This is a genomic window from Paenibacillus residui, assembly GCF_042677205.1.
GTDB lineage: Bacteria > Bacillota > Bacilli > Paenibacillales > NBRC-103111 > Paenibacillus_L > Paenibacillus_L residui.
In genome coordinates this window covers 115,344-157,066 of sequence record NZ_JBHTIU010000003.1, presented here as the reverse complement: position 1 = coordinate 157,066, position 41,723 = coordinate 115,344, and the positions used below count along the sequence as shown (strand labels likewise).

The following is a 41,723-nucleotide window of genomic DNA, read 5'->3' as shown; positions in this document are numbered from 1 at the left end:
GCCGCCCGCCTCGCCGCCGCTTGCGGCAGGCGGCCCTTCGCCGCCACCGGCTGGTTCATCCGCCGGGAGGCGCTGCCGCCCTACCGCGAGGACCCCGTCCTGCGGTACGTCCCCGGGCGGGAATATGACGCCTTCAGCGCCGACAGCCGAACCCGGTTCGGCTGCTCGCGCTTCCTCGTCACCTCCCGCTCCGACCGGATGGGCTACCGCTTGGACGGGCCGCTGCTGGCGCTCAGCGAGCCGGCGGAAAGCATCTCGGAGCCGGTGACGGCGGGCACTGTGCAGGTTCCCCCGGACGGCCGCCCGATCATTCTGATGGCCGACAGGCAGACCACCGGCGGCTATCCGAAGCTGGCTCAGATTGCCGAGGTCGACCTTCCGGTGTTGGCGCAGGTGAAGCCGGGGGACACACTCGCCTTCCGGCAAATCTCCCGTGCGGAGGCCGAGACGCTCCTGCTGCAGAGGGAAGCGGAATTGCGGAAGCTCGCGCTGTCCATTGAATTGAAGCAAAATGAAGGAGAGGTTCATTCTTGTATACTATCGACTTGAACTGCGATTTGGGCGAAGGCTTCGGAGCCTACCGGATCGGCAATGACGAAGCCCTCATTCCGCTGGCCACCTCCGTGAACATCGCCTGCGGCTTTCATGCCGGAGATCCGTCCACGATGCGCAAGACCGTCCGTCTGGCGCTGGAGGCAGGGACGGCCATCGGGGCCCATCCGGGGCTTCCGGACCGAGCCGGCTTCGGACGCCGGCGGATGGAGATCACGCCCCAGGAAGCTTACGACCTGACCGTGTACCAGGTCGGGGCCCTGCAGGCCTTCGTGCATGCGGAGGGCGGTACCATGCAGCATGTCAAGCCACATGGCGCCCTCTATAACATGGCGGCCCAGAGCGCTCCGCTTGCGGAAGCCGTGGCGGAGGCCGTGCGGCGGGTAGATCCGTCCCTGCTGTTGTTCGGCTTGTCCGGATCGGAATTGATCCGCGCCGGCCGCAAGCTTGGGCTTGCGACCGTCAGCGAAGCTTTCGCCGACCGGACCTATCAGGCGGACGGAACGCTGACTCCGCGCTCCCACCCGCACGGCCTCCTCACCGACCCGCAGCAAGCGGCGGACCAGGCTGTCCGGATGACCATCGAGGGGAAGGTCCGCTCGCTGGACGGGCAGGAGGTCAGCCTGGAGGTCCAGACCGTCTGCATTCACGGAGACGGCGAAGAAGCGTTGGCCTCCTCCCGCCTCATCCGCGAAGCGCTGCTGGCCGCGAGAATTGCCATTCGCGCACCACAGCGGCAGCAGGAAGGCGGTTTATAAGCTTAAGGCTATTCCCGCACCTTCTTTGGCCAACAGGATCGAATCACTGTTTACACCTTTTCCATACTTTCAGGGACAGGAGGAGATCAAGCATGAAATCCGTACTGCTTACAGGCTTCCAGCCTTTCGGCGGCGAAACGGTCAACCCGTCACTGGAGGCCGTCAAACGGCTGCAGGGAGCAGCGGTCGAAGGAGCCAGGCTGGAGGCTCTGGAAATGCCGACCGTCTTTGGCAAATGCCTGAACGTGCTCGAGAAGGCCATCGATGCCCTTCAGCCTGATATTGTCATTGCCGTAGGTCAAGCCGGCGGGCGCAGCGGAATTACCGTCGAACGGATAGCGATCAACATCGATGACGCGCCGATTCCGGACAATGAAGGCAACCGTCCGATAGATACCCCGATTATTGCTGGAGGTCCGGCGGCCTATTGGTCCACTTTGCCCGTCAAAACCATCGTAAGCCGCCTGCGGCAAGCAGGCATCCCGGCCTCCGTTTCCCAAACGGCAGGCACTTTCGTATGCAACCATTTGTTCTATGGGCTGTCTCACCTGCTGGCGACCCGTTATCCGGGCACTCGCGGCGGCTTTATCCATATCCCTTACCTCCCGAAACAGGCTGCGGCATTCCCGGACAGGCCGAGCATGAGTCTGGAAGTTATCGTGCGGGCATTGGAAATAGCCGTTCAGACCAGCATCGCCTGCGGGCAGGAGGTAATCCCTGTCGAAGGCGGACAGCTTCATTAATCCTAAGGACGAGTATGGTGTGATAAGAGCGATTCGTCCCGCGTTTCAGGAGAGCGGCTTGATGGAACTCCGTCCCAACTGGATAATGCGGGCCCGGGTGTTGTAGAATAGAAAGGAAATTCACTTGAATCCAGTTTAGTTGAAAAGAGGCATAACGAATGTACGTTGCAGATCGATGGGAACAATTTGAATTAATCGATACCGGAGACGGGGAGAAGCTGGAACGCTGGGGAGGCTATGTCCTGAGACGCCCCGACCCGCAGATCATTTGGCCGGCGGAGGACAGCAACAGCGGGCTTTGGAAAGAGGCTAGCGCCCGTTATTACCGCAGCTCGAGCGGTGGCGGTGAATGGAAGGAACGGGTCAAGCTCCCGGAGCGCTGGAGCATTTCCTACGGCCGCTTGAAGTTTTATATCAAGCCCACCGGCTTTAAGCATACCGGCCTGTTTCCGGAACAAGCCGCCAACTGGGATTGGATGATGGACAAGATCCGGCAAGCCGGAAGGCCGATCAAAGTGCTGAATTTGTTCGCCTATACCGGTGGCGCCACCCTGGCTTGCGCTTCGGCCGGCGCGGAGGTCGTACATGTCGATGCGGCCAAAGGAATGGTTCAGTGGGCGAAGGAGAACGCCGCCTTGTCCAACCTTGCGGACCGTCCTATCCGTTACATAACCGATGATGTCTTCAAGTTTGTCCAGCGCGAGCACCGCCGCGGCAACCGTTACGACGCCATCATCATGGACCCTCCCTCTTACGGCAGGGGACCGAACGGGGAGATGTGGAAGCTGGAGAAGGACCTGTATCCGTTCGTGGAATCGTGTACCGGCATTCTGTCCGACCGGCCGCTGTTCTTCCTGATCAATTCGTATACGACAGGAATTTCCGCTTCGGTGCTTGCCAATATACTAACGCTCGCCTTGCAGAGAAAGCACGGGGGGACGATTGCTACCGGAGAAATCGGATTGCCGATTACGGCAAGCGGGCTGGTGCTGCCCTGTGGAATATTGGGGCGATGGGAATTATGACGATGACGAAGGCCGGTCTTCCTCCTATGGAGGTTCCTGTCCTGTATGAGGACAATCACATCCTGGTGGTGGTGAAGCCGGTGAATATGCCGTCTCAACAGGACGAATCGAACGATCCGGACCTGCTGTCCGTTCTTAAGGAAGATTTGAAAGTCCGCTATCAAAAGCCAGGGAATGTCTATCTCGGTCTGGTCCACCGTCTGGACCGTCCCGTAGGCGGAGTCATGGTGTTCGCCAAAACCTCCAAGGCAGCTTCCCGCTTGGCCGATGCCGTCCGTACCCGGAAGCTGGACAAGACCTATCTGGCCGTTGTCCACGGAACCCCCAAGCCGACTGCGGGCCGGCTCGTTCATTACCTGCTTAAGGATAGCAGCACGAACACCGTCTCCTCCGTACCCAAAGCCAAAGCCGGGGCCAAGGAAGCCATTCTTGACTACAAGGTTATAGGCCCTTCCGAGCTGCTGAGTCTCGTCGAGATTCATCTGCTCACGGGACGCTCCCACCAGATTCGGGTACAAATGTCGACGGAAGGCCACCCTTTATATGGCGATCAGCGTTACGGGCACGGCCGGAACCGGCCCGGACAGCAAATTGCCCTGTGGTCCTCCAGTCTTTCCTTCGAACATCCGGTCAAGCGGGAGTGGATGACGTTCTCCTGCAGCCCACCGACGGTTTACCCATGGACCGAGTGGAGGGAGGAGCTGGAGCTGAAGTAGGCTCAGGAAGCGTTGGCGACCTTGCCCAGCAAGTAGACCAGCAGCTGCTGATTATGGGCGGAGATCCGGTCCAGATGCGATTGCAGGAACTGCTCCCGGATTTGCACTCCCCTCGCGCATTCCTCTCTTCCCCTGTCCGTTGTCTTCACCCAGACGATTCGGCGGTCATGATCATCCCGTTCGCGGACGATCAGGCCGCCCTTTTCCATTCTGTCCAGCAATGTCGTTATAGCAGCCGGAGTCGTCTCCAGATAGGCAATGAAGTCCGAGGGCTTCATTCTCTCGTGAGCCTCCAGCAGTTCCAGTACATTCAATTGTCCTTCGGTCAACGTTGGGGCCAAGCCGGTTTCCATATGATTCTTAAGATCTTTGGAAAGTTTAAACCACAGTCTGGCGAAATCGTTCGTATACATGCGATTCTTCCCTCCGGTTTCCTTGGTTTGTCCTCATTATAGCACTGACCGAATGTCGATTTAAAGTTTAATCCGCTTAATACTTTATGACATTAATCGATGTGAAAATGTACCTTTTGACGCTCTTCAACATACACATAAAATAGGCAGATGACCCGAGGATCAGATTTTGTAGAATCGCACCCTGGATTTGAAGGATTAGAAAGGGGGAGTCGACATGGATAGTCAAATAAAGCGGGAAATCATCATTCGCGCATTGAAGGAAGGAATAATCAACGACCCAAGCTGGCAGGAACGGTTCGATGAACCGATGCCGGCTTGGGCCATTTTGGAAATTGCACTGAATCTGCTTGACAAAATCGATCCGCCATCCATCGGATATGATTAATCCGTCGGCCGATCAACCCTTGATGTCCGAAAAGGCCTGCATTCAGCGATAAATTGCCGCGATAGGCGTTTTAAGTCGTTTTAAGTACCGGACAGACCGCCTAGCGAAGCCCTAACCTTTATTTCGGAGTCTCCTCGATCGTCGCTTTTTTCCCGATGTACTCCAGCTTATTGGCTTTGGAGGCCGGAACAAGCAGCTTGCCCGTTGACTTGCGCTCCTCAATAGGAGCTTTCTCCGTTGAGAAACTGTGTCGCCCGCCGTCATCGAGAATAACGGTTAGTTCGTATTCTTCTTTAACCGCGAAGGCTCCCACGATTACGGAGCCGTTGGAACGGACCCGTTTGCCGTCCTTGAATTCGAAGGTGAATACCCCGCGGCCGCCGCGGCCCTGCAACGGATAATCCAATAGGAGGGAACGCTTGCCGTACCCCAGATCGGTTACGACCAGCACTTCTCCTTCTTCCCCTTTGACCCATTCGGCGGCAACGACTTCATCGTCATCCTTCAGTTGAATGCCCCGGACGCCCCCAGCGGCCCGGCCCATGCTGTTGATTTCATCCTCCATGAAGCGGATGCTCATTCCATTCTTCGTAACCAGAAGTAAATCCTTGCGGTTATCCGATAATTGGACTGCAATGATCTCATCCTGCTCGGAAACCTTGCAGGCGATAATCGCATTGGATCGGTTCGTGAAATATTCCTTCAGTGCCGTTCGTTTAACCTGGCCTTTACGGGTGACGAAGACGACGGACAGCTCCGGATCTTCGAAATCTTTGACCGGAATGACCGAAACGATGCGGTCCTCCTTGGCGATCGGTATCACGTTGACAATCGCCGTCCCGTTCTCCTTCCATTTGTACTCGGGGACCTGATGGACGGGGAGCAGGTAATACTGGCCCTTCGAGGTAAAAATGAGCAAGTTATCTATCGTATTCACATCGAGCAGGAAGCGGAGGAAATCCCCTTCCTTAAGTCCTATGCTGTCCACATCGCCGCCGGACCGGGTAAAGGATAGCTTGCTGGTCCGTTTCACGTAGCCTTCATTGGACAACGCCACGAAGACATCCTCTGCCGGGACCATGACCTCCAGGTTGACCTTGATCTCTTCCATTTCGCCCTGGATTTCGGAGCGTCTGTCGATACCGTAGCGATCGCGGATTTCCGTCAGCTCATCCTTGATAACCTTAAAGAGCTTCCGTTCGCTGGACAGAATCGATTGTAAATAGTCGATCGTCTTGCGGACTTCCTTCAGTTCTTTTTCCAGGGACGTAATTTCGAGATTAGTCAGCCTGTACAGCTGCAACGTGAGTATCGCATCCGCTTGTCTTTCCGTAAAGCCGTACTGCTCGACTAAATTATTCTGGGCATCCTGGCGGTTTTTGGAAGCTTTAATCGTCGCAATGACATCATCCAGAATATTCAGGGCTTTGACCAGCCCTTCGACTACGTGAGCACGGTCCTCCGCCTTCTCCAGATCATATTGCGTCCGGTAGGTGACGACTTCCTTCTGGTGAGCGATATAGGCAGTCAGCATCTGCTTCAAGCCAAGCTGCTGTGGTGTCTTGTTGACAATCGCCACCATGTTGAAGTTATAGGTCACCTGGAGATCGGTGCGCTTTAACAAGTACGCCAGAATTCCTTGGGCGTCCGCGTCTTTCCGCAGCTCGACAACGATGCGAAGCCCGTTGCGCCCGCTTTCGTCCCGTACCTCCGCAATCCCTTCCACCTTTTTCTCCAGCCGGATGTTTTCCATGGCCGTGACCAGGCGGGCTTTCACGACCTGATACGGAATTTCCGTAATGACGATCTGCTGCTTGCCACCCCGCAAATCCTCAATCTCCGTCTTGGCGCGCAGGTGAATACGCCCTTTGCCCGTTCGATAGGCTTCGCGAATGCCGTCTTCCCCCATAATGATTCCGCCGGTCGGGAAATCCGGTCCCTTCACGATTTCCATCAACTGTTCCAGGGTCAGGTCCGGATCATCCATGACCGCCATACATGCGTCGATCACCTCGCGTAAATTGTGAGGCGGAATTTCCGTGGCAAAACCGGAGGATATCCCGCTCACCCCATTGACCAGCAGATTGGGGAAGCGCGAAGGCAGAACGACCGGCTCCTTGGCCGTATTATCGAAGTTATCCTTGAACACTACCGTCCGCTTCTCGATATCGCGCAGCATTTCCATGGCGATGGACGATAACCGGGCTTCCGTATAACGCATCGCCGCCGGAGGATCATCGTCCTGGGACCCCCAGTTGCCGTGGCCGTCAATCAGCGCATGCCCCATTTTCCAGGATTGGGCCATACGGACCATTCCGTCGTAAATGGAAGCATCTCCGTGCGGATGGTAGTTCCCCATGACATCCCCTACCGTCTTGGCCGATTTGCGGTAGGGCTTGTCCGGCGTGTTCCCGGCTTCGTACATGGAATACAGGATGCGCCTCTGTACCGGCTTCAGTCCGTCACGAACGTCCGGAATCGCCCGGTCTTGAATGATGTATTTGGAATAGCGGCCGAACCGGTCTCCCATGACATCTTCTAAAAAGGCAGGTAAAAATTTTTCCAGCGTACTCATGGCGTCTGTCCCCTCTATTCTTCAAATTCCGTAAAGTCCACATTTTCAATAATCCAGCGCTTCCGGGGATCGACCTTATCGCCCATCAAAGTGGACACTCTGCGTTCCGCCTTGGCCGCATCCTCAATCATGACCTGGAACAAGGTCCGGCTTTCCGGATTCATCGTCGTCTCCCACAGCTGCTCGGGATTCATCTCTCCGAGCCCTTTATAACGCTGAATTTCTACGTTCTTGCCCATTTCCTTCATCGCTTGCTGCAGCTCTTCATCGCTGAACACATAGCGTTCCTCCGATTTCTTGCCGGCCTTCTTGGTCAGCTTGTACAGTGGAGGCTGAGCGATATATACCCGTCCGGAATCAATAAGCGGCTTCATGTAACGGTAGAAGAAAGTCAGCAGCAGCACCTGAATGTGAGCTCCATCCGTATCGGCGTCGGTCATAATAATGATTTTGCCGTAATTGCTTTCTTCCTGGTCGAACTCGCTGCCGACTCCCGCCCCGATGGCTGCAATGATCGCTTTATACTCATCATTCTTCAAAATATCCAGAAGCTTGGCCTTCTCCGGATTCATAGGCTTTCCTTTGAGCGGGAGGATCGCCTGATGCTTCGAATCCCTTCCTTGCTTGGCCGAGCCTCCGGCCGAATCCCCCTCCACGATGAACAGCTCGTTGTTCGCATAGTCCTTGGACTGGGCAGGGGTGAGCTTTCCGTTCAGATTCGAGCTTTCGCTCCTCCCTTTCTTGCCTGAGCGGACTTCTTCCCGGGCTTTACGAGCCGCTTCCCGGGCCTTCGCCGATTGCACCGCCTTCTTGAGCATCATCTGGGCAACCTGCGGATTTTCCTCCAGGAAAATCGCCATTTTATCGGATACGACCGCATCCACCGCGCTTCTCGCCGATGAGCTGCCCAACTGATCTTTCGTCTGTCCGACAAATTCGACGTCGCTCATTTTGATGTTGATGACGGCCATCAGTCCTTCGCGCAAATCCGCGCCGTCCAGATTTTTGTCCTTTTCCTTCAAAATCCCCGTCTTGCGGGCGTATTCATTCATCACGCGGGTGTAAGCCGTCTTAAACCCGGTTTCATGCGTTCCGCCGCCTCGGGTCGGAATGGAGTTAACGAAAGAGGCTAACGTTTCCGTATAGCCGTCATTATATTGCAGCGCAACCTCCACTTCGATCTCATCCTTCTCCGCGGCGAAATGAATGACATCGTGCAGAACCGACTTCCCTTCATTCAAAAATTGAACGAATTGGCTGGCTCCGCCATCGTATTCGAAGTGATCGACCTTCTCCGACCGCTCGTCCTTGATCGTCACCTTCAGCCCGGAATTCAGGAACGCGATTTCCTGCAGCCGCTCCGCAAGTGTGTCGTAGCTGACGCTGATTCCGTTGGCAAACACCCTTCTGTCAGGGAGAAAAGAGACCTTCGTCCCTGTCCGGTTGGTGTTTCCGATGACCTCCAGACCGGTCACCGCTTCCCCGACGTGCTCTTTGCCGTCGGCGTCCACCCAATACTCGAATCGCTGCTTGTGGATTTTACCGTCGCGGTAAATTTCTACCTCCAGCCATTCGGACAGGGCATTCGTGACCGATGCCCCGACCCCGTGCAATCCCCCGGATTTTTTGTAACCGGCTCCGCCGAATTTACCTCCGGCATGGAGCATGGTGAAGACCACCTGCGGCGTAGGGATGCCGGACTTGTGTATTCCGGTCGGAATCCCCCGGCCATTATCCCGGACGGTAATCGATTGATCTTTATGAATAACGATTTCGATCTCCGAACAGAATTTGGCCAGGTGCTCGTCCACCGAATTATCGACAATTTCCCATACGAGATGGTGCAATCCGGACGTTCCGGTGCTCCCTATGTACATTCCCGGCCGCTTGCGTACAGCCGTCAATCCTTCCAGTATCTGTATATCATCCGCCCCGTACTCCGCTGTACGAGGCGCATTGTCTTGCGTGAATAAATCCAACTGCTCGGCCATTCATGTGCCTCCTAATCAAAGTAAGCTATGACGTCTAGAATATGGCATCGATTGTATCCATACTAGTTCATTATATCCTTCCGAGTAAAAACAGTAAAAGCGATAATGAGTGCCGCCAACCCCCAAACCGCAAGAGTCGCCAGGGAGAAGGTCAATGTCATTCCCGGCACAGGTGGAATAGAGCCCGTTAAATAATTGATCGTCTCCAAGTTTACCATAAACAAATATTTAGCGCTCTCCCAGGTGGAGACCATATTGGTCAGTATTGTTCCGGCGATGAGCGTCGCGAGCATTATTCCCATACTGGCTGCGGTACTGCGGACCAGAACGGATACCATTAGCGACAGTGTAGCGACGATCACGCCGGAGAACCAGGCGAGGCCGATTTCCATTAGAATGAACTGCCATTGCGGAATCGCATGGACGTTAGCCGTGCTCAATTCGTCCCCGATCAGCTGATATCCGATCAGCACCGGCATATTCCATCCCGAATAGCCGAAGACGGCACCCGAGATGAGATAAGACAAAATAGCGGTAGACAGGAGGATCAGCCCGACAAACAAAATGAGGGTGACCCATTTGCTCATCAAAATTTTCCATCTTTGCACCGGCCTTGTCAACAAAAGCTTGATCGTTCCCGTCGAATGCTCCGAGGAAATGATATCGGAAGCCATGACCGCAATCAAGAGCGGAATGAACAAACTGACCGAATTCTGGACAAAATCCCTCATGAAGGTTACCCCGCTAGGCCACTGCGGGTTGACGTTCTGCTCAAGCGCATACTGCAGTCTCTGCACCTCGACCCGCAGAATCTTCTTCCATTCCTCAGCCACCCGGTTGCTGTTCAATCGGTTGGTATAGTCAATGATTTGCTGCTGGGTCGTTACCCGCCAGTCTTCCGTCCCGAACTGCTTGCGGTAGTTTTCGGCCACCTTCATCTGGGCATAGGTAAACATCGGGATCAGAATAGCGAGAATTAGAACAACGACAAGGAAACGGCGCTTCTTCAACATTTTGATCATTTCGTTCTGCACGAGCGGATATAAACTAACCAATTCGTTCACCCTCCGTCAGCCGCAAGAATAAATCTTCCAACGTCGGAATTTTATGAACGATGGCCAACACCCCAATGCCTGATCCGACCAGTTTCGCATTTATAGCAGGCACCTCTTCCTCCGTAAGAACCGTTGCAATTTCGCCGGCTCCGGCTCCCGCTTCCGTTCCTCGCCCCTCTTCTTCGTGCCCAAGCAAGCGAGACCATTCGTTGACGATCTCAATCCCGCTTTGACTAAAGAACCGGACGGCCTCCTCGTACCGGTTCACTTTCCAGACGACGATATTATCAGTTTGACTGATCAGCTCGTCCACTTCCCCCACCGCAATAACCGAGCCTTGGGTAATGATCGCTACCCGGTCGCACATCAATTGAATTTCGCTCAGTAAATGGCTGGACACGAATACGCTCAACCCGGTTGAGGCGAGCTTGCGAATAAATTCCCTCATCTCTTTAATCCCCTGCGGGTCGAGCCCATTAGTAGGTTCATCCAATATAAGCAGCTTGGGGCGACCCAACAGTGCCTGGGCAATTCCGAGCCGCTGCCTCATTCCGAGCGAATAAGTTTTAACTTTATCATGAATCCTTTTATCCATTCCGACGATCTCCACGACCTCGGCGATCCGTTCGGCAGATACCCCAGGCAGCATCCGGGCAAAATGCTCCAGATTTTCCCACCCGGTCAAATAACCGTATAACTCGGGGTTTTCCACGATACAGCCAATGTTCCTCAACGCCTCTGTCGGTTTATCGCGTAAGGAAATGCCGCAGACAGAGATTGTCCCCTCCGTCGGCTTGATCAAATGAACGAGCATCCGGATCGTCGTCGTTTTGCCTGAACCGTTCGGGCCTAGGAAACCAAACACTTCCCCTGCCTTAATATCAAAGGAAACTCCTTTAATGATCCATTTTCCCCGGATTTTTTTCTTTAAATTCCGCACATTCAGAACCTGTTCGCCAGCTGGCATTCCTTATCCCCCCTTGGCCCGTTATTCAAGCACCTGCATGACCCGCTCCGCCATGCGCTCATAGCCGTCTTCGTTCGGATGAAAGTGATCATTGGCCAAATACTTGGTCAAATAGGTTTCGAACAAATCATAGGTAGGAACAACGGTTAAATTGTGGAGCTTGGTGGAAAGCGACGTCGCATGATGGTTCCATTCGTGAAGCAGGAGAGAGCCTTGTCCAACCGAATCGAAATCCAGAAAAGGGTGGTATAATCCGACATAGATAATTCTAGCCTTCGGATTCAACTCGGCTATCCGGTTTAATATCCGTTCCAGACGCTCCAATGCATCCGGCATCTGTTGTGCCACGCTGTCAAAGTCGATCTCCAAGGAATCGGAATTGGTGGCGGCTGCCGAACCAAAGCCAAATTGAAACAGGTCGTTACCGCCGATCGTGACGAAGACTAGATTGGCCTTCTGGATCGACTGCGGAATCTCGCCGTTGTCATTGTAGATATAATCAAGCAATTGACTCGTCCGAAGACCTCCAACGGCATAATTCCACACATATACATCTTTTCCTGTTGCGCTTTCCAGCCGCTTCTTCACTTTTCCAACATAGCCTTCGCCCGTAATATCTCCCTGCCCCTTGGTCAGGGAATCGCCCAGCGCCACGATTTGAATCTTGTCCGAGGATAATAACGGATTGGCTTCTACCGGCTTCTCCCGTGAGATTGCGGGCTCGCCGGCCGACGGGTACCAAATGGATTTAACCGCATATACAAACCCGAACAGAAACAACAGCGTGGAAAGGACAGCCACCAAACCGGTCGTTCTCCACAGAAGCCGCGATGAATTCATTGCCTACGCTCTCCCCCTGACCTCTCTATTTCATTGGCTGCTCTAAAAAAGTTAATTTCCCTTATTAGAGTAAAGGTTCCTCTCACATTTTGCAACTTGCCGCCCAAGATGCAGCAAGTTCTCTTCAAGTATTCTCCCGTCCTGTATTAACACGTGATACAAATAACGACCCTCCCGAACAATCAGGAAGGTCGCCGCACGATCTATTTAATTTGCTTGTTCTGCCAGCTTATTCAAATTGGCGAGGCTCAGTCGGAGGCTATCCATTGGGTCCCCCGGGCACACGTCTTGTTCAACCGCGTACCACTCCACCCCGTTATTCTCTCCCCACTGCAAAATAGGGGCAAAATCTATGACGCCTGTCCCCACCTCAGCAAACGTCCCGGACTCGTCCTTCGACATGTCCTTCAGATGCAATATCGGCATACGGTTGGCATAGGGTTGGATGAATTGCACCGGATCTTGACCGCCTTTCTTCACCCAATAGACGTCAATCTCCGCCAGAACCCGGTTGTCGGAAGAGGGCTCCAGCAAATACTCCAGGGCTGACTTTCCGTCGACAGTCGTTTCAAATTCAAATGCATGATTATGATAGTTCACCCGGAATCCTTCCGCTTCAACCTTGGACGCAATTTCGTTCAGCTCGCGGCGAACCGACCGGTAACCTTCCTCGTTCTTCAATTCGCCCGGCAGTGAAGGGCATACGACGTCTCTGGTGCCTAAAATCCGGGCTTCATTCAGCACTTCGTCGAGCTCATTTTTCAGCCGGTCCAGGGACACATGCATACCTGCGGTTCCCAAGCCGGTTTCCTTCAGCACGGCGGCTATTTCTTCGGCAGTATAACCGTGCAGTCCCGAAATTTGGACCCCCGCCCAGCCCATTTCCTTCAATTGCCTGAGTACTCCCGGGAAATCTTCCTTTACTTGCTCCCTCAAAGTATATAGTTGCGCTGCAAACTTGTGCTTCATGTTAAAATTCCTCCCCAGCCTGGAATAGCTTTCCCTATGTATTTAACCATTCATAGATGCGGCAATTCACGGTGTTGCTTGGAATACAGCCCCTCTCGCCACCCTTTAATCTTACCATAGGATAAGGATCTATTGAAGCGGACTGCTACAATGTTTGAAGATGACCTTCATCATTTTCTTCGCATTTCCTTTGACGGCATCCGACATCGACATCAACTTCTTTTCACTGCTTCCGCTAACTCTATTCTTTTCGCTACGCTGCGATTGCCGGCTTCTACTGCATTTTTTGTGCTTTTCGTGCCAGTGACCTCTTCCTTTCATCGTCTTTCTTCATTTCCTTTGGGAACTGCTCTCACTAACTAACTTCTTTCTCCTCGCTCCTTCCAACTGCTCACCTCCTAATTCCTTTTTCGTACCACTGACTTTCTTTTTTGAAGCAACCCCCACTTACTTCCTTCTTTCACACTCTCCGACCGCCGCCCTCTTAATTCCTTTCTCGTACTACTGACTTTTTAGTTCATCGTCTTTCTTCATTTCCTTTAATTCGAATCCATATCGTCTTTCCGCTCCTTTGGTTTGTTATCCCTTTTACTCAGAAATTAAGCAATTATCTAGAATAAGAACTCCCAAAGTATCTTTCAACGATATACCACCATAAGAACCTATAGAGAGCCGACTGTTCATTGGCGGTAAAACCTTAAGCTCCATAGGTATCGCCTAACAAGCTGTACTACGGATCTTTGCGTTCGCGAAGACATAACAACGAAGACTAAGGAAGCAGTGTCTCATTCTCCTGACTCTTGGGGATAACGATCAAAAGGCCAGGGAATGGATGCAATTTTCCTGACTTAAGGGGATAACAGTCAAAAGACGGGACATAGATGCTATGTTTCATTCTCCTGACTCACGGGATAACGGTCAAAAGACGGGACATAGATGCTAGGTTTCATTCCCTGACTCACGGGGATAACAGTCAAAAGACGGGACATTGATGCTATGTTTCATTCTCCTGATTTAGGGGGATAGCAGTCAAAAGACGGGACATTGATGCTATGTTTCATTCTCCTGATTTAGGGGGATAGCAGTCAAAGAGACTCGGGATGGGAGCATAGTTCCAGTCACCTGACTTTAGGGGATATCAGTGGTGGAGTGTTTAGAAAATCTTTTGAAACGAATTATGGAAGATAAGCGTCTTCGACGGCTATCCTTCTTTCGTCCTCCTGTTCAATATACTTCACTTGGATAATTTTCCCTTTCTGAAATTGCGGGATAAGGATTAGAGGAATAAAGGTTTTTACCGCGGCATGAAAAACTTCACCGTTATCCTTGGTAACGGTAAGATCCAATATAACCTCCGGCTGATCGTCAAGCTTGGACTGGGTTTGTCGAATGAAATTGACTATCGCTTCTGCAGATTTTCCATTGTCCATGATCTGCTTGGTCAGTCGCATCTTATCCTTATGGGAGCGATGCGCCAAGACGACTTTCGTTACTGTGAACGTTGTAGTAAAAAGGGAAATCACAACAAGAATGGAAATGACAAATAGTGATGTATTCATAGAATACCGCCGCCTTTTATTGAGAATCACAATTAATACCATTCTGTTCAACCCGCCTGGACAACACCAACAACTGCCCGGCAATTCCTGTCAGGAAATCGCCGGGCACCGCTGATTCTCAAAATATACAATTAGCTTAAATTTAACCGACGGCTTCATTCAGAAACTTATACTGCGCTTGAATAAGCCCGTGATAAATTCCCTGCTTTTTCATCAGTTCATCATGATTCCCGGTCTCCATGATTCTGCCATGATCCAGAACGACGATATTATCGGCATGACGAATGGTGGATAAGCGGTGAGCGATAATGAAAGAGGTTCTGCCTGCCAACAGCGTCTTCATCGCTTCCTGAATTTTCAGCTCCGTCTCGGTATCGATGCTGGCTGTCGCCTCGTCCAGAATCAAGATCCGGGGGTCGGCGAGCAGAGCTCTTGCGAATGAAAGAAGCTGTCTCTGCCCCATGCTCAGCATACTTCCCCGCTCCTGCACCTCCGTATCATAGCCATTGGGCAGGTTAATGATGAAGTCGTGAGCGTGAACCGCCTTGGCGGCCAGTTCCACCTCTTCGTCTGTCGCATCCAATCGCCCGAATCGTATATTATCGCGAATCGTTCCCGAGAAGATGAACGTGTCCTGCAGAACAATTCCAATCTGGGACCGAAGGCTCTGGACCGTAACATCCCGAATGTCGTGACCATCGATCATCACTCTTCCCTCTACCGGATCATAGAAGCGGCACAGCAAGTTGATGATCGTACTTTTTCCCGATCCCGTATGTCCGACCAAAGCTATGGATTGGCCCGACTGAACCTCCAGGCTTATCCCTTTAAGTGCCGGACGGTTCGGTTCGTATTCAAATACGATATTCTCCAGACGGATATTCCCTTGGATTGGGGGCAAGGTACGCGCTTTTCTTTTTTCTTGTACGGTCGGCTGTTCATCCATAAACTCAAAGATGCGTTCCGATGACGCCATAGCTATGAGCAGTTGAGAATACATTTGGCCCAAACGATTAATAGGCTCCCAGAAATGCCCGATATATGTGGCAAAACCGACCAACACCCCGATGGAAATATCCCCGGCGGCAACGAGCGTAGCCCCATACCAGAACAAAATACAGTAACCGATCGCTCCAGTAATTTCAATCAAGGGCCCGAAGGTTTGATTAAGACGTGAAGCTCGGTCCCATGATTTGCGGTTCACATCGTTCATTTCGTTGAAATACTGCATGTTCTCTTTCTCTTGGGTAAAAGCCTGGGTGACCTTAATTCCTTGGATACTCTCGTTCAGATGAGAATTAATGCGCGACTGCTTCATCCGAACGTCCTGCCAGCCCCGCCTGATCTTCTTACGCAAGGAAGTGGATACCAGAAACATTAACGGAACTGTAATCATGATGGCCAAACCGAGCTTGACATTAAACATCAAGAGTATGATGACTATTCCCAACAATTGAATACAGTCGATGAGTACGTTGACTACACCGTTAGTGAACAGATCTTGAAGAGAGTTTATATCATTCGTTACACGGACAAGAACCGATCCCGCCGGGCGCTTATCAAAAAAGCGAAAAGACAGAGACTGAATGTGGCTGAACAGATCATGCCTGAGATCATGGATCACCCGCTGCCCGATCATGGATGTATACCGGATCCTGTAATTGCTCGCCAGACATTGTATTATATATACCGCAGCCATTGAGGCAATGATGATAAGCAGCAGCTTTCCGTTCTTCTCCATTAGCGCATGGTCAATAGCATACGTGATGAACAAGGGGATGGCCAGCTTCGTTAGTGTGACCAGCAGTATCGTTATAATGATGATGGGCAGCATCTGTTTGCGGTAGGGCATCATATATTTACCCAGTCTGCGCATTTGTCCCCAGTCGAACGGCTTCTCCATTACTTCATCGTCTTGGTAGACAAAGCGCTGCTGCTTGCTGCCCCCCGACTGTTTCAACGAATCATCGTTCTCGACCTTTCGCCGGTTACTCAATTGGCCCACCTCTGCTTTAGCATTCTCTCTCCGGCCTCTTCGGGCCGATCGGAGTACTGGATTTTATAGGTTTCCAAATAAGGTCCCGGTTGGGCCAGAAGCTCCTCATGGGTTCCTCTCTGCACAATCCTTCCCTTATCCAAAACAATAATTTCGTCGGCATGTCGAAGCGAAGAGATTCGATGTGCTATAATAAATGTGGTTCTTCCCTTCATCAATTCGCTGAAGCCTGCTTGAATTTCATGCTCCGTCTCCATATCGACCGCGCTTGTCGCATCGTCCAGTATTAAGATTTTAGGGTCTTTCAACAAGGCGCGTGCGATGGCGATCCGCTGCTTCTGGCCTCCGGACAGCCCCATACCCCGCTCGCCAACGACCGTATCGTAGCCTTCAGGCAGCTCCATAATGAAGTCATGGGCTTTCGCCAATTGCGCCGCTTTAATTATTTTCTCCATCGGCACGTCCCTGTTGCCATAGGCGATATTATTGCGAATCGATGCCGAGAACAGGAAGGTTTCTTGGAAGACGACCGCAATTTGCCGGCGGAGAGATTCCAGATCCAGCTCGTTAATATTTCTCCCATCCAATGTAATGGCCCCATCCTTGAGGCTGTAGGCTCTCATCAACAATTGGATGAAGGTGGATTTCCCGGATCCCGTGCCGCCGAGCAGCCCGATGACGCTTCCGGCGGGAGCATCCAGGTTTATGTTATACAGCGCCGGAGAATTATCCGGATAGGCGAAGGTAACGTTCTCGTATTTAACATGTCCCTTTACCTGCTCCGGGCTCAGCTTGACGGCCTGATCCACGTTCTTGACATGCACGTAATGATGAAGCAGTTCAAGAATCCTTTCGCCGGACGCTTTCGATTGTGTATAATTGTTAATGTGCACCCCGATATTCCACATCGGGCCGATAATATACCAGATTAAGCTGTTGAACGCTACCAATTCCCCTACCGACATCTGTTCGGTGATAACGAAGTGGCCTCCTACCCCTAACAGAATGACGATGCTCAGGTTCGCAAATAGCTCCATAACCGGGAAGAACCTGGCCCATATATTGGAAGTAAATATGTTTGTCCCTTTGTAGTCTTCGCTTCTAGCCGCAAACTTCTCAATTTCATAGGGCTCGCGGGCAAAGGATTTAACCGTTCTTACTCCCGTAATATTTTCCTGCACGGCCGTAGTCAGATCACTCATGGATTTGCGGATGCTGCGGAAGGCCGGATGAATTTTCCCTTCGAAACGGACGGCTGTAAACGCCAGGAAGGGCATAGTGACCATCGTAATCAGGCTTAGCTTCCAATTGATGCTGAACATCATGGCCAGCCCGAATCCAAGCATCAGCACGACGTTAAATATTTGCGCCATACCGAAGCCGATGAAGTGGCGAATGGCCTCCAGGTCGGCAGTCAATCTCGACATCAAATCGCCGGTTCTTGCCTTGTCATAAAACTGGAAGGACAGATACTGCAGTTTGTTGTATAAGGCGTTCCGAAGATTATACGCTACCCGGTTACCAAGCCGTCCCCCGGTAAATCCGTGAAGAAACTGGAACGTTCCTTTAATCGAGATGACCACTATGACGAGTAACGACAAGTAAGGAACCATCTCATACTTTCCTGCGATGATGACATCATCGATCAAAAAGCGGAGCAGATTGGGATATACGAGTCCCAAGGCCGTGGCGCACGCCAGACAAATGATCGAGATGAAAAATAGCCTCTTCTCCTTCCAATAATACTCTTTCAACTGCCTAAATACATTCATCCTCCTGCCCCCTATAAGCTCTGCCTTTGGCAAAACTTGTCTCGTAAGCATTCGCTCCTTACTGTGAACCGTGCGAAAATAGGAATCGGCTTATGAAGCGACCTGATGGCCGTAACCGTCCGAATGAATAGAGTGAATAAATATTCATCCTACCCAGTGGCGGCCAGTAAAGTCTCTCTCCCCGATAAACCGCTTTCGGTTGGCCGGAGGCAGTATAAACCAGCGACAGCTCCTTAGTGCCGTCCCTTGTTATTTCTTTCTCCCGGCTTGTATCTAAGCGGTATTTCCGCTCGAATCATTAGCAATATTAACACCATCCTTACAGGGGGGCAATAAGTAGAAAACCGCTAAAATCCTCCTATTTCAACATTTGCTAATAAAAAGCAGATACAATCCGTCGAATCCTTTTAAATAATCCATATCCCCCCAATTGTTTCCTGTTTTCATCGACTTTCTTTTTCCAATGTTTCTCCGGCCGCTAATAACCTCGATTTGTTACCTTTTGGTTCCATCCGGGCTTTCATTTAATAAATCTGTTAACCTTCTTTGCGTATTTTTTCCCACAAGGATAACGGCTATCGCCGTCCTTTGGACTGGCGCGGTTACGATGAAATATAAGAACAGGTATGAGGTGGAACTTTTACTTTCTTATTTTGAAAAAAAACCGTCCGACTTCTGTCGAACGGTTAATGGTAGCCTGTTTGGTACTTTTTAGTCAATCATAACGGGAATTGAACAGGTTACTCGGCAAGGGCCGCCAATCGGTCTCGAATCTCGATAAGCTGACCTACGTCGATCTTCATTTCCATGGCATCTTTCAAGCCTTGGTAGTGATCCTTCACCATTTGCAGCTCCTTCTGCCCCAATTGCTCCAGCCTGTCTGCGAGTTGACGACCGTAGGCCGTTTGCAGACGTTCCGCGTGAAGGTCCAAGTATTGCTGAATAACCGTACCCAGCTCCGCTTCCAATTGTTGTCTAAGCTTCTCCTTGCCGCCCCCTTCGAAGAAGGACTTGCCGTTCTTAAAGGCCCGTTGCAAGCCCTTGACATCCGGTTCGGGCACCGTCACCGACTCGTCCACCTCCGGCGTATCGAAGGACTCGGCTTCAAAACGATGCGGAGAGTAGCCCGGAAACTTCAGCTCGATGTCTTTCCACAGCTTCTCAAGCTTCTTCTGGGCGAAGGAATTCATAAATTGCTCCAACCGAAGTGTCGTCGCGAGTACTTCCTGAGACAAATTGTAGGAAATCAGCCGCAGCAAATCAAAATAAGCAGCCCTCAATGCCATCCGGATGTCTCTTCCATCCTCATGAAGGGCACCGGGATTGAAAGCGAGATTATAAAATTCCCCGAAACGGAACATCATTCGCTGTTTCACATAGTAGAGAAGCTCTTGGAGCTCCTTCGCCAGTTCGTTGTGTCCCGTCCCGCTCTCGGGAGCCTGAAGGGCTGCAGCTACCTCTGTATATGCATTCTCCAGAGTTAGGAGCCTCCGCTTCCTTTCGCCCTCGCTTTGCTGCGCGCCTTGGATCCATTCCCTCATAGTCCCAACCGCGCGCTGCAATTCATACCGGGCGGAACGGATAGCCATCTCGCTCAGTTCTTCGTAAGTGAAGCGGATAAACTGGCGTTCGAACTCGAGAATGCCCGATTGGCGAAGCAGAAGCGGATCGTTCTGCAGCTTGCCCTCTACTGCCTGCTGGCTGGATACGGGGTAGATTCTCGGGTTTCGGACTCCATGGCTTGTCAGATTGGCTTCCACGTGCTTCACTACCGCATCCAGCTCCTCCGCATCTGCGGCGAGGTCGGCGGCATTGACGATGAAGAACATCTTATCCAGCTCGAAGGAGTCCTTCACCCGGCCAAGCTGCTGCAGAAATTCCCGGTCTGCCTGCGAAAAGGCATGATTGTAATACGTGACGAAGAGAATGGCGTCAGCGTTTTTAATATAATTGAAGGCTACTCCGGTATGTCGTGCGTTAATTGAATCGGCCCCCGGTGTATCCACAAAGACCATGCCCTGCTCCGTCAGCGGATTGCTGTAATAGAGCCGGACCGACTCGACGAAGCAGGATTTCTCCTCCTCCGCCACATAACTTGCAAACTGCTCAAGATCGGCGGTCAGTTCTTTGCCGAGCTTATCTGCAGCGGCACCCCAGCCTTTCTCCACAGCTTTGAGGAAGGCGTAATGCGGTTTCCCGCCCTCGCTTATCTGCTCAGGGTGGATTCCGGCAATGGTACGCAGACATTCTTCCCGGCTACCTCCCGGCTTGCCCAGCACATCCAGCGAGAAGCGGATTTCCTCAAGCACCGCTTCCTCCGTCTTCATGACCACTTTAACCGTTCCATGCGGGCAATCATCCGTCGGCGGCAATATGGTATTGATCGCCGCAGTCGTCGGATTCGGGGAGACCGGTAATATCCGTTCTCCGATCAACGCATTGGCGAAGGATGATTTGCCGGCACTGAATGCGCCGAACAAAGCGACGGTAAACCGGTTGTTTTCCATCCGCTCGGCTTTGTCCAGCATGGAGCGCGATACGTTCTGCAGTGCGGCCAGATCCTTCGTCAAGTTGGCGGCCTGACGAAGAGTATCCGCCATCCGCCGCAGCCGGTTCCGCTGATCCTGAACCCGGTTCGCACTGCTGCTCTCGGTTTCGGCCTCTGACTCTGCCGGAAGCACCTCGGGCTTCTTCATCGCGGAATCCGATGGGGCTGCGGCCACTGGATCGGAAGAACGTTCCCCAGCGAATTCCTCTTCGTTGTAATCGCCGGGGGCGGGCAGCTGCAGCGCTGAACGGGGAAGTGCCCCGCGAGACAGGTTCAGCATCCGCTGCAGCTCTTCCCTCTCCTCCTGCTCGATTTGCTGCAGCCGGCGATGCGACCCTAAGGCCGACTCTAGCTCCATAAGCTCCGCTTCCAGCTGCTGCTGCTCCTTCTGCATTCGCAGGGATAGCTTGCTTATAAGCTCTTCGATAAGCCCGGTGGCCGCTTGCCGGAACATCGTCTTGACCTCCGAAGACAACTGCTTGGAGAAGTTAAGGGTATATTCGTTGGAGAAGACCGCTCCCGTATGAACCTGCTCCGCTATCCAGGAAGCCGGAAGACTAAATTCCAGCTCCTTCAATCGATCCTCTTCCAATTCATTCAACAATTCATGCTTCTCGGCCTGCTGCTTGATGAAATCCTGAAGGTGCCAGCTTAAGCCCGCTTTGATCTTCTCCGCAAAATCAGAATAGAAAGCGTCCAATCGGCTGGAGATTTCTTTCTCCGTCTGTGCCGCTCTTGAGAAAAATCCGACCTTAAACCCAGGCTTGCGGCTTTGCAAATAATGATGCGCCAGATCTCTGGTTGTCGCAGGAGTCAGATTGGCGTTATCAATGATCGAGGAGATCTCCTTCCTCCATTCCGCCTGAAGCTGAAGGGGAAGCTCCTTAAGCCGGTTTAGCTGCTCCTGCTTCTCTTCATATCGCGCTAATGCTTCATCCCCTCCGTCCGCCTGCTCGATCTCGGCCATAAGCCTGGCTTTCTCCTCTTCCCGGGCAGACGCAACAGTAGCGGCATGCTCGCGAATCAGCTGTTCCGAAGAAGCCGCAACGCTCTGATTGCGCAGCGGCTCCGCCATTAGCATCAGCTTGCGAAGCAGCCAGATCAGCTTCGGCCATTCATGGTGCGGATGCTCCGGATGCTTGACCGACAGATACAGGATCCCGTCAGGCGTAATATTCCAGTTGGCGAAGGACTGTCTCACGCTTTCTTTATATTGTTCAAAAGGAAGCTCCGCTTCCCTATGCTTGTCAATCTGGTTAACGATCAGGTATACGGGCTTGCCCCAATCCTGAAGCTGCTTCGTAAATGCAAAATTGGTCTCTGATTGCACATGGTTGTAATCCATCACATAAAAAACGACATCGGCCAAATGCAGCGCCGATTCCGTTGCCATCCGGTGGGCATCGTCCGTAGAGTCGATCCCCGGTGTATCCAACAGTACCGCCCGCTCGCCCAGAAAAGGAATCGGGTAACGAATATCAACGGAACGGATATCCTCCCCATTCTTGCAGTATTCGGATAATTGGTCCGGCTCAATCCGGTCCGGTTGCTCCCGCCCGTTCCGGTACACGGATACTTCCCCTTCTCCATTGCGGATAGACACAATATTGGCACTCGTTGGAATGGGGCTGGACGGCAGCAGCTTCGCCCCGCACAGCCGGTTAATCAAACTGGATTTTCCTGCGGAAAAATGCCCGCAAAAAGCAAAGTACAGCTGACCGGAAGCAAGCTTGGATTCTAGCTGCATCATCTTGTCGGCATGCCGAGAATCCCCCGCAGCCTGCATGTCGGAAGCCAGCTTAGCAATCGTTTCCACACCGTTCATCACGCATTCTCCTGACCCTCTGTTGTCCTAAATAAACAAAAAAACCGAAACGGATTTCGGTTAGAGTGTTGAGGAAGATTTCCTCAATAGACTTTAGACTGCACTTCACCGAAAGGCTTCGGTTTATGGTAGAAACGGACTCCGGATCCGGGGCCTCGACAGGTGTAGTCGAAGGCTCCCGGCGGAGGCTGTTGAAATGGCGCTGCAACCTGAAGGTGTACAGCGGCAACGCCCTTTCAAGGGCCTCGCTCTCCATGTCCTTTCCGGTGGAGGCGCGATCTTGCCCCTCATCCCGGCCGTTTCTAATCGTTATAAGCCATTATAACCGTGTTCTCCGGTTACTAGTGTATCACATTTTCCTCCTCAGGGAGAATAATTTCGAACACATCCCCATGCTGAAGGATAGTCACGTTCTGTTCCTTAACTTTCATCACGACAACGTCCGGCTTCGTTCTCATGCGATCCAGGTAGCTATCCGGCACCTCTCCAGATTCGCTGACGACAATTCCTTCAATCTCTTTCTCCTCGTTTTCGGCAAACGGGGTCTTCATTATTTCTTCATAGATGTCGGAGAACACCGCGAAGTTTTTGGTATAGACTGATATGCATTTCATGTCATCCCATCCTTTTACTGTTGACTTCCTTATCTAGTCTTGACTTCCTTCGTTTTCCTATTCTTCGCAACGTTCATTCTTTTTTTTCCTTCGCGGCACACGTCCAGCAAAGGACAGATGTCACATTGGGGATTCTGCGCCTTACAGTGATATCTTCCGAAAAAGATAAGACGATGGTGAGTTTGGGTCCATTCTTCCAGCGGCACTTTTTTCATTAAAGACTTTTCGACTTCCAGCACCGAGTCATCCGCTTTTGCCAGACCCAGCCGTTTGGATACCCGTTCCACGTGAGTATCCACTGCGATGGCCGGAACTCCAAATGCATTGGAAATAACAACGTTGGCCGTTTTTCGGCCTACGCCGGGCAGCTCTACTAATTGTGAATGCTCTTGCGGAATTTGTCCGTTGTGTTTTTCTATAATGAGTTGACAAAGCTTTTGAATGTTTTTCGCCTTGTTTCTGTATAATCCGATGCTGCGGATATCCTGCTCCAGCTCCTCCAGCGGAACGGCCAAATAATCTTCCGGTGTTGTATATTTACGAAAGAGCGACTTCGTTACTTTGTTGACCGTCTCGTCTGTACATTGAGCGGACAGCAGCACCGCGATCGTCAGCTCGAACGGATTGGAATGGGTCAACTCGCAATGAGCATCCGGAAACATCTTCCCGATTTCATCCAGAATGTGCCGAACCTTTGTTTTATTCATCATCCCGGTCCCCCTTCTCTAACCTTGCGCCCGAACCCCCTACAGTGTAACGAATCCGATTAAGATATTCAATGAGGATATCCAGGCAAAAAATGAACATTTCTAAAACATTGCGCTCAAAAGGAAACCGTCCGAATAAGGATGTTCCTTATTCGGACGGCAAGCTCTATGTCCTGAATTTCGGACAAGCCTGATGGCGGCTCTTGCTTCTCTAGTTACTGGTTATCAGCTTCACTTGCTGGATATTCTTGCCTACGAATGTAATGGCAATCTTCGTTCCAGGCGATAGCTGGGCGAAGGTTATTGCCGTATCTGCGGCAGACAAAATCTTCGCATCATGCGGCAAAGTGTAGTAAAATGCGGAACCATTCTGATCCTTCACGGTCAACTGGCGGCTGGACTCGTTCTTGGCGGTCAGCTCATAGTTGATGGTCTGTTTCTTCTGGATCTGGAAAACGTAATCGTGCTGGTTGCTCATTCCAGCCCGGATCGAATCACCGACCTTCAGATGGTCCAGCGTAAGGTTGTCTTGGTTCAATCCCTCTACCGCCACATACGTATTGAGTTTAAGGTCGACATACTGGCCGTTAGGCATCTTCAGCTTGAGCTCTCTAGTCGTCGGGTTGATCATGGATATGACCCCTTCGTACCCGAAGCTGTACGAAATATTGATCAGCTCGTCCTTACTGTTGTACGTCAAATCCACTTTCTGGCCGATAGGAAACATCTTGTCGAAAGTCTCAATCGCAATTGAAGTTCCATTATAGGTAAGGCTGACTTTATCGTTCAACTCGAAAATCTCGGGCTTGCCGTCGACGATAACGGTCAAATACTTCGACTTGCTGTCATAACTATGAATTGTTGCCATGTAGTTGACCTTTTGCTTCCGTTCCCCGACAAACACCTTCTTCACTTTATCATCGGAACCAAGGTAAACCGTAATATCGTCCCCTTCCTGAAGCTCGGCAATCGAGGAGCTCAGCTTCCAGGGCATGATCACTTCAACGGTATTGGTATCAAACGAATAAGTTCCGAATTGGTTATCCGCAAACTGAATAGTCAAGTAAGGCGCCCGGTTATCCAATTTAATATAATCCAGCTTGCCTTCCTTGATCATCTCTACTTTGGTCGTTACGACTTCCAATTCCACAACGATGTTATTTTCCACGCGGATGCGAACGGTATCTCCTTCAAAGATATGATCCAGAGACCTCATTCCTTCCTTGTAAATGACAGGAAGGTTATCCGCATAAGCATACTCTTGCTTGCCGCCGTCCGTTTCGTTCACGGTCAGTTTCTTACTGTCTTTATTCACAGAGACGAAGGTTCCGACAGCTGTTTTATTGACCGGCGCCTCTTTGATAATAATATGAGCCACTTTCTGGTCGGCGGTGCGGCGAATTTCGATTTTGCTTCCTTTCACAACGGACGAGAGACTTTGGCCCAAACCGTCTTTGTCGGTGACCGAGGTGCCGGACATCAAATCGTATACTTCAGACCTATCTCCAACTTTTAAAATCAGCTTCATGACGGACAAATCGATATTTTCCACTGTACCTTCGGTCGATTGGTAAGAAACCTGATCCGTCACTTCTATATAATAAGCCGTATTGTCTTGAGCTATCGTATAAACGGTGTATCCGGGTTTGATATCACTCCAGGATATTTTACCGGTACTGCCTTTTCCATAAATAACCGAGCTGGAATTAATAGACAGAGTGCGGGATTGCCCGCGGCTATCGATCAATTGCACAGAATTTCCGGTTATTGCCTGAACCGTTCCCGTTATCACTTTATCGGATTGATAAGAGGAATACTGTTGGGCACGGCTGATGAAGGTGGCCATCTGAGCTCTTGTGACCGACTCCTGGGGACGGAATGTGTTGTCTTCGAAGCCGTCTACAATTTTTAACGACAAGGCTTCATTTATGAACCCGATATTTTCGTCGGATATTTTATTATTGTCCGAAAATCCGGTCGATTGGGATTTCTTCTGATTGGCTTCCTGCTGCTTGTTCACCGAACGAATGACGATCTTAGCCACCCATTCTCTGGAGGCGCTTTTTGTCCCCCAGGACTTGCTGCCCGAAGAGGTATTTGAACCTTCTTCCCCGATGCTGATCAGGCCTTTTTCAATGGCGGTAATGACATATCCGCGGGCATAGTCACTCACCGAGAAAGGCAGCACGTAGTTCTCCGTCTTTAACTTGAGGGCTTCCTGCTCCAGCCCCATTAAACGGATTGCCAGTACAATGACTTCCTCTTGGGATACTTTATCATCGGGAACATATTTCCCTTCGTCCCTTCCTTGAACAATCCCCTGTAGAGCCAGCTTCGTCACAAACTGATGAGCCCAGTGAGATGTCGGCACATCATCAAACTTATAGTTTAAAGCTGCGGCCGCCTGTACCATTCCGCCGGCCGGTTTCCATTCAGCGGCATACGCCCCGCCTGCCTGGCTGCCTACCACCATGGCAGATACTACTAAAGAAACTATCATTTTTTCTGTCTTCTTCTTACCCGATTTCATTCCTCTTCCCCTTTCAGCCTTCAATTCCAGCTTGAGTTATGCTTATTCTATATGCAAATATTCTCTAATGCCTGCCACAATTCCTTCTGCAACCTTGTACTGAAATTCTTCCTGGTACATCAAAGTTTCGTCCTCTACGTTGGACAGATATCCGATTTCCAGCAGAATGGACGGCATCTTGGTTGCCGTAATGACCCGGAAATTATTCTTGCGGACTTTGCGGTCCGGGAAGCCAGTCGCATCCAGAATATGGCGGTGCATGATTTTAGCAAATTCCAGGCTTCGGTCATGCCAGTAATAAGTTTCTGTGCCTCTGATTTCCGGATTGAACTTATTCCCATGAATGGAAATAAACAAGTCGGACTCCTGGCTGTTGGCAAAAGCGGCACGCTCGTCCAATTCAGGGTATGTGTCATCCGATCGGGTTAACAGCGGTTGAATTAGAGGCTCCTTATCCAATAGCTCTTTGACCTTAAGAGTTGTACTCAGCGTAAACTCTTTCTCTTTCCTTCCCGTTAGAGACGAAGCTCCGGGATCCTGACCTCCATGGCCGGCATCAATCACCACTTTGTAAACGAGCGGTTGGAAGTTAACCGTTATCTGATTGGTTGTCGGATCTTCCAGCAGCTTATAGGATGCCTTCGATTTTAAATCAACGACAATTCGAACGGTATACGGGTCGTCCGAATATAAGGCATAACGAATTTGTGACACCATAGGGTGATCCGCAACCTCGATCGTTCCGCTATTTACTCCTGTTTGGGGCACAAGGGCTTGTCCAAGTCTGTAATTGGGAATATCAATGACAAGTCGGCTCGGGCTAAGCAAGGAAAAATGGCTCGGCTTCATTTCCTTCGACCCTTGAATGAGTAACTGTTCGCCATTCATGACGATGGATTCAATAGCGGGAAGGGAGGGATCCGGTGTCGGTTTTACGGTAGGCCCTGTACTGGGCTTCTGGCCATTCTGATCCGTATTGGGATTCGGAGTAGGCTGGGGGCCAGGTGTCTGGTTAAGATCAGGACCAGGGGTTGGATCCGAAGGATCGGTTTCATCTGTGCTTTCCTCTGGCTGCTCTATGATCGGTTCGTTGATCATATGTACGGAACGCGTTTCGTTGTCCCACTTAACTTGAAGCCCTAGATTTTCCGCGACAAACCGGACAGGAACAAGTGTGTTTCCCTCGATATTCACCGGAGAAACTTCCAGAGGATAGCCTTTCCCGTCGATGGAAGCATAAGATTTATCGATCCATAGCAGCATCTCGGAATTCGATTTCTGAATCGTCACCTTCTGCTCTTCCTGGGTCCAACTGACCTTCGCGCCCAACTCCTCGGACACAATGCGAATAGGAACCATTGTCGTATCATTCATGATGCGGGAAGCTACCTCAGGGTTTAGCTTCTTCCCGTTCAGATATAGCGGAATCGAATCCTCCGCATATGTGAACTGGGGAAGCAAAAAGATAAATGCAAACAAGGACAACAGGGAGACTACCAGCTTTTTCATCATTCACCTCTGAGTTTAGTAGATTATGCCATACGACGTATAATTAGACGTAATATTTTCCAAAAAGTTGCGAAAAAAGCTCCCTGTCGACAGATTTTTCTGTTTCGACAGGGAGCTTTTTGGGTAGAATGATTATTTAGCCTGGTAATTCCCTATAGGCTCCCGTTATTATCTAGCAATATGATTTACGATAATCTGGCTTGATGCTTCTCCTCATAAGCGGCGATTTTGTCGCTATGCTGCAGAGTCAGGCCGATATCGTCCAGTCCAAGCAGCAGGAACTGACGCCGATGCTCATCCAGATCAAACGAAAGATTAAGCCCTTGGTTATCGGTAATGCTCTTATTCTCCAGATCGATAGTCAGCTGGTAGCCTTCATTGGCAGCCGTGAGCTCAAACAGCTTCTGAACTTCTTCTTCCGAAAGCTTGATAGGCAGAATTCCGTTTTTAAAGCAGTTGTTATAGAAAATATCCGCAAAAGACGGAGCGATGATAACTTTAAAGCCATAGTCCAGAATGGCCCAAGGCGCGTGCTCACGGGAAGAGCCGCAGCCGAAGTTGGCCCGGGAGATCAGAATGGATGCTCCGTCATAACGGGGCTTGTTTAATTCGAAATTCGGATTGACTTGCCCGCTCTCATCAAAACGCCATTCGTAGAACAGAAATTGTCCGAAGCCGGTTCTTTCTATTCTTTTGAGAAATTGTTTCGGGATGATCGCGTCCGTATCCACATTCACACGGTCCACGGGAGCTACCACTCCGGTATGCTTTTTAAAAGGTTCCATATCTAGCAACTCCTCTTATTCTTTTAGTTAAATTGCCAATTGCGCACATCGACGAAACGTCCTTCGATAGCAGCCGCAGCCGCCATTGCCGGCGAAACAAGATGTGTCCGTCCTCCGCGTCCTTGACGGCCTTCAAAGTTCCGGTTGGAGGTCGAGGCGCATCTCTCGCCAGGGCTCAGGACATCCGGATTCATCGCCAGACACATGCTGCAGCCCGCATCGCGCCATTCGAATCCGGCCTCAATGAAGATTTTGTCCAAGCCTTCCTTCTCCGCTTGGATCTTGACACGTCCCGAACCGGGAACGACGATCGCATTCACATTAGGAGATACTTTGTAGCCTTTGGCTACCGAAGCCGCCGCACGCAAGTCTTCGATTCTTCCATTCGTACAGGAGCCGATGAAGACCCGGTCCACTTTCAACTCCGTCATCGGGGTTCCGGGAGTAAGTCCCATATATTCAAGGGCTTTTTCCGCTGCTTTTCTTTCATTCTCCGTAGCAAAATCTTGCGGATTTGGCACCGAGGAGTCGATGCTTGTTCCCATACCCGGGCTAGTACCCCAGGTCACTTGAGGAATAAGGGAGTCGGCATCAAACTCAACTACACGGTCATATACGGCCCCTTCATCCGTTACGAGACTCTTCCATTCTTGAACGGCCTTGTCGAATGCTTCGCCTTGGGGCACGTATTCGCGACCGCGCAAGTATTCGAACGTCGTTTCGTCCGGAGCGATCAGACCCGCGCGAGCACCTGCCTCAATCGACATATTGCAGACGGTCATCCGCTCTTCCATGGATAAGGAACGAATCGCTTCCCCGGTATACTCGATAACATATCCGGTAGCGAAATCCGTGCCGTACTTGGCAATGATACCCAGAATCAAGTCTTTAGCCGTTACGCCGGGGCTCAGCTTGCCGTTAACGCGAACCTCCATCGTCTTCGACTTGGATTGCTGCAGGCACTGAGTAGCAAGCACATGCTCAACTTCACTCGTTCCAATCCCGAAGGCAAGCGCACCGAAGGCTCCGTGCGTGGAGGTATGGCTGTCTCCGCATACAATGGTCTTCCCGGGGTGCGTCAATCCGAGCTCAGGCCCCATGACATGGACAACCCCTTGATCCGTGCTTTCCAAATCAAACAGCTTCACACCGAAGTCGGCACAGTTCTTGGACAGAGTGTCGATTTGCTGCTTGGAAATCGGGTCGGCGATATTGAAACGGTCCTTGGTAGGAACGTTATGGTCCATCGTCGCAAAGGTTAGATCCGGACGGCGCACCTTGCGCCCGGCCAAACGAAGCCCTTCGAAAGCTTGCGGCGACGTCACTTCATGCACCAGGTGCAGATCAATATAAATGATGCCAGGCTTTCCTTCTTCCTGATGAATGATGTGTTGGTCCCAAATTTTTTCGTACATCGTTTTTTTCGACATCTTTTTCACCTCTACGAAAATTCTCCATCGATAAAGATCATCCATATTCGATTAATACCTATAGTAACATCTCTCTCTTGATTGTTCCAAGATATAATATCTATAAGTTTTATAGGAAATTAATATAAAGACTCTCTTTATTCCGTATTCCGCCTATAAGCGGGGGGCGCTTGATCTCTAATCGATCGTTCAAGCCGCTTTTTGCGCCCACTGCACTCCGACAAGAAAGTGCTCAATCATCCGACAAGAAAAGACATCGACATTCCGCCAAACATGGTTCTCATGAGACTCGCCGTAAGCATATAACTGTCTCCCTCTAATCTACCTTGAAAATCCGTCTATTTTACCGTCTGCAGGCATCGTTGCAAGCGGAGCGGCACGTCTAACTGTATTTTGTACAGGTAGATTCAAGCGAATGGGCGAAAATGATCAAACTAACTGGATAAACTACAGTTAAAATGGGCAACTTTGGGCGAAACGGCTGTTTTGGCGCAAACTAGCTGTAGGTTTTCCAGTTAGACCCGAATATAGAAATCTAACTGTATGAAATCCATTTAGTTTTCAAATTTCACACTATTGAAGCAAGGTGCCGCGGTCAGAGGCATGGGGGTCTAAATGGTATGTCTTCCTTGCTATCGTGCAATAATAGCGGATCTGCAGCCTCTTAGGCGCGATTCATGCCTTTTCGCCCCTTTTGACCATTATCCCTTTCACTCAGTGTCCTTACCGGCCCATCTCCACCTTTTTTCCGCCCCTTTTGATCGTTATCCCTTCCGCTCAGCACATCGCTCGCCGGGCAATACCTCTTTTTCCGACTCTTTGACCAGTATCCCTTTCACTCAGTACCTTTACCGGCCAACTCCACCTTTTTTCCGTCTCTTTGACCATTATCCCTTTCGCTCAGTAGCATGGCTCCATTGAACAATTATCCCGTAAGCTCAGGCTCTCCAAGGAAATGATGCACCTGTTCGGCTCCCAGGGCTTGGATCCGGACCCGGAAGGGATTGAACATAATGCAGAAGCATAGAAAAGGACGAACAGGCGATTTAAGCAGCCTTTCTGATATAAGGGGATAACAGTCAAAAGCCCGGATCAACGATCTTCGTGAGGACGTTTCCTTTCTGTCCAGTCTCCTTAATCCGTTTTTTTCTATCGTACAATACTAGCGGACCTGCAACCTCTTAGGCGCGATTCATGTCACTTCTCCGCCCCATTTGACCAGTATCCCTTTCTCTCAGTACCTTTACCGGCCAACTCCACCTTTTTGCGCCCTTTTGACCGTTATCCCTTTCACTCAGTACATTTAGAAATTTTCCATACACATCCTTCAGTCATAATCCCGAAAGCAATTTCTGCCACTTCTTGTCCTCTAATTTTCCGGAAGCATCCCCAGTCTATAGAACATCGCTGTCCTTTGAAAATACTTTTCCTGAACGAAGGGGATAACAGTCAAAAGCACATAGCATAGAAGCAAAATACAAAATTCTGGCAGGCTATCCACTCCAAAGCACGACCGCGCTTATAAACTCGAACAGGATGCCTATGTCTCCTACTTGACGCCGCAACTTTGTCCTTATAACGCTGCGGATGTATAATATCATGAGAAGAGCAATGATAAATAAAGCCAAATTTGTATACGGCAATAAAAGCGTTCAGATCTGCAGTTCTCCACATCTCCCGAAGCTGCAAACCTTGTCAGATTCCCCTTACCACTTGAGGGAAAAGCTTGCGGTGGGGTTGGTGGGAAGGTTTATTGCCGACGAGATAGAAAAGAGCTTTAATGAGGCGGGAAACCCCCGCAAAGGAGAGTCTTTCTATGGAATTAAGACAATTGCAGTATGCAGTCCAGATAGCAGCCGAAAAAAACTTCTCGAGGGCGGCGGAAAAGCTGCACATTGCCCAGCCTTCCTTAAGCCAACAGCTTTCCAAACTGGAAAAGGAGATCGGGGTTCTCCTGTTTCAGCGCAATACCAATTCCGTGGAAATGACCTACGCCGGCACGGTCTTTGTCGAGAAGGCGCAGATTATTCTGGATAAGGTTTCCCAGCTCAAAAAAGAAATGGAGGACATTTCGCAAATGCGAAAAGGCAAGCTGATTGTCGGCAGCTTGCCCATTACCGGGTCCCATATTTTACCACTCGTCCTCCCCGTCTTCCAGCAGCAGTATCCGGAAATTGAAATTCAACTTGTTGAAGAGACCTCGGCGAACCTGGAGCGGCTGGCGGCAAGCGGCCAGACAGATATCAGTCTGCTCTCCCTGCCTCTGGCGGAGCGCTCCCTTTCTTACCTGCCGCTGATCGAGGAGGAAATTCGCCTCTGCGTCCCTCCCCATCACCCGCTTGCCCAGTCAGCGTCCGGGGATGATGCCGTGCGGATCGATACCCTTCGGGAGGAGCCCTTTATTATTTTGAAAAAAGGCCAGGGCTTCCGCCAAATCACAATGGATTTGTGCGGAGCGGCCGGTTTCGAGCCGCGGATCGTGTTCGAAAGCACCAATATCGATACCGTCCAATCACTGGTCGCCGCCGGTATGGGGGTCGCCTTCGTTCCCAAGATGGTAGCGAGGGTACAAGGGGAGCCGCATGCCCCCGTCTATCTCCCTCTGGACGGCCGGCCTACAAGAACGCTGGTCATCGCCTATCGGCACGGGCGCTACTTATCCAAGGCAGCGGAAGCTTTTATCCAGGTACTGCAGGAGGTCGTTCAGAACCGTTAAATTGGAAAACTTAGGGCCGGGCTTACTCCACCAGCCCCGTTCTTTCCACACTCTCCACGAAATAGCGCTGAGCCAAGAAGTAGATAAGAAGCGGCGGCAGAATGGTCAGGAAGCTGGCCGCCATCTTGATCGCCTCCGACATGTACAACGGCATATCCGCCGCCTGCATGAACTGGTTTATACCTACATCCAGACGGGACATCTGCACGGCGAGCGGCACATTCTTCGCTTCGCTCAGGAACATTCTCGGCATGTAGGTGTCGTTCCATGTCCATACGAAGGAGAACAGAAACACGACCAGAATGGCCGGTTTCGCCAGCGGAAACATGACCCGGACATAAAATTTGAACGCGCTCGCCCCGTCAATCTTGGCCGCTTCCTCCAGCTCCTTGGGCTGCGTCATAAAAAACTGCCGGTAAATGATGACGAACAGAGCGCCTTTGACGCCAAAGCCGAACAGCGCCGGGATGACCAGCGCCGCCAGCGAGCCGTCCAGCCCCAGCTGCGAGTAGGCAATAATCGTAGGCAGCACCACGACTTGAGGAGGTATGATGAAAGCGAGCAGCAGCAGGAAGAACACCAATTTTTTGAACGGAAATTCAAGCCTTGCCAAGGCGTAGCCGGCAAAGCCGCATGAAATGCAGTGAAACACCGAGGCCACAAGTGCCACGACGAGGCTGATTGTGAAGGAATTGCCGTATTTGAGCACCTTCCACGCCGTCTGCAGATGCCCCCAATAGAGCGATGACGGAATCCATGTCACCGTCGGATCGATCAAGTCCTTGGCGTCCATGACCATTTTGACAACCATCTTCATAATGGGATGTAGGTAAATATAAGATGTGCAAATGAAAATGGTATATAGAAACAGCTTGAAAACAAGCCCTTCGTTAATTTCCCGTCCGAGCGTCATATACTTCAACTGACGGACCGGGTCCTTGAAGGTGATCCTCCTCTTCAGCTTCATCAGGATCGTATTCATTTCGCACCCCTCCTTATGCCCGCGACGCTCTTTGGTTCCGGTTTAGCCTGCTGTAAATCCACAGCACCAGCGAGAGAAAGATGATGATCACAAGAAAATAAATCCAGGCCAGGCTGCTGTTGTATCCGTAATTTCCCTTGCCGATTAACGAGATAATCGGATTGAACGGAAAGGTAAACATATCGACGACGGTGTAGATCAGATTGAGCAGAATGAACGGTGACATCGCCGGGATTGTAATTTTCCAGAACACTTCCCACGGGGAAGCCCCATCGATTCTCGCGGATTCGTAGGCAGATGCCGAGATGGTCTGACGACCGGCCAGGAAGATTAGAATCTGCACCCCGGAATACCAGAGGACGAGCACAAAGCGGTTCAACACTTCCTTAACCGGTTTGGCCCAGGAGCTGTCTCCCAGGAAAGCATCGAGATAACTTCCGAGAGCGAACCGTTCCAGGAAACCGAGGCTTCCTTCCCCCTGGTTGACGAACTCCGTCAGCACATAACCGGTCGTAAAGATCACCGGCAGGAAAAATATGCCCCGGAACAGGAAGCGGCCTCTCAGCTTCTGATTTAACAAGATGGCAATGAGAAGCGAGAAGATTAGAATAACCGGGATCATGATGACCACTTCCTGGAAAAACGGAATCAATTCGTCGTAGAAGGCCGAGCTGCCGAACAAAATTTCCCGGTAGTACTTTAATCCGACGAACTCGTAGCTCATCCGGGTCGGCAAAATTTTGACGCTGTGAAAACTCATATATAAAGAAAATACAAGCGGAAACCCCAAGAACACGATGAATCCGATCAGCCATGGGGCGATAAACAAGGTGCCTTCCAGATTCCGCATGAAACGGGCGTTCAATCTCTTCTTTTTCCCCATATTACTGCCCTCCCCGAATCACGGCAAAATCATTCGCCTGAACGACCAGGCCTTCGTTTGAGTAAGGATAAGCATTGTAATTGACGACCACCCGATGTCCGTTCGCGTACGTCGTTTCCATCACCCCTTTGGCCAAGGCCCGATGATCCGTAATGAACTCGGTTCTAACCTCGCTCAAAGCATCATTGTATAGCTGATATTGGGTAACTATCTGCTCCAGCCAATCTTTGTAGTAGGTGCTGTAATACCGGTTTAGCGACTTCGATTTCAACAGCTCCTGGGAAGGGGAGGAAGTGACGACGAAGGACGGCTCCGCCCCATACTCGATTCCGCGAAGATAGTTTTCCGTATAGTTGCCGCTCAGATTGGCATATTCGAATGAATAGCTGACCAGTCCATGCAGGGCGATCTGTGCGAAAGGCACCGTCCGGTCGACGAACAAATCATAAGAATAGTCATTGGACAGACCGTCCCAATGCTCTGCAAATTTGCCTGCGTATACGTTGCCTTCCGCTAGCTGGATACGTCCCAGCTCCTCTTGCGCTGTCTGCAGCAGACGCCTCTGCAATTCCAGCGACTCGGTCCGGGTCAGGGAATATCTTTCGTTGTAATCGGTATTAAGGATATCACCGATGCCGTCTCCGAATAGTAGGCCATCCACACCCAGTTCTTTCACCTTCTGCATATCCCGGAGGACCACCTCCTCCATGAAGCGGGGGCTGACGAAGGTCGTCTCGTCCTCCCGGTTCCACGAACGGAAGCGGATAACGGACGATCCCTGATCGCGCAGACCGTCCCGGCTGCCGCGGAATCCATCCCTGCCCGTATTATTGAAGGTGTAGGAACGGGCATCCAGAAAGAGGGAGAAGCCTTTGGAGCGGACAAAATCAGCCAGCCGCTTCATCCCGCCGTTCCCGCCCAATCTCCGGTCGACCGGGAAATGCCCTCCGGCTTTGCTGTATCCTCCCTTTTGCCACCCGAGATAGACGACGGACATATCCTCCACTCCCAAATAATGAAGCTGCCGTACGATCTCCTCCGCTTCGTCCGTTGTTGTCAAAGGGAGATAGGAATCCCAGAGGAATCCTTTGGCTGTATCGCCTCCAAGCAGGTGAAGCTGCAGCCGGACACCTTCCTCCGACGCAGGGAGCCGCTCATAGCCGACCTCTTCCATCAGGTATTGACGATACCGGCCGGCCATTCGCGCATAATCCGGCTGCTCCTCGAGAAGATAGTAGCGGACCGAGCGGTCTCCTGCCGTCAATTCCTTGCTATAGGTATAGAAGCCGGCGGTTCTTCTTGTATTGGACGGTTGAAAATGTTTAAACCGATAAATTTGCTCTACCGTCGTCCAATTGTACTGGCTGAAGGATTTGGATGGAGCCGCCAGCACGCTTGCATACTCCGCTCCCTGATGGGCCACGGCGACAAATCCTTTGTCCCCGTCTTTGATCCCGAATACGGGCATTCGCACGGGAAGACGGTTGGAGAAGGTGGTTCCGCTGCTATAAGCCCAATCCTCGCCATAAATTCTTTCGTTATAAAAGCTGGTTGTATTCGCGCGGTCCTTCTTGAAATCAATCAGCGCTCCGGAGCCATCTGGAATTAACAGGAAACCGTTCTCCCCATCCGATGCTTGAGCGCCGAAAAATGGAAACAGGCGCAGCGAAACCAATCTCGCTTCGGGGTCTTTCTTGGCGTTCGACTTGGCATTTGCCTTAGTATTGGGCTTAGCCTCCTCCTTCTGTGCCTCCTTCACATCCTTAAGCCCTTCCTCCAGGACGGTTGTTTCCACATAATCGTCTTTAAGCCGGACCTGTACCGGGATGACGAAGCCGAGATTCGGCATCTCATAGGTGATTTTAAATCCATCGTTTATTCGTTCGAAGGAGGAAATTTTACCGGATTGCTCGTAATAGTTGGATTCCTTCAACAAATCCCTCCGTACCTTAAACTCGACGAAGCGGAACATGAAGGGGGATTTCAGATGCACTCTCCAGGCTTTGGAGTTTTCCTGACTGCTCCAGTATTGCGGATCGGGATATGATCTCCAGACCTGTTCCGATTGTTTGCTGAAGACGATGAAATGGCCCGATTTAGGATCTGCCTTCAATTGATACCGCCCATTGTCCGCCACGATTTGCATAGCCGATTCCTTAGGGAAATCCGGCTCCTTCACGTTAGGATTAGCTGCGGCCGGCTTGGCTTCCTCCTCCTTGCCGGGAGCCGGCTTCTGACCCTCATTGGACGCCTCCTGGCTCCCATTCTCCGCTGCTTTGTCTTCCTTGGCCTGAACCGGTGCTTGACCGGCAAAGACCATAAGGACGGGCATACAGGAGAGGACGATGGCCACGGCCAGGGCAGTCAGATTTCGTTTCGCTTTCATAAACCGGATCACATCGACACCTCCTGGTACAGCGTATAGATGAAGTCCACAAATTCCGAGGATAGACCGAGAATGATGAAAATAAGAACCCAGAGAGCGATCATCGCCACAATGGTTAACAGAATATTTACGATCGTCTCGCCCACGCTGTAATTTTGCAGAGACTGGATCTTCCAGAAGAAAAGCAGCCCGCTCCAGCCAATCATCAGCCATTCGAAAAAGCTGTATATGGAATTTTCGCTCAGCGTCATGATATTGGATATGAGCGCCAGCGGCACCCCCAGCAGCACGATGGGGAACAGGGCATAAGCGCTCCCTACGAACACGTCTTTAAAGCGGGCCTCCCCCTGGGAGATCGAGCCTATCAAGTAGTGGCAGATCATCCAGGTCAGCAGCAGGACGGCAAACGTAACAATGATGGGCGCTCCCCTGAGCTCATTGGCCGGAACCGGATTAAAGCTGAAGCTCGTCAAATTTACTTTGGCCAGCAGCATCATAATGACCAGTGCCAGCAGTGCAATAGCGCTTATATAGCCGCCCCTGTTCAAATATCGGAGATCGCTGAAGCCGTCCAGCGGATGCCGCAAAATATAGAAGGCGTGACCTAACTGCTTCAGCCAGATGTGCTCCATCCATCTCGGCCTGGTCCTTGGCAGTAAACGCCAGCCGAATTTCTTCTTCAGCCGGCCCCCGGCGACGCCGGCAACGCCGACAGCCAGCACTGAATTGGCGAGAATAGAAAAGTTATGCTGAAACCACTGCAGCCTAAGCTGCCAGAAAGCATCGGAATAACCCTCCGCATTACCGGCCAAACGATACATCTCCAATGCGGTCTTGTAATCCTCCTTGTGGAAGGCTGAAAGAGCCAGCCCTTCATAAGCGGGAGTGAACAAAGCGTTAAGGCGCACCACTTGATTCCAGTAGGCTTCGCTTTCCGCATATTTGCCTTCCTGGGTCAGCTTGTAAGCGGTATGGACGGCCGCTCCGAATTCCGTCGGTTTGAACACCTGAATCAAGTTGAGGGAATCGTCCAGAATGAACATCTCATTGCTCGAGTTGGTATCGACCGCCACGGGGCTCTGATTGATACCGACCAGCGGAATTCCCGCCGCTACCGGTCCCGACCAGTAAAACAGCAGCTTGCCGCTCGGATCGTACTGGGCGACGATATTCATGGCCTTATCGATCACCGTCAGATTTCCGTTGGCATCCACGGCGACGTCGGCAAGCTGTGCCTCGGGGTAGCTATCCCCTTTGCGGAAATAGCGGGAGCGCTCGGTGAAGCTCAGCTCCTTCCACAGGTTATCTCCCCGTATATTCAGTTTTTTGACCTGCTCGGTTTTCGAGCCGGATACGGAATAGATGAATCCCTGCTCATCAATGTCAATATTGCGGATCGTCGTAGGGAGAAGTCTGACCTGGCGGCTGAGCTGCTCCTTCGTGTAGAACATTCTGCGGATCCGGTCCATAACGGATACTTCCGTTGAATTCGTCCCGAAGAAGCCGAAGAATTCTCCCTCCGGGTCGAACTGCACAATCCCCTGATAGCTTCCCTGCGAGATGACATAGACGAATCCCCGTTTATCGACCACCATGTTGATCGGCTCATAGACGAACGAATCATTGATAAACCGCGACTTGGGGCGTTTGAATTCCTGAACGAATTCCCCTTCCCGATTCAGCCTGGCCACACGCTGGTTTCCGCTATCTGCTACATAAATATCTCCGGCCTCGTTAATGAACAAGCCTTGGGGTTTGTTCAAAGGACTCTCGGGAACCGTCAGGACACGGACCACCTCACCATGTTCGTCGAAATGAACGATCCGGTTGTTATCGGTGTCCGCCACATAGATATGGTCATTCCGGTCCACGAACAAATCCTTTGGCGCTTTGAGCGGAGAGTACACCTTATTGCCGTTGTCATCCTCAATATAAATATCCTGTCCGATAGTCCCTATCGGGGCGTACGCAGGCTGAGTGTAGACGACCCTCCCGAAGCTGTCTCTTGTGAAGGTGGAGAAGGGAACTTCCGCATGGGCGGCAATCGGCCATATCACTGCAAGCAGGAGCACCAAGATCAATATCCCTGCCAGCCGTTTACGCGGTTTGGATGCCTCCATCTTACCCCCTCCTTTACTTGATCCCCGAGTGAGCCATCGTAGTGATGACCTTGCGTTGGGCAATTAGAAAGATGATCAGGGACGGCAGGAACATGATCAGCACTCCGGCAGCGGCCGCCCCTTGCCTGGCCACTGTATTCGCCAGGTTTGCCGTTAGGGTGGACATATAGAACGGCAAGGTCTTCATGGACTCCTCCTGCATGAAGAAGATGGAGGTTTCGGCATTCCCCCACGCCGATTGGAATGCCAGAATCGTAATCGTCGCGATGGCCGGACTGACGACCGGGAGGACGATACGGGTGAAGATTCCCCATTCGGACGCTCCATCGATTTTGGCCGCATCCAGCAATTCGTCCGGCAGCTGTTCCATAAACTGCTTGAGCAGGAAAACCCCTACGGGCAGCGCAAGCATCGGCAGAACGTGACCCCAGTATGTGTTCATGATGCCCAGGCTCTGAACGACGACATAACGGGGAATCGCGATCGTATCCGTAACGAACAGCAGTGAGACGATAATCGTGCCGAAGACAAGCTTGGAGCCCGGGAATTTATGCTTTGCCAATGGATAAGCGCACAGTGCGCCTACCACTACCATGCCGATCGTGGCCAGGATCGTTACGACCACGCTGTTGAAGATATAGCGGGAAACCGGAACGAACGTGCTCTGCGTCAAATTGAGCAGCTCGATGAAATTCTGTGTCGTCGGCTCCCTGACGATGAATGTCGGCGGAAACAGAAACAGCTCGTGAAGCGGCTTGAAGGCATGATTAAAAATATAGACCAACGGCAGCAGCATGAACGCGGATAGCAGAGTCAACAGGACGAACAGAAAATATTGCGTACGGTCAATCCGCCGCAGCACGCGGATTACGGCCTTCCATTTTTGCCTCATTCCTTCTCTCCTCCTTCCTCCGTGCCGAACAAGTACCAGAAGAACCGGCTCAGAATAAACATCATCAACAGAAGAATGATCGATATAGCGCTTGCATAACCCAGCTCGAAACGGATAAATCCGTAGTCCTGAATATGATTCGCCATCAATTGTCCCGCATAATTCGGGGTTGGGTTGCTGCCGGACAGATCGGTTCCTATTCCGCCGGAATTTAACGTATGGACAATGGCCATAACCGCGGCGAAGAGCATCTGCGGCTTCATCATCGGAATCGTGATATACCAGATTTCCTGCAGGCGGCTGGATATGCCGTCAATGCGTCCGGCCTCGTACAGGGTGCGGTCTACGTTGAGAATTCCGGCCAGTTGGGCCAGGAAACCGATCCCCATACTGGACCAAATGGAGACGATAATCATAATATTCAGCAGGTAATCCGCATCCAGAACGAAATAAATCGGTTCGTCAATGAAACCCCAGCGCAGCAAAAAACTGTTGATATATCCGGTCCGGTCACCGGTAAACATCACCTGCCAGACGACCGCCATGGCTACCCCGGCCGTTAGCGACGGCGCATACATAGCCAGGGCGTACCAGATGCGGACGGCGTTCGGGAGCTGCGAGATGAGCCAGGCCAGAATGAAGGACAAAACATAGCCTATGGGCCCTACGAACAATGCGAATTTGAACGAATTGGGCAATACATGCTGCAGAAAAACGATATCTTGGGAGAAAATGTTTTGATAGTTGTTCCACCCAACCCAGCTTGGAAACTCAATCGCGTTGAAATAGGTAAAGCTTAACAGCACTCCTGCAATAACCGGAATAAGAATGAATATGGTAAAAGCCAGAACGAATGGCGCAATGAACAAATAGGACAGCCTGTATTTGTACATTTCCGAGAGAAGATGCTTAAATTTGCCGGACAAGGTTTGCTGGCTCCTCTTCTGTCCAGCCTGAAGCCTGTGCTGCCGGACCGGGGCATGAAGGTTACTCGACAAACGGATCCACCCCTTTCCACGGTTCCGTCACTTGCGGAAGCTCCAGCGTTCTGAGCACATTCTCCTGCTCATCAACCAAGCGGAATTCCTGCTGCTTGCGGATCAATTCCCTCTTGATCTGCTTGACGGCCTTCTCCAGCGATATCCGCGGGTTCTCATCGTCTATTGTGGCCCGATTCCAGGCGAAGCTCAGCTCTCTTGTCGTCATGTAACCCCCGGGTACATTCGGAATATCCTTCAGCCATCGCCACTGCTCCAGAATGACCTGCAAATCCTCCGGCCGCCAAGGCATATGAACGAACGCGTTAATGTTGGCCGAATTCCAGCGGAACGCCTCCCCGCGATACTGCTCGAGATTCAGGCCGTATTCCGTCTGTATGTCATCCGACATATACCACTGCAGGAATTTCCAAGCGAGTTCCTGCTTTTCCTTGGGCGTATCCCGGAACAGCATGGCACTTGTCGTCTGCAGGCTAGTG

At 51.3% G+C, this 41,723-nt stretch carries 31 protein-coding genes (1 of these 31 only partly in view); 7 read left to right on the top strand and 24 right to left on the bottom strand.

The window, feature by feature from the left end:
• Positions 1-57: 57 nt before the first annotated feature.
• The 5 genes from ACFQ03_RS01735 (at position 58) to ACFQ03_RS01715 (ending at position 3,794) form a co-directional block, all read left to right on the top strand.
• Complete coding sequence (locus ACFQ03_RS01735; RefSeq protein WP_379285661.1) at positions 58-549, top strand: hypothetical protein; 492 nt, start codon at positions 58-60, stop codon at positions 547-549.
• On the top strand, positions 531-1,310 hold the full coding sequence (locus tag ACFQ03_RS01730; RefSeq protein WP_379285655.1) for a LamB/YcsF family protein: 780 nt from the start codon (positions 531-533) through the stop codon (positions 1,308-1,310). Before ACFQ03_RS01735 ends, ACFQ03_RS01730 begins: the two co-directional genes overlap by 19 nt.
• 92 nt (positions 1,311-1,402) lie before the next feature.
• Positions 1,403-2,053, top strand: a complete 651-nt coding sequence (gene pcp, locus ACFQ03_RS01725) for a pyroglutamyl-peptidase I (RefSeq protein WP_144940829.1) — start codon at positions 1,403-1,405, stop codon at positions 2,051-2,053.
• Between the two features lie 158 nt (positions 2,054-2,211).
• Positions 2,212-3,078, top strand: coding sequence for a class I SAM-dependent methyltransferase (locus ACFQ03_RS01720; RefSeq protein ID WP_144940832.1), 867 nt, complete (start codon positions 2,212-2,214; stop codon positions 3,076-3,078).
• A complete protein-coding gene (locus ACFQ03_RS01715; RefSeq protein ID WP_379285652.1) occupies positions 3,075-3,794 on the top strand; it encodes an RluA family pseudouridine synthase in 720 nt (239 codons plus the stop codon). Before ACFQ03_RS01720 ends, ACFQ03_RS01715 begins: the two co-directional genes overlap by 4 nt.
• Positions 3,795-3,796: 2 nt before the next feature.
• Here ACFQ03_RS01715 and ACFQ03_RS01710 read toward each other — a convergent pair whose 3' ends face one another.
• Positions 3,797-4,207 carry a MarR family winged helix-turn-helix transcriptional regulator gene (locus ACFQ03_RS01710; protein WP_144940835.1) on the bottom strand — a complete coding sequence of 137 codons (411 nt, stop codon included), beginning with the start codon at positions 4,205-4,207 and terminating at the stop codon, positions 3,797-3,799.
• A 217-nt stretch (positions 4,208-4,424) separates the two neighbouring features.
• Here ACFQ03_RS01710 and ACFQ03_RS01705 point away from each other — a divergent pair, with 217 nt between their 5' ends.
• Entirely contained in the window at positions 4,425-4,595 is a 171-nt protein-coding gene (locus ACFQ03_RS01705) for a hypothetical protein (protein ID WP_186328478.1), read from the top strand.
• Between the two features lie 118 nt (positions 4,596-4,713).
• Here ACFQ03_RS01705 and gyrA read toward each other — a convergent pair whose 3' ends face one another.
• The 16 genes from gyrA to leuC form a co-directional block, all read right to left on the bottom strand.
• Complete coding sequence (gene gyrA / locus ACFQ03_RS01700) at positions 4,714-7,170, bottom strand: DNA gyrase subunit A (protein WP_379285649.1); 2,457 nt, start codon at positions 7,168-7,170, stop codon at positions 4,714-4,716.
• 14 nt (positions 7,171-7,184) lie between these two features.
• On the bottom strand, positions 7,185-9,161 hold the full coding sequence (parE, locus tag ACFQ03_RS01695) for a DNA topoisomerase IV subunit B (protein ID WP_379285647.1): 1,977 nt from the start codon (positions 9,159-9,161) through the stop codon (positions 7,185-7,187).
• A 62-nt stretch (positions 9,162-9,223) separates the two neighbouring features.
• Positions 9,224-10,216: an ABC transporter permease gene (locus tag ACFQ03_RS01690; RefSeq protein ID WP_379285645.1), complete on the bottom strand. Its 993-nt coding sequence runs from the start codon at positions 10,214-10,216 to the stop codon at positions 9,224-9,226.
• Positions 10,209-11,183: an ABC transporter ATP-binding protein gene (locus tag ACFQ03_RS01685; RefSeq protein ID WP_144940847.1), complete on the bottom strand. Its 975-nt coding sequence runs from the start codon at positions 11,181-11,183 to the stop codon at positions 10,209-10,211. The genes ACFQ03_RS01690 and ACFQ03_RS01685 overlap by 8 nt, the downstream gene beginning before the upstream one ends.
• 21 nt (positions 11,184-11,204) lie before the next feature.
• Entirely contained in the window at positions 11,205-12,023 is an 819-nt protein-coding gene (locus ACFQ03_RS01680; protein WP_144940850.1) for a GDSL-type esterase/lipase family protein, read from the bottom strand.
• Between the two features lie 207 nt (positions 12,024-12,230).
• Complete coding sequence (locus ACFQ03_RS01675; protein WP_144940853.1) at positions 12,231-12,992, bottom strand: sugar phosphate isomerase/epimerase family protein; 762 nt, start codon at positions 12,990-12,992, stop codon at positions 12,231-12,233.
• Positions 12,993-14,167: 1,175 nt separating this feature from the next.
• Positions 14,168-14,551: a hypothetical protein gene (locus ACFQ03_RS01670; protein ID WP_379285641.1), complete on the bottom strand. Its 384-nt coding sequence runs from the start codon at positions 14,549-14,551 to the stop codon at positions 14,168-14,170.
• Positions 14,552-14,693: 142 nt separating this feature from the next.
• Positions 14,694-16,547 carry an ABC transporter ATP-binding protein gene (locus tag ACFQ03_RS01665; protein WP_144940857.1) on the bottom strand — a complete coding sequence of 618 codons (1,854 nt, stop codon included), beginning with the start codon at positions 16,545-16,547 and terminating at the stop codon, positions 14,694-14,696.
• Positions 16,544-18,319 carry an ABC transporter ATP-binding protein gene (locus ACFQ03_RS01660; protein WP_144940860.1) on the bottom strand — a complete coding sequence of 592 codons (1,776 nt, stop codon included), beginning with the start codon at positions 18,317-18,319 and terminating at the stop codon, positions 16,544-16,546. Before ACFQ03_RS01660 ends, ACFQ03_RS01665 begins: the two co-directional genes overlap by 4 nt.
• 740 nt (positions 18,320-19,059) lie before the next feature.
• Positions 19,060-22,692, bottom strand: coding sequence for a dynamin family protein (locus ACFQ03_RS01655; protein ID WP_144941651.1), 3,633 nt, complete (start codon positions 22,690-22,692; stop codon positions 19,060-19,062).
• 341 nt (positions 22,693-23,033) lie between these two features.
• Positions 23,034-23,306 carry an NAD/NADP transhydrogenase alpha subunit gene (locus ACFQ03_RS01650; RefSeq protein WP_144941653.1) on the bottom strand — a complete coding sequence of 91 codons (273 nt, stop codon included), beginning with the start codon at positions 23,304-23,306 and terminating at the stop codon, positions 23,034-23,036.
• A 29-nt stretch (positions 23,307-23,335) separates the two neighbouring features.
• Positions 23,336-24,013 (bottom strand): endonuclease III, encoded by a 678-nt coding sequence (nth, locus tag ACFQ03_RS01645; RefSeq protein ID WP_144941661.1) that lies wholly within the window; start codon positions 24,011-24,013, stop codon positions 23,336-23,338.
• A gap of 211 nt (positions 24,014-24,224) precedes the next feature.
• Complete coding sequence (locus tag ACFQ03_RS01640; RefSeq protein ID WP_379285638.1) at positions 24,225-26,543, bottom strand: S-layer homology domain-containing protein; 2,319 nt, start codon at positions 26,541-26,543, stop codon at positions 24,225-24,227.
• A gap of 42 nt (positions 26,544-26,585) precedes the next feature.
• Positions 26,586-28,052: an N-acetylmuramoyl-L-alanine amidase family protein gene (locus ACFQ03_RS01635; protein ID WP_186328521.1), complete on the bottom strand. Its 1,467-nt coding sequence runs from the start codon at positions 28,050-28,052 to the stop codon at positions 26,586-26,588.
• Positions 28,053-28,237: 185 nt separating this feature from the next.
• Positions 28,238-28,837, bottom strand: a complete 600-nt coding sequence (gene leuD / locus ACFQ03_RS01630) for a 3-isopropylmalate dehydratase small subunit (RefSeq protein WP_379285636.1) — start codon at positions 28,835-28,837, stop codon at positions 28,238-28,240.
• Positions 28,838-28,860: 23 nt separating this feature from the next.
• Entirely contained in the window at positions 28,861-30,267 is a 1,407-nt protein-coding gene (gene leuC, locus ACFQ03_RS01625) for a 3-isopropylmalate dehydratase large subunit (protein ID WP_150959839.1), read from the bottom strand.
• Between the two features lie 1,816 nt (positions 30,268-32,083).
• Here leuC and ACFQ03_RS01620 point away from each other — a divergent pair.
• A complete protein-coding gene (locus tag ACFQ03_RS01620; RefSeq protein WP_144933261.1) occupies positions 32,084-32,983 on the top strand; it encodes a LysR family transcriptional regulator in 900 nt (299 codons plus the stop codon).
• Positions 32,984-33,005: 22 nt separating this feature from the next.
• Here ACFQ03_RS01620 and ACFQ03_RS01615 read toward each other — a convergent pair whose 3' ends face one another.
• From ACFQ03_RS01615 to ACFQ03_RS01585, 7 genes are all read right to left on the bottom strand, one after another.
• On the bottom strand, positions 33,006-33,965 hold the full coding sequence (locus ACFQ03_RS01615; RefSeq protein ID WP_379285633.1) for a carbohydrate ABC transporter permease: 960 nt from the start codon (positions 33,963-33,965) through the stop codon (positions 33,006-33,008).
• Positions 33,966-33,978: 13 nt separating this feature from the next.
• Entirely contained in the window at positions 33,979-34,848 is an 870-nt protein-coding gene (locus tag ACFQ03_RS01610) for a carbohydrate ABC transporter permease (RefSeq protein ID WP_379285631.1), read from the bottom strand.
• A 1-nt stretch (position 34,849) separates the two neighbouring features.
• Positions 34,850-37,246 carry a DUF5696 domain-containing protein gene (locus tag ACFQ03_RS01605; protein ID WP_379285629.1) on the bottom strand — a complete coding sequence of 799 codons (2,397 nt, stop codon included), beginning with the start codon at positions 37,244-37,246 and terminating at the stop codon, positions 34,850-34,852.
• Positions 37,243-39,354, bottom strand: a complete 2,112-nt coding sequence (locus ACFQ03_RS01600) for a YIP1 family protein (RefSeq protein ID WP_144933264.1) — start codon at positions 39,352-39,354, stop codon at positions 37,243-37,245. Before ACFQ03_RS01600 ends, ACFQ03_RS01605 begins: the two co-directional genes overlap by 4 nt.
• Before the next feature lie 13 nt (positions 39,355-39,367).
• A complete protein-coding gene (locus ACFQ03_RS01595; protein WP_144933265.1) occupies positions 39,368-40,246 on the bottom strand; it encodes a carbohydrate ABC transporter permease in 879 nt (292 codons plus the stop codon).
• Complete coding sequence (locus ACFQ03_RS01590) at positions 40,243-41,139, bottom strand: carbohydrate ABC transporter permease (protein WP_144933388.1); 897 nt, start codon at positions 41,137-41,139, stop codon at positions 40,243-40,245. The genes ACFQ03_RS01595 and ACFQ03_RS01590 overlap by 4 nt, the downstream gene beginning before the upstream one ends.
• Before the next feature lie 94 nt (positions 41,140-41,233).
• Positions 41,234-41,723: the end of an extracellular solute-binding protein gene (locus ACFQ03_RS01585; RefSeq protein WP_379285626.1), read on the bottom strand. Its footprint extends 2,486 nt past the window's final position; the window shows 490 of its 2,976 coding nt (coding positions 2,487-2,976); its start codon lies beyond the right edge, outside the window; it ends in the stop codon at positions 41,234-41,236.

Coding starts and splice junctions, on each gene's coding strand:
- ACFQ03_RS01675 (WP_144940853.1), bottom strand. CDS start 12,992: ATGAAGCACAAGTTTGCAGCGCAACTATATACTTTGAGGGAGCAAGTA.
- ACFQ03_RS01600 (WP_144933264.1), bottom strand. CDS start 39,354: ATGGAGGCATCCAAACCGCGTAAACGGCTGGCAGGGATATTGATCTTG.
- ACFQ03_RS01685 (WP_144940847.1), bottom strand. CDS start 11,183: ATGCCAGCTGGCGAACAGGTTCTGAATGTGCGGAATTTAAAGAAAAAA.
- ACFQ03_RS01595 (WP_144933265.1), bottom strand. CDS start 40,246: ATGAGGCAAAAATGGAAGGCCGTAATCCGCGTGCTGCGGCGGATTGAC.
- ACFQ03_RS01610 (WP_379285631.1), bottom strand. CDS start 34,848: ATGGGGAAAAAGAAGAGATTGAACGCCCGTTTCATGCGGAATCTGGAA.
- ACFQ03_RS01615 (WP_379285633.1), bottom strand. CDS start 33,965: ATGAATACGATCCTGATGAAGCTGAAGAGGAGGATCACCTTCAAGGAC.
- ACFQ03_RS01635 (WP_186328521.1), bottom strand. CDS start 28,052: ATGAAAAAGCTGGTAGTCTCCCTGTTGTCCTTGTTTGCATTTATCTTT.
- gyrA (WP_379285649.1), bottom strand. CDS start 7,170: ATGAGTACGCTGGAAAAATTTTTACCTGCCTTTTTAGAAGATGTCATG.
- ACFQ03_RS01710 (WP_144940835.1), bottom strand. CDS start 4,207: ATGTATACGAACGATTTCGCCAGACTGTGGTTTAAACTTTCCAAAGAT.
- ACFQ03_RS01660 (WP_144940860.1), bottom strand. CDS start 18,319: ATGAATGTATTTAGGCAGTTGAAAGAGTATTATTGGAAGGAGAAGAGG.
- ACFQ03_RS01640 (WP_379285638.1), bottom strand. CDS start 26,543: ATGAAATCGGGTAAGAAGAAGACAGAAAAAATGATAGTTTCTTTAGTA.
- ACFQ03_RS01680 (WP_144940850.1), bottom strand. CDS start 12,023: ATGAATTCATCGCGGCTTCTGTGGAGAACGACCGGTTTGGTGGCTGTC.
- leuC (WP_150959839.1), bottom strand. CDS start 30,267: ATGTCGAAAAAAACGATGTACGAAAAAATTTGGGACCAACACATCATT.
- ACFQ03_RS01590 (WP_144933388.1), bottom strand. CDS start 41,139: ATGTACAAATACAGGCTGTCCTATTTGTTCATTGCGCCATTCGTTCTG.
- ACFQ03_RS01715 (WP_379285652.1), top strand. CDS start 3,075: ATGACGATGACGAAGGCCGGTCTTCCTCCTATGGAGGTTCCTGTCCTG.
- ACFQ03_RS01650 (WP_144941653.1), bottom strand. CDS start 23,306: ATGAAATGCATATCAGTCTATACCAAAAACTTCGCGGTGTTCTCCGAC.
- ACFQ03_RS01670 (WP_379285641.1), bottom strand. CDS start 14,551: ATGAATACATCACTATTTGTCATTTCCATTCTTGTTGTGATTTCCCTT.
- ACFQ03_RS01620 (WP_144933261.1), top strand. CDS start 32,084: ATGGAATTAAGACAATTGCAGTATGCAGTCCAGATAGCAGCCGAAAAA.
- nth (WP_144941661.1), bottom strand. CDS start 24,013: ATGAATAAAACAAAGGTTCGGCACATTCTGGATGAAATCGGGAAGATG.
- ACFQ03_RS01705 (WP_186328478.1), top strand. CDS start 4,425: ATGGATAGTCAAATAAAGCGGGAAATCATCATTCGCGCATTGAAGGAA.
- leuD (WP_379285636.1), bottom strand. CDS start 28,837: ATGGAACCTTTTAAAAAGCATACCGGAGTGGTAGCTCCCGTGGACCGT.
- ACFQ03_RS01655 (WP_144941651.1), bottom strand. CDS start 22,692: ATGAACGGTGTGGAAACGATTGCTAAGCTGGCTTCCGACATGCAGGCT.
- ACFQ03_RS01720 (WP_144940832.1), top strand. CDS start 2,212: ATGTACGTTGCAGATCGATGGGAACAATTTGAATTAATCGATACCGGA.
- pcp (WP_144940829.1), top strand. CDS start 1,403: ATGAAATCCGTACTGCTTACAGGCTTCCAGCCTTTCGGCGGCGAAACG.
- parE (WP_379285647.1), bottom strand. CDS start 9,161: ATGGCCGAGCAGTTGGATTTATTCACGCAAGACAATGCGCCTCGTACA.